This is a genomic window from Paracidovorax konjaci (assembly GCF_900112675.1).
In the GTDB taxonomy this organism is placed as follows: Bacteria; Pseudomonadota; Gammaproteobacteria; order Burkholderiales; family Burkholderiaceae_C; genus Paracidovorax; species Paracidovorax konjaci.
This window is the reverse complement of record NZ_FOMQ01000003.1, coordinates 395,262-451,463: the sequence shown is the minus strand read 5'-3', so window position 1 is coordinate 451,463 and position 56,202 is coordinate 395,262. Positions and strand designations below refer to the sequence as shown.

Here is a 56,202-nt window from a genome sequence, read left to right as displayed (position 1 = left end):
GGGCGAGCCCTCGACGGTCCGCACGTACACCTTGATGCCCTCGGACTCCTTGGCCAGCGACCAGCCGTCCTGCGCGAAGGTCGGCTGGCTGGCCAGCAGCCCCGCCAGCAGGGAGATGGAAAGAAGACGGGATTGAGCGATCATGGCAAAGCCTCAGAGAGTGATAGGGCCTTCACGATAGAAGGCCGGGCCTTGCGATGAACTGGCCATGCGCGCCAGCGGGACGGCCATCGGCGCCAGTCCTGCCCGCCCCGGGGCCAGCGCGGCCATGGCCCCGCCCGACCGGGCGGCCGGTCGTCCCGCGGACCTTGGCATCGCACACGCCGGCCGGCCCATCCATCGCCCGGGCCCCCACCGCGTCGGTGGCGCAGGGCTGCTACGGGCGCCTTGCGGGGGCATCGGCCTGCTGTGAATCCGCGCCGAGCTGAACCAGGGCCGCCATGTAGGGCTCTGCCCGGCGTTGCGCGAAGCCATCGATCAACAGGCCCACGGCTCCGAGCAGGATCAAGGTCGAACCCAGGCCGCGCCCCCATCCTGGGCCGCCCAGGTAGTGGATGAGCAGCCCCAGCGCGGACACCAGGCCGAGCACGTAGTAGGTGGTGCGGAAAGTCGCATCGACTTTTTCCATGCGCGGCAGCTCCTTCTGCACCAGCGCGGCAGGGTTCGCCTGGAAGCTGCGTTCGAGTTCGGCGACCTGTTTGTCGGTGCGCAGGCCCACGCCGGCACCCACGCCGACCAGCACGAGCCCGAACAGGATCGAAGGAATGCCCACGCCCCAGGCATATCCGCCGCGCTCGGCCTTCAGCGCCGTGATCCCGAAGATGACCAGCGCCAGTCCGGTGGTGGCGATGAAGAAGAGCGCTTCGATCTTCTCGCCGCGAAAGTAGGTGTGCATGGTTTCGATGAATGGCATGGTGGCTCCTTGGGTTTCAAAAATCGGTTCGTCCGGGGGATGGCATCGGGCGGCGGGCGGCCTGCGCACGCCACGCAGGTGTCAGGGGGGCGCCGATGGCGTGGCCGATGCCGCGCGGACCCCCATGCCGCGCTGCCGCAGCACGGACAGCAGGGCCGGCAATTGCGCCGTAGCGGCCTCGTAGCCCAGCCGCCGGGCGGTCTCGCGCCCGGGTGCGTCGTTCACGCCGGCGGGTGCGATGGCCGGGGCGATCAGCACGTCGGCCGATGCGGCCTCGGGGCCGGAAAGCAGGCAGCTCTGCACCTGCGACACGCGCAGCCACATCGACACCGACGAGTTCGACGGGTACCGCGGGCCGTGGCAATAGATGTCCACCGCGATCACCACGTCGGCGCCCAGCGCGCGGGCCGCCCGCACCGGCACCAGGCCGGCCACGCCGCCATCGACCAGCGTGAGGCCATCGGCCTGCACCGGCAGGAAGACGCCCGGGATCGCAGCCGACGCGCGCAGTGCCTGGCCGGCGTCGCCCTGCGTGATCACGTAGGGCCGGCCCCGGTCGACGTCCGTGGCGACGGCGACGAAACGCACCGGGAATTGCTCGATGGCCTGCCCGCCGACCAAACCGTCGGCCCAGCGCGCGAGCGCCTCGCCCTTGACGAAGCCCGGGCCGCTGAGCGCGATATCCGCCAGCGACCGCACCCGCAAGCTGTCGGCCTGCTGCCAGATCTGCGCGGGCGAGCGGCCCGACGCATAGGCCGCGCCGACGATGGCTCCGATGGACGTGCCCACGACCAGGTCCGGGCGGATACCGGCCTCTTCCAGCGCCTGCAGCACGCCGATGTGGGCGAAGCCCCGCAATCCGCCGCCACCCAGGACCAGGGCGACCGTGGGCCTCGCTGCAGGAGCCTGGACCCGCGGCGTGGCGGCGGGTGCCTGCAAGGCACCGTCCACCAACCAGCTGCCCTGGAAGCCGCGCTCCGCGGGATCGGGCACGCCGGCGCAGGCCGCCAGGAAGCCGGCCAGCAGCAGGGGCAGGCACCGGAGCAGGGCCGGCGTTCTCACCTCGCGCTCCTTCTGGCGCCGGCGCGGGCCCGCATGCCGGAGGGGAGGGCGGCCACGCCCTCGGCCGCGGTGCGCGCCGGCGCGTGGGCGACGGACCGGGCATGCACGTGCCCGGGCTGCAGGCCGAAGCTCTGCATCGGTGGGTGCCGGCCGGTGCCGGGTGAAAGCGTGGGGTTGCGAGCCATGCGGAGACTGCCCTGGGGTCCATGGAGGCCAGACCTGGGCCTGGTGCGTGCGAGCAGCTTAGCTGGGCAAACACGACCGGCGGCATGCCAAATGCGCCACATGATCGGCAATGCGTGCCAGCCGACGCCCGCTGTCGCGCCGGCGCCGGCGCCGGACCGGCCGGGCGGTATTTCTCGGCAGCGGGCTCAATGCCGCTGCGCCACCTGCCGCACGGCCTCGCCCACCGCATCCAGGTCCACCGGCTTCACGAAGTGGGTGGAGAAGCCCGCCTCGCGGCAGCGGGCCACGTCTTCGGGCTGGCCCCAGCCGCTGATGGCGATCAGCGCCACGGCGGGGTGCGTGGCGGCCATGTGCCGCGCGAGCGTGTAGCCGTCCATCCCGGGCATGCCCAGGTCCAGCAGCGCCACGTCGGGTTTCCACCGCTCCAGCAGGCCGAGCGCCGCCTGTCCGCTGGTCACGCTCTGTGTTTCCATGCCGCTCCATTCGAGCACGGTCACGATGGGGTAGGCGGCGTCTTCGTCGTCGTCCACCACCAGCACCTTGAGGCGCGCGGCCTCCGCGGGGGCCTTGCCCTGCGGGGCTGGCGGGCTGACCGTGCCCTGCGCCACGGGCAGATGCAGCGTGAACGCGCTGCCCTGGCCGGGGCCGGCACTGCGCGCCTCGACGTGGCCGCCGTGCAGTTGGGCCAGGCGCTGCGCCAGCGCCAGGCCCACGCCCAGCCCCGGCTTGGAGCGCGGGTCGCTGCGGTCCACCTGCGCGAACATCCGGAAGACGTCCTCCAGCCGGTCCGTGGGGATGCCGATGCCCGTGTCGCCCACCTCCGCGTGGGCGCCGGCACTGTCGTGCCAGCACCGCACCGTGATGCGGCCGCCCGGCTCGGTGTAGCGGGCCGCGTTGTTCAGCAGGTTGGACAGCACCTGCACCAGGCGCACGTTGTCCCCTTCGATGGGAATGGCCGCGGCGGGCTCTTCGACCGAGAGGCGATGCCCCCGCTCGTCGATGCCGGGCCTGGCGAATTCGATCGCCTGCCCGGCGATGCGACGCAGATCGAGCGGCTCGCGCGTCAGCTCGATGGTGTTGCGGCTGATGCGCGACACGTCCAGCAGCTCGTCCACCAGCCGCACCATGTGCCTGACCTGGCGCCCCAGCACCTCGCCCGCGCGTGCCTTGGAGAGCTGGCCCATCGGGTGGCGCAGCAGCTCCACCGCGCCGCTGATGGCCGCCAGCGGGTTGCGCAGTTCGTGGGCCAGCGTCGCGAGGAATTCGTCCTTCCGGCGATCGGTTTCCTGCAGCCGCCGTTCGCTGTGCTGCAGTGCTCTTTCGGCGCGCTTGCGGGCGGAAATATCGGTGAAGAGGATGCCGACGCGGCAGGGCTGGCCATCGTCGGCGGGGAAGGCAAAGACGTCGAACCAGCGGTGGTCGAGCTTCTCGGAATACTGCTCGAAGCGCAGGGGCTCGCGCAGCGTGGCCACGCGGCCGTAGCGCTCGAACCATTCGCCGTCCAGGTCCGGTATCAGTTCGCGCATCGTCCTGCCGGCCGCATCGACGAGGCCGGTGTGCCGTTTGAAGGCCGGGTTCACTTCCAGGAAGCGGTAGTCGATGGGCCTGCCCGCTGCGTCGAACACCAGCTCGATGATGCAAAAGCCTTCGTCGATGGCGTCGAACAGCTGGCGGTAGCGGATCTCCGCGGCTTTCGCCGTCTCCGCGCGCTTGCGCGCACGCGCCAGCGCGGCCGCCACCCGCGCCAGCAGGTCGCGCGCGGAGAAGGGTTTTGCCACGTAGTCGTCGGCGCCCGCGGCAAGCCCCTCGGCATGCGCCTCCTGGCCCGCACGCGCGGACAGCAGGATGACGGGCAGGAGCTGCAGGTCGGGCAAGGCGCGCACCGCGCGCAGCAGGCTGAAGCCGTCCATGCGCGGCAGCATCACGTCGGCCAGCATCAGGTCGTAATGCGATGAGCGCAACTGCTCCAGCGCCTGCACGCCATCCGGCACGGACACGGTCTCCATGTGGGGGCTGAGCAGCGAGGCGACGTAGGCGAGCATGTCGGCGTTGTCGTCCACCACCAGCACGCGGCAGCGCGGCATGCCGGCCGCCGCGTCGTCCGGGGCGTGCAGGCCGGCCACGGCCGGCGCTGGAAGGTCCGGGAAGCTCCAGCCCATGGCCTCCTGCACATACGACTGCGCCCTCAGCGGCGATGGGCCGGCATCGCTATCGGCGATCTGCTGCGGGTCCAGGTGCGCGCAGCCGGCGCGCAGCCGCACCCGGAACACGCTGCCCTGGCCCGGGGTGCTCTCCGCAGAGACGGTGCCGCCGTGCAGGTGCACGATCTCCTGCACCAGCGCAAGGCCGATGCCGGTGCCTTCCTGCGTGCGCCCGCCCCCGTGGCGGCCCACACGGAACCGCTCGAAGATGTGCGGCAGCTCGGCCGCGCCGATGCCCACGCCGGAGTCCTGCACCGTGAGCGTGACCTCGCTCCCGGTGCCTGCAGTGCCGCCATGGCCGCCGCCGCCGCCATGCTCCAGCGCGATCCGCACCGACCCCTGCAGGGTGAACTTCAGCGCATTGCCGAGCAGGTTGAGCACCACGTCCTCCCACATGCCCCGGTCCACGTACAGCGGGAAGGGCAGCGGCGGGCAGTCCACTTCCAGCGCGACGCCCGCGCGCTCGAACGCGGAGCGGAAATTGCTCGCCAGATCCTGCGTCAGCGCGGCCAGGTCCACGGGGATGAAGCGGGCCTGCGCCCGGCCGGCCTGCAGCCGGGAGAAGTCCAGCAGGTTGTTGACCAGCTTGCGCAGGCGCAGCGTATTGCGGTGGGCCAGTTGCAGGTGGCCGCGCACCTCGTCCTGCGCCTGTGCATGGGCCAGGGCCTCCTCCAGCGGGCCCAGCATCAGGGTGATCGGCGTGCGGAATTCGTGGCTGAGGTTGGAGAAGAACGCTGTCTTGGCGCGGTCCAGCTCCATCAGCGTCTCGGCGCGGTGGCGCTCCATCTCGTAGCTCCGCGCCTCCCCGATGGCGCGTTCGACCTGCTGCTGCACGAGGTGGATGAAGTCCTCGTAAGCCGCATCGAACGGCCTGTGCAGCCCCAGGCCCAGCACGAGGGTGCCATCGGGCCGATCGGCCGTGCCCACCCGCAGCGGCAGCAGCAAGGCATGCGCGCCACCGTGGGGCCACGGTGCGGCATGCGGCGGTTCGATTGCCACGCGCTGCGCAGCGCCACTGTCGTGCAACTGCCGGCATTGCGGGGCCCAGCGCTGCATGAGCGTGTCCCAGTCCTCGCCGGGCAGGGCCGCGGAGCAGGCCAGGGCGCCTCCGGCCCGGTCCGTGCCACCCCATTCGATCCGTGCGAACGGGATGTCGCAGGGGTTGGCGTCCAGGGCCCGCAGGGCGGCGGCGCACGCTTCACCGGCGCTGTGCGCTTCCGTCGCGAGGCCGAGACGGCGCAGCGTTTCCACCCGGCGGGCGGTGACGACCCTCCCGGTCGTTTCGCTGCAGGCGCAGAACAGGCCCTCCACCGAGCCGTCGCCGGACAGGATGGGGCTGAAGGAGAAGGTGGCGTACACCTCCTCCTGAGGCAGCGCACGGTCGAAAAACATGAGCAGGTCTTCCGACCAGGTCGCCTCCGCGCCCTGCTGCACGCCCTCGACCATGGGCCGGATCTGGTCCCAGACCTCCGCCCAGACCTCGCGGCCGGAGCGCGCGAGCGCCGCCGGGTGTTTTCCCGGGCCCAGCAGGGGGATGTAGCCATCGTTGTAGAAAAGCCGCAGATCCGGCCCCCACCAGATGTGCATCGGAAAGCGCGAGGTGAGGCACAGGCTGAGCGCGGCGAGCAGGTTGGGCGACCAGCCGCCGACGGGCCCCAGCGTCGTCGCGGCCCAGTCCATGCCGCGCATGCGCCGGGCCATCTCGCTGTGCCCCGGAAATGCGCGGGCCAGCGCGTACGGGGTGTCTGCGGCCGTTAAAGGCGGGGTGGCCTCGGGTGCGGGGGCATCGTGGTGCATGGTCTGGCGCCATCCGGGATGGGTTGGGGATGTCCGCTGCCCGCCGGCCCCCGCCCGCGGCGGCCGGCCATTGGATACCGGCGGCGCCTGTGGCGGCCGGCATCCCCCCTCGGGACAGTGCTTGCGCCACTGCGGGCAAACGGGATGCCCGCCTGCCGCCATGGAGGCAACGCCCGCGCCGGCAATTCTTGCGGCAGCGTTGCGCTGCCCATGCGCAGACCCCGCCAGTCTCCGATCGCCGCACCGGCCCGGCACGGCCGTGGCGCGGCGCGCAGGGTCAGCGCGTGAGTTGCGCCACGCGGGCGGACGGCAGCGGCCGGTGGGACGGCGTGGCGGGCAGGGCGTCGGCTTCCTCGCCGTGGAGCCGGAACACCGAGAGCGCGTCGCGCAGCACCGACACCTGCGAGGCCATGGCCGCCGTCGCGGCACTGGCCTGCTCCACCATGGCCGCGTTCTGCTGGGTCATCTCGTCCATCTGCGTGACGGCGCGGTTCACTTCCTCGATGCCGGCGGTCTGCTCTGCGTTGGCGGAGGCGATGCCCTCCATGAGGCCCGAGATGCGCTGTACCGATTCGACCACCTCGCCCATGGTGCGGCCGGCCTTCTCGACCAGATCGGAGCCGTTCTGCACCTCGTTCACCGATTCGCTGATGAGCGCCTTGATCTCGCGCGCGGCCGAGGCGCTGCGCTGCGCGAGGTTGCGCACCTCGCCGGCCACCACGGCGAAGCCGCGGCCCTGCTCGCCCGCGCGGGCCGCTTCCACGGCTGCGTTGAGCGCCAGGATGTTGGTCTGGAAGGCGATGCCGTCGATCACGCCGATGATCTCGCTGATCTTGCGCGAGCTGGCATTGATGGAGCGCATGCTCTCCACCACCTGGTGCACGGCCTTGCCGCCCTGTTCGGCCGTCAGCGCGGTGGTGGAGACGTACTGCGCCGCCTGGCGCGCGTTGTCGGCGTTCTGGCGCACCGTGGCCGTGAGTTCCTCCATGCTGGAGGCCGTCTGCTGCAGCGAGGACGCCTGCTGCTCGGTGCGGCGCGAGAGGTCGGCGTTGCCCTGGGAGATTTCCGCTGCCGCGTGGTCGATGGTGCCCGTGGCCTGCTGGATGCGCTGCAGGATGCTGCCCAGGCGGTCGCGCATGAAGCCGATGGCGTGCATCAGGCTGCGGTCGTCGCCGGGGCGCAGCGCGATGGCGGCCTGCAGGTCGCCCTCGGCCATGCGCAGCGCGGCCTGCGCGGCGGCGCCGGGTTCGCCGCCGACCGAGCGCTCGATGTCGCGCACCACGAAGCCGGTGAACACCGAGATCGCGAGGCCCAGCAGCGCCAGCAGGCCCACGGCGCGGTAGAGGGTGTTGCGGAAGGTCTGCTCGATGTCGTCCACGTAATCGCCGGCGACCAGGTCCCAGTTCCAGGGCTTGAACCGCACGGCGTAGCCGAGCTTGGGGCTGGGCGCGTCGCTGCCCGGGCGGGGCCACCAGTATTCGAGGAAGCCCCGGCCCTGCGCAGAGCTGCCGGTGGCGGCGATGTTCACGTAGAGTGGCGTGCCCTTGGCGTCCTTGAACGAGAGCATGTTCTTGCCGTTGAGTTCGGGCTTGATCGGGTGCATGACGATCACCGAATCGGCATTGATGAGCGTGACGTAGCCGTCCTTGCCGTAGCGCTGCGCGGCCACGCGCTCCATCGCGGCGCGGCGAGCCTCCTCCTGGCTCATCTTGCCGGCCTGGGCCTGCTTCTCGTAGTCGCCCAGCACTGACAGGGCCATGTCGGTGATGTCGGCCAGCGCGGACTGTCGGGCTTCGTACTGCAGCGTGCGGGCCTGCCATGCGTTGACGAAGGTGAGCGCGAGCAGACCGAGCAGCGCAAGGATCAGCGGAAGCCAGAGCTTTTGGCGGAGGGTCAGTTTTTTCATGGAGTGTGGACCTCTGAGGACACCGTTGAACAGTCGGATCACCGCGGCCTGCGCCGCGATGCGCCATGGTGACGGCTTAGCAAGTTGCGTGCACGGGTAACAGGATGTATTCCGCGCAGAGAAACTCATCAGGAGGTGGAAAGGTCCGCACTGAGCTCACGGCCGAGTGTTTCGGGCAACGCGAGCGCGGCGATGATGACGAGGCCGTAGCACACGGCCGTGATCCAGCCGATGGTCTGCCCCAGCGGCAGCGTGTTGCCGAGCACGCCGATGAGTGCCGGGCAGATGGCGCCGATCGCGCGGCCGAAGTTGTAGCAGAAGCCCTGGCCGGAGCCGCGCACGTCGCTCGGGAACAGCTCGGAGAGGAAGGCGCCCATGCCCGAGAAGATGCCCGACAGGAAGAAGCCCAGCGGGAAGCCGAGCACCAGCATCCACGCATCGGTGATGGGGATCTGGGTGTAGGCCAGCACCAGCGCCATGCCCATGGCGGCGAACAGGATGAAGCAGCGGCGCCGGCCGATCACGTCCGACAGCCACGCACTCGCCAGATAGCCCACGAACGAGCCGGCGATCAGCACCAGCAGGTAGCCGCTGGTGCCCAGCACCGACAGGTGCCGCTCCGTCTTGAGAAAGGTGGGCAGCCAGGTGGTCACCGAGTAGTAGGCGCCCTGCATGCCGGTGGCCAGCAGGCTCGCGAGCACCGTGGTGCGCAGCAGCGAAGGATGGAAGATGCGCAGGAAGCTGCCCCGTTGGCCGGCGGCGCGGGCGCGGGCCTGGGCGGCCAGGTACACGGGCGGCTCCGCGATGTTGCGGCGGATGTAGATGATGAGCAGCGCGGGCAGGATGCCGATCCAGAACAGCACCTTCCAGGCCAGCTCCGGCGGAAGGATCGAATACACGCCCCAGAAGGCGAGCGCCGACGCCGCCCAGCCCACGGCCCAACTGCTCTGCACCAGGCCCGCGGCCTTGCCGCGGTGGCGCGCGGAGATGGTCTCGGCGATCAGCACGGAGCCCACGGCCCATTCGCCGCCGAAGCCGAAGCCCTGCATGGCGCGCGTGAAGAACAGCTGTCCGAACGATTCGGTGAAACCGCTCAGGAAGGTGAAGAAGGTGAACCACAGCACCGTCCACTGCAGCACGCGCACCCGGCCGTACCGGTCGGCCAGCACGCCCGCGGCCCAGCCGCCGATGGCCGAGGTGAGCAGCGCGCCGGTGGCGATGTAGCCGGCCTCGGCCTTCGTCATGTTCCACGCCAGCAGCAGCGTGGGAATGAGGAAGGTGTAGATCATGTAGTCGAAGCCATCGACGCCGTAGCCGGCGAAGGTGGCGGCCAGCGTGCGCCGCTCGGTCGGGGAGGTGTGTTTGAGCCACATGGCAGGGGCCTTTCGGTGTGGATGCGGGAGGCGGGAGACGGGGGCGCGCAGGCCGGCGAGGCCCTGCGGCGCAGGGGTGCGGGGAGGGTCAGGCCGTGGCCAGATCGCGGTTGAGCAGGTCGGTGACCAGCATGCAGCCCGGTGCGTGGGTGATGCAGAAGGGCAGGCGCGCCGCGGCGATGGCCGCCTGGGGCGTGACGCCGCAGGCCCAGAAGACGGGCACTTCGCCGGGGTGGACGGCCACCGCGTCGCCGTAGTCGGGGCGCGAGAGATCGGCGATGCCGAGCACGGCCGGGTCGCCCATGTGCACCGGCGCACCGTGCACCTGCGGCGTGCGCGCCGTGATGCGCGCGGCGCGCTCGGCATCGGCCGCCGGCAGCGGGCGCATGCTCACCACCATGGGCCCGCGGAACACGCCGGAGGGCACGGTCTGCACGGTGGTGCGGTACATGGCCACGTTGCGGCCCTCGTCCACGTGGCGCAGTGCGATGCCCTCGGCCAGCAGCGCATGCTCGAACGAGAAAGAGCAGCCGATGGCGAAGGCCACGAGGTCGTCCTGCCACCAGGCCGAGAGGTCGGTGGGCGACTGCACGAGCACGCCGTCCCGCCACACGCCGTAGCGCGGCACGTCGGTGCGCAGATCGATGCCCTCGCCCAGCGTGGGCATCGCGCAGGAGCCGGGCTCGCTCACGGCCAGCACCGGGCAGGGGCGCGGGTTCAGTTCGCAGTAGCGCTGGAAATCGGCGGCCAGTGCGCGCGGCAGGATCGCCAGGTTGGCCTGGACGTGCTCGCGCGCCAGGCCGCTGGTGTGGCCGCTCAGGCGGCCGGAGCGCGCGGCGGCGCGCACCTCGCGGCCGCTCGACTGCGCCGTGAGGCCGGCGATGCCGGCGCCGTGCGACGGCGCGGCCGTGGAAGGGGAAGGCATCGAAATCGTCGTCATGGGAACCGCGCCGTTGGCGTGAGGCTGTTGCGATGCGGCGGATTGTGGAAGCCGCACCCCGGACGAATCCAACGCAAAATCTTGCGTTCGTTCCATCGAAAAAATCGATGGACTCATCTGAATTTTCAATATTGCGAAAAGCGTGCCATCGCCATCAGGACTTTCCCGGGGCGGGCCGCACCGCGCCGGTGCACTCAGGCCGCCGTGCGCCGCCGGCGAACCGCCGTGGTGCGCGCCACGTAGGCCTGCGCGGATTCGAGCACCGTTTCGGCGACGGTGGAGCCGGGGTCTTCGCGGTAGCTGGCGTGGATGGGCAGCGGCGTGATGGCGCAGTCGGTGCGCAGGATGCGCAGCGGCATGCGCGTGGACAGCCGCTGCGTGACCGCGCGCGGCAGCAGCGCGATGCCGAACTCGCCCTCCACCAGTTGCAGCATGGCGGAGATCGACGACACGGCATGCACGCGCGGCACGGGCAGCGCCGCATCCTGGTAGAGCTGCAGCAGCGTCTGGTGCGGCTGGGAGCCGCGCTGGAAGGTGATGAGGTCGTGCTGCGCGAGCCGCGCGAGGTCGTAGCGGCGCTCGGTGTGCAGCGTGCGGTGGCCCACGAACACCATCTCCATCGGCGGCATGAGCCGGCTGCGCACGCTGGTGTCGGCCACGGGCAGCGCCGTGAAGACGAGGTCCTGCGCGCCGCGGCGCACCTGGTCCACGAGCACGGGCGAGGTTTCCACGGTGAGTTCCAGCTCGAAGTCGGGGCGGCTCTTGCGCACCTCTTTCAGCCAGCCCGTGAGCCAGCTGTGCACCACCGATTCGATGGCCCCGATGCGCAGCGCCGCGGGCGCGTGGGGGCTGCTGCCCAGCTCTTCCTTCACGCGCCGCTGCAGTGCGAGCAATTGCACCGCCAGCAACTGGAAGCGCTGCCCCGCGGCCGTGAGCCGGAACTGGCGCTCGCGCCGGTCCAGCAGGATCACGCCGAGTTCTTCCTCCAGCGCGGCGATGCGGCTGGAGAGCGCCGACTGCGTGATGTGCAGCTTTTCGGCCGCGCGCGTGATGCTCTTGAGCGAGACGGCCCAGTGGAAGGCCTCGACGAAACGCAGGTTCATGGCGCGGCATTGTCGCCGCGCGCGGGGCGGCGTCCTTGCGTGCGCCTTCAGCCCTGCGCGGCGTGCCGGCAACCCGCGAACATGTCCAGCCCGGGCCGGTAGGCGCCGGTCTGCACGTCCATCAGGCCCAGCACCGAGTGGAAATAGTGGTCGTGCGTGATGCGCTGCGTGCGCATCTCCTGCTGCAGGCAGGCGGTGGCGACGCCGGAGCGCTGCTGCATGGCGGGCGAGAGCCAGGTGATCCACGGCACGTGCTTCTGCACGTCGGGGGCGATGGCGTAGGGCATGCCGTGCAGGTAGATGTTGTTCTCGCCCAGCGATTCGCCGTGGTCGGCCACATACACCATGGCGGTCTGCGCGCTGCCCGAGCGCGCTTCCAGCCACTGGATGGTGCTGTTCAGGAAGTGGTCGGTGGAGACGATGCTGTTGTCGTACGCGTTCACCACCTGTTCGCGCGAGCATTCCTGCAGGGCCGAGGTCAGGCACTCGGGCTGGAAGGGCTTTTGCGAGGCCAGCGAACGCTTGTGGTACGCGGGGCCGTGGCTGCCCATCTGGTGCAGCACCACGACCACGCCGCGCGCGCGCTGCGCTGCCGGCAGTGCGGCGATGCGCGCATCCAGGCCCTGCAGCATCACGTCGTCCAGGCACTCCTTGCCGTCGGCGCACCACTGCGGGTCGGTGGGCCGGGCCGAGGTGCTGGCCGTGGGAACGCGGTCGCACACGCCCTTGCAGCCGGACTGGTTGTCCACCCACAGCACGGCCAGGCCCGCGTGCTGCAGCACGTCCATCAGCGATTCGTAGTCGGCCGCGCGCTTTTCGTAGGCCTGCTTGCCCAGGTGCGAGAACATGCACGGCACCGAGGCGGCGGTGCTGGTGCCGCACGACCAGGCGTCTGCGGCGGTGGCGATGTCGCGGCGCGCGGACAGCTCGGGGGTGGTGTTGCGTGCGTAGCCGTTCACGCCGAAGTTGCCGCTGCGCCCGGTCTCGCCCAGCACCAGCAACAGCAGGGGCGGGCGCGCCTGCGCCGTGTAGCTGGAGCCCAGGTGCGCGTCGCGGCCGAGCGGCTGCAGCGGCCCGCGGTCGTGCCGCAGCGGCTTGGCCGCCAGGCTGCCCGCCGCGTAGACGCTGTTGAGCGGGTTGATGAGGTAGCGCATGCGCGTGTGGTTGCGCATGGTGGACGAGAAATCCTGGAACACCGCGAGGATGCAGAGCACGGCCACCGCCAGCGCGCCCAGCACGAAGGCGCCCTGGTGCAGCGTGCGCCGCCGCCAGCCCAGCGGCCGCACGCGTGCGCGGGCCAGCCAGAAAAGCGGCGGGCCGGCCATGGCCAGCATCGCTAGCGGCAGGCCCCAGTTGAGCAGGTCGGCGGCCTCGTGGGCATCGGTCTGCGCCACGTTGGTGAGCATGCCCGGATCGATCACGATGCCGTAGGCACCGATGAAGTAGGCGCCCGAGGCGGCGGCCAGCACCGCCACCGCCAGCACCGGCTTGAGCGCGCGGCCCCAGCCCAGCAGCCCCAGCACGGCGGCCGTGGCGGACGAAACCGCCACCATGAAGGCGGCCGCGAAGGCCCAGCCGCGCAGCGTATGCGCGCCGGGCAACTGCAGCACCTCGTGCCAGAGCGGCAGGTTGCAGACCGTGCCCATCCAGAGGCTGGCGAGCGCGAGCAGGGCCATGGGGTGCATGCCGGCAGGGGAGGGCGCGGCAGCGCGGTGCCGGGAGGCCCGGAAGGGGACGCGGAGCGGGAGCGAGGCTGCGGAGAACATGCCCGGCAGTGTGGAAATGCTGGCTTAAGGCAGCATTAATGGGCGCCCGCCGCGCTCCGGGTGCGGTGCCGCACCGGCGTGCCGGCGCACGCGGGCCGCCGGGCCCGCAGTTTTCCATCGTGGCATGTGTTCCTCCCTCGCGTTCGCTGCCCAGGGGATGGGCGCGGCTCTGTGGTCGAGCTGGCTCGACATTAGTGCCGGCGGACGGGCGAGGGGAGGGGGAAAACCCCCGGGCGAGCCGGAGGATGACAAAACCCCGGGCGAGCCGGGGCGGCACAGACGCAGGCAGGGGCGCGCGGGCCCCGCCGGGTTCAGACCAGTTGCCGCGCGTGGTGGGCGACGTGGTCGCCGATCACGGTCTGGATGAAGTAGTAGCCGTGGTCGTACTCCGCATGGCGGCGCACGGTGAGCGGCTGCCGGACGAGGCCGCACGCGGCCTCGAACACGTGCGGGTGCAACTGCTCGGCGAGGAAGGCGTCGGCCATGCCCTGGTCGATCAGGATGCCGCCCGGATAGGGCGCCGATTTCTGCTTTTGCATGAGCACCGTGGCGTCGTGCGCCTGCCAGGTCCTGCAGACCACGCCGAAGTAGTTGCGGAAGGCCTTGTCGCCCCAGGCGCACTGCGATGCCGCGCAGATCGGCGCGATGGCCGACAGCGAGCGGAACACGCCCGGGTGGCGCTGGGCCAGCGTGAGCGCGCCATGGCCGCCCATGGAGTGGCCCATGAGTCCGAGGCGCGCGGTGTCGATGGGCAGCAGGCGGCCCAGCAGCGGCACCAGCTCGCGCACGATGTAGCTCTCCATGCGCCAGTGGCGGTTCCAGGGCGCTTCGGTCGCGTCGAGGTAGAAGCCCGCGCCGATGCCGAAATCCCAGTCGGCGGTGGCGCCTTCGATGGATTCGGCCTCGGTGCCGCGCGGGCTGGTGTCGGGCGAGACGAGCGCGATGCCGTGCTCGGCCGCGTAGCGTTGCGCGCCGGCCTTCACCATGAAGGTTTCCTCGGTGCAGGTGAGGCCGGCGAGGTACATGAGCGTGGGCACCGGGCGCGTGGGGTCGGCCAGCGCTGCGGGCGGCAGGTAGACCGAGAACTGCATCGGCAGGCCGATCTCGCTGGAGGCATGGCGGTAGAAGCGCTGGGAGCCGCCGAAGCATGGGTGCTCCTTGAGCAGGTCCAGCCCGGGCACTGCGGCCGCGCGCGGCCTGCGGGCGGCGGCTTCCAGCGCGGCCTTCACGTCATCGGGGGTCGGTATGGGGATATAGGTCATTGCTATTAAATTTGTAGCAAACTTCGTAATGGATCTGGCGGCATGGGGCGGATTCGATCAATAAATGACCACGCCCCGGATGGATTCTCCGCGCTTCATCAGGTCGAAGCCCTTGTTGATGTCCTCGAGTGGCATGGTGTGGGTGATGAGGCTGTCGATGTCGATCTTGCCGTCCATGTACCAGTCGACGATCTTCGGCACGTCGGTGCGGCCGCGCGCGCCGCCGAACGCCGAGCCCTTCCACTGGCGCCCCGTGACGAGCTGGAAGGGGCGGGTGCTGATCTCGGCGCCGGCCTCGGCCACGCCGATGATGATGCTCTGGCCCCAGCCCTTGTGCGTGCATTCCAGCGCCTGGCGCATCACCTGGGTGTTGCCGATGCACTCGAAGGAATAGTCGGCGCCGCCATCGGTGAGCTGCACGATGGCATCCACCACGTTCTCCACCTCCTTCGGATTGATGAAGTGGGTCATGCCGAACTGGCGCGCCATCTCCTGGCGGGCGGGGTTGATGTCCACGCCGATGATCTTGTCGGCGCCCACCATCTTCGCGCCCTGGATCACGTTCAGGCCGATGCCGCCCAGGCCGAACACCACCACGTTGGCGCCGGCTTCGACCTGCGCCGTGAACAGCACCGCGCCGATGCCGGTGGTGACGCCGCAGCCGATGTAGCAGACCTTGTCGAACGGTGCGTCCTCGCGGATCTTGGCCAGCGAGATCTCGGGCGCGACCGTGTAGTTGCTGAACGTGCTGGTGCCCATGTAGTGGAAGATCGGCTGGCCGTCCAGGCTGAAGCGGCTGGTGGCGTCGGGCATCAGGCCCTTGCCCTGCGTGCCGCGGATGAGCTGGCACAGGTTGGTCTTGCGCGAGAGGCAGAACTTGCACTGTCGGCACTCGGGCGTGTAGAGCGGGATCACGTGGTCGCCCTTCTTGAGCGAGGTGACGCCCGGGCCCACGTCTACCACGATGCCCGCGCCCTCGTGGCCCAGGATGGCGGGGAAGATGCCTTCGGGGTCTGCGCCCGAGAGCGTGTAGTAGTCGGTGTGGCAGATGCCGGTGGCCTTGATCTCCACCAGCACTTCGCCGAACTTCGGGCCCTGCAGGTCCACGGTTTCGATGGTGAGGGGCTGGCCGGACTGCCAGGCGACGGCGGCTTTGGTTTTCATGGTGCTTCGGTCGGTGAGGGTGGGGAGGCGCGCGGCGCGGAGGCACCGCAGCGATCGGGGACAATCCCGCGCAACCCGCCGCCGGGCCCGTTGGCGGCGGCGGCGGATGGGAGGAATCCCTGCTTTATAGACAAGGTAGGGCCGCATGACCAGCGCCACGCCCGGAGATGTCCGGTTGCCGGCCCGGTTTGTCCGAATCCCGCGCGCTACCGCCGGACTGCCGGTGCGGTCCGCGGCCTTGCGTTCCCTGCGACCGTCCCGTTCCGCGCCCGCTTCTCCGCTGCCGCCCCGCTCCATACCCACGTCTTCCATTGCGCCGCATGCCATCCCAGCCCCTGTCCGTCCATATCGTCGTCTACCCGGGCTTCAAGTCGCTGGAGGCCGTGGGGCCGCTCTCGGTGTTCGATTACGCGAACGTGCACCTCGCGCGGCGCGGCCGGCCCGCGGGCTATGCGGTCGCCATCGCGGCGCTGGCGCGCGGCCCCGTGCGCTCCGACACGCTGATGACGCTGGAGGCCACCGAGGCGCTGGGCGCCGGGGCGCTGCCCGACACCGCGCTGCTCGTCGGCTCGCGCGACATCGGCGGCGCCCTGGCCGCATCGCCGGCCCTGGTGGACTGGGCCCGCGCCGCCGGGCCACGCGTGCGCCGCATGGTGGCGCTGTGTTCGGGCAGCTTCTTCCTGGCGGCGGCCGGCCTGCTGGACGGGCGGCGTGCGGCCACCCACTGGGGCGTGGCGGACCGGCTGCAGGCGCAGTACCCGGCCATCGAGGTCGATCCGGACGCCATCTACGTGCGCGACGGCCACCTCTGGACCTCCGCGGGCGTGACGGCGGGCATCGACCTCGCGCTGGCCCTGGTGGAGGAGGACTTCGGCCATGCGCTGGCGCTGGAAGTGGCGCGCGACCTGGTCATGTACCTCCAGCGGCCGGGCGGGCAGTCGCAGTTCAGCGTGCAGCTCGAAAGCCAGGCCACGGCGCACCGCGGCGTCAAGGCCGTGCAGGACTGGGCGCTGCAGCACCTGGCCGAGCCGCTCACGCTGGCGGTGCTGGCCGGCCGCGCGGCCATGAGCGAGCGCCACTTCCGCCGCCTTTTCGTGCAGGAAACGGGGCAGGCGCCCTCGGCCTTCGTCGAATCGGCGCGGCTGGAGGCAGCGCGCCGGCTGCTCGAATCGCAGGCGGCGCTGCCGCTCAAGACCGTGGCCGCGCGCGTCGGGCTGGGGTCCGAGCAGGCGCTGCGGCACCTGTTCGTGCGGCACCTGGGCATCGCGCCGCAGGCGTACCGGGAGCGGTTCGGCAAGCCGGCGCGGCGCGCCTGAACCGGGGGCGCGTGGGCGGTCAGTCCGCCTGCGCGGGCGTGGCCCCGGCCAGCAGCCACCGCCTGAACGTCCCGAGCGCCGGCAGCCGGGCCGATGCCTCCGGGTAGACGAGGTAGTAGCCCTTGGCATGGCGGCAGGTGCGCGGCGAGAGCCGTTGCAGCCGGCCCGCCTGCAACATGTCGCCCGCCATGAAGTCCGGCAGCAGCACGGCACCCAGGCCGGCCACCGCGGCATTCAGCGCCATGGACATGATCTCGAACCGCGGGCCGTCGCGCCCGGCCTCGGCATCGAGGCCGTCGGAGCGGAACCACAACTCCCAGGCGTCCGGCAGCGTGTGGTGGTGGAGCAGCGCGGTGCGCGGCGTGGTGGCTGCGATGCACGCGCCGAAGCGCTCCACCCAGGACGGTGCCGCGTAGGGCGCCAGGTCCAGCGCGGCCACGAAGTCGCTCTGCAGGCCGGGCCGCCGGCCGTCGCCGAACTCCAGCGACGCATCGATGGCGCCGCTGCGGAAATCGGCCGGGCCCACCCGCGTACTCAGGTTCAGGGTGATCTCGCCATGGGCCCGCGTGAATTCCGGGAGCCGCGGAATCAGCCAGTACGCCCCCACGGAGGCACCGGCGGAGAGCGCCAGCGTGCCGCCGCGCCCCTGGAACGCCATCACCTGCACGGTGGCGCGCTCCAGCCGCTGCAGCAACGGTTCGACCTCGCCCAGGTAGTAGCGCCCCGCATCGGTGGGCACCAGCGATTCGCGCCGCCGCACGAACAGGCGCACGCCCAGCCGGTCTTCGAGCGCCTGGATCTGCCGGCTCACCGCGCCCTGGGTGAGGTGCAGTTCCTGGGCGGCCGCGGTGAAGGAGCCGAGCCGTGCGCTGGCTTCCAGGCACAGCAGGGACATGGTGGAAGGCGCTCGGTACATGGGGTGGCTCCATGAGACTTGCACATGAAAGGTGCGCAATGTTGGCTTGAAGGAAGGCGCTGCACCGCAAGGATGCATGAGGAAAGCGCATGGTATCCCCAGCAAACGTGGTTTGCCAGGGCGGGGCGGCGTTCTTAGCATTCATCGGCGCGCACCCCCTTCCCACTCCACGACGAAAGGACCCTGTCCGATGGCTTCCCATTCCGTTTTTCCGGGCTCGCGCCGGCACTTTCTCCAGGCCGGCACGGCCACGGCCGCCGCCGCCCTGCTGCCGCGCGCTGCGCTGTCCGCCGGCTACCCCGACCGGCCCATCCGCTGGGTCGTTCCCTCGGCCGCGGGGGGCTCGCCCGACGCGGTGTGCCGCATCCTCGCCAACGAACTGCCGCGCACGCTCGGCCAGCCCTTCGTGGTGGACAACAAGCCTGGCGCCAGCGGCAACATCGGCATGACCGAGGTCTTCCGGGCGGCGCCCGACGGCTACACCATCGGCTACGGCAACGTGGGCACGCTGTCCATCAACCGGGCGCTCTATGCCAAATTGCCGTACGACCCCGACGCGCTGGTGCCGGTGGCGCTCATCGGCTTTGTGCAGAACGCGCTCGTGGTGCGCAAGGATCTTCCCGCCGCTTCGGTGCGCGAACTGATCGCGCTGGCCCGCGCCCAGCCGGGCACGCTCAGCATGGCCTCGGCCGGCAGCGGCACCACGGGGCACCTGAGCGGCGAGCTGTTCAAGGCGCGCACGGGGACGTCGATGACGCACGTTCCGTACAAGGGCAGCCCCCAGGCCATCCAGGACCTCATGGGCGGCACGGTGGATCTGATGTTCGACAACCTCAGCTCCATCGCGCCGCACATCCAGTCCGGGCGGGTGCGCGTGCTGGCCGTGAGCGGTGCGGCCCGCAGCCCGCTGCTGCCGCAGGCGCCCACGGTGGCGGAGGCGGGCGTGCCGGGCTACGAGACGGTGGGTTGGGGCGGCGTGGTCGCGCCGCCCGGCACGCCGAAGGCCATCGTGGCGCAGCTGAACAAGGCCATCAACGACCAATTGCGCCTGCCGGCGGTGCAGGAGAAGTACGCCGCGCTCGGCTTCGAGCTCACGCCCGGGCCGCCCGAGCGCCTGGCGGAGCGTGCACGGCAGGAGGCGCCCATGTGGGCCGACACCGTCCGGCGCTCCGGCGCGCAGGTGGGCTGACATGCTGGACCTGATCATCGAAGGCGGGACCGTGGTGGACGGCAGCGCCGCGCCGCGGCAGCGCGCCGACGTGGGCGTGCGGAACGGGCGCATCGCCGCGGTGGGCGATCTGCGCACCACGGCCGCGCACCGCCGCCACGGTGCTGCCGGGCGCATCGTCTGCCCGGGTTTCATCGACGTGCACACCCACGACGATCGCCTGCTGCTGACGGCCCCGTCCGGGCCGCACCCCAAGCTCACGCAGGGCGTGACCACGGTGGTGACGGGCAACTGCGGCATCAGCCTGGCGCCGCTGTGCCACCCGGGCACGCCGCCCGCGCCGCTGGACCTGCTGGGTGCTGAGGACTGGCGCTATGCGCGGTTCGGCGACTACCTGGATGCGCTGGAGGCGGCGCGGCCCGCCCTCAATGCGCTGTGCCTGGTGGGGCATTCGACACTGCGCGTGCGCCATGTGGCCGACCTGCAGCGGCCCGCCACACGCGAAGAGGCGGCCCGCATGGCGGCCGACCTGGAGGATGCGCTGGACGCCGGGGCAGGGGGCTTGTCCACCGGTCTCTACTACCCACCCGCCCGCGCCGCCACCGCCGATGAAGTGATCGCCGTGGGCGCCCCGCTGGCCGCGGCGGGCGGCATCCTCACCATGCACCTGCGAGACGAGGCCGATGCCATCGACGACGCGCTGCGCGAGGGACTGCACATCGGTGCCGTGCTGGGCGTGGAGACCGTGCTGTCGCACCACAAGCTCATCGGCCAGCGCAACCACGGCCGCTCCACGCAGACGCTCGCGGCCGTGGACTCCGCCGCCGCGGTGCAGCCGGTGTGCATGGACTGCTATCCCTACAACGCATCGTCGACGATGCTGCTGGCCTCGCGCGTCGGCCAGTCCCGCGAGGTGCTCGTGACCTGGTCGCGCGGCGACCCGTCGGCCGCGGGGCGATCGCTGTTCGCGCTCGCCCGGGAGCGGGGCTGCACGCCCGAGGCGCTGGTGGAGCGGCTCGCGCCCGCCGGCGCGGTTTACTTCGCCATGGACGAGGGCGACGTGCGCCGCATCCTGGCCCACCCGCTGACCATGGTGGGATCGGACGGGCTCGCGCACGACGCCGTGCCGCACCCCCGGCTCTGGGGCACCTTCCCGCGCGTGCTGGGCCACTACGCGCGCGAACAGCGGCTGTTCTCGCTGGAGACGGCAGTGCACAAGATGACGGGCATGAGCGCACGCCGCTTCGGGCTGCAGGGCCGCGGCCGCATCGCGGCGGGCTGCGCGGCCGACATCGTCGTCTTCGACGAAGCCGCCGTGGCGGACCGTGCCACCTTCGAGCAACCCACCGCACCGAGCGCGGGCATCGAGGCGGTGTTCGTCAACGGCCGCCTCGCGTGCGAGCAGGGGCGCACGGTGGATGCCCACGCGGGCCAGGTGCTGCGCCGCGCATGAACCGGCCGCCATGAAAAAAACCTCCCTCGGAGCGATGGGCTCCGAGGGAGGTTTTTTTGGGTGGGGACCACGGCGCGGCCCACGGGCCGCGCAACGCATCAACGCTGGGCGATGGGCTTCACCGTGCGGGCTTCGGCACCCACGAACAGCTGGCGGGGACGGCCGATCTTGTACTCGGGGTCGCCGATCATTTCGTTGAGTTGGGCGATCCAGCCCACGGTGCGGGCCAGCGCGAAGATGCCGGTGAACAGGTTCACGGGGATGCCGATGGCGCGCTGCACGATGCCGGAGTAGAAGTCGACGTTCGGGTAGAGCTTGCGCTGCACGAAGTAGTCGTCTTCCAGGGCGATCTTCTCCAGTTCCTTGGCCAGGGCGAACAGCGGGTCTTTTTCCAGGCCCAGTTCGGCCAGCACTTCATTGCAGGTTTCCTGCATGAGCTTGGCGCGCGGGTCGTAGTTCTTGTACACGCGGTGACCGAAGCCCATGAGCTTCACACCGGAGTTCTTGTCCTTGACCTGCTTGATGAACTCGCCGATCTTTTCCACGCCGCCCTGGGCCTGGATGTCGTGCAGCATGTTCAGTGCCGCTTCGTTGGCGCCGCCGTGGGCGGGGCCCCAGAGGCAGGCCACACCGGCCGCGATGGCCGCGAACGGGTTCGTGCCGGACGAGCCGCACAGGCGCACGGTGGAGGTGGAGGCGTTCTGCTCGTGGTCCGCGTGCAGGATGAAGATGCGGTCCAGCGCGCGTTCGAGCACGGGGTTGACCTTGTACTCTTCGCAGGGCGTGCCGAACATCATGCGCAGGAAGTTGCCGGCATAGCTCAGGTCGTTCTGCGGGTACATGTAGGGCTGGCCCACGCCGTACTTGTAGGCCATCGCGACCAGGGTCGGCATCTTGGCGATCAGGCGGATGGCCGAGATCTCGCGGTGCTGCGGGTTGTTGATGTCGGTGCTGTCGTGGTAGAAGGCCGACAGGGCGCCCACCAGGCCCGTGAGCACGGCCATCGGGTGCGCGTCGCGGCGGAAGCCACGCAGGAAGAACTGCATCTGCTCGTTGACCATCGTGTGCTTGGTCACGCTGTCGCTGAACTCCTGCTTCTGCGTGGCGTTGGGCAGCTCGCCCTTCAGCAGCAGGTAACAGGTTTCGAGGTAGTCGCAGTTCGTGGCGAGTTGCTCGATGGGGTAGCCGCGGTACAGCAGCTCGCCCTTGTCGCCGTCGATGTAGGTGATCGACGACTGGCAGGCTGCCGTCGACAGGAAGCCCGGGTCGTACGTGAACATGCCCGTCTGGGCGTAGAGCTTGCGGATATCCACCACGTCCGGACCCACGCTGCCGTGGTACACGGGCAATTCCACGCTCGGGCTGCCATTGCTGAACGAGAGCGTTGCTTTGTTGTCTGCCAGTTTCATTTGAGTTTCCTAGGGTGGTAGTGGTTAGCCCGCAAGCGGTGGAGTTGCCGGCGCTCGGCGGCGCAGCAGTTCGAGCACCTCCCTGACCTCTGCCGTATCGACCTCGCCCGCGGGTTCCTTGCGCCGCAGCAGCAGGTCCAGCAGGTCGTTGTCGGAGAGATCCATCAGGGTGGTGATGCCCTGCGCCTGGCGATGCGTCAGGCGGGAGCCATGGGTGGCGAAGAACTGCTCGATGAAGAGGTCGTTCTCCACCAGGCCCCGGCGGCTGCGCCACCGGAGCTTGGCGACTTCGCGGTCGTCGAGCGCGTCTTCTGCCATCGTCCCGGTCAGACGGCGCGGCGCACCATCAGTTCCTTGATCTTGCCGATGGCCTTCGTGGGATTCAGGCCCTTCGGGCAGACTTCCACGCAGTTCATGATGGTGTGGCAGCGGAACAGACGGTAGGGGTCTTCGAGGTTGTCCAGGCGTGCGCCCGTGGCTTCGTCGCGGCTGTCGGCGATGAAGCGGTAGGCCTGCAGCAGGCCGGCAGGGCCCACGAACTTGTCGGGGTTCCACCAGAAGCTCGGGCAGCTCGTGGAGCAGCTCGCGCACAGGATGCACTCGTACAGGCCGTTGAGCTCGTCGCGCTCTTCGGGGGACTGCAGACGCTCCTTCTCGGGGGTGATGCCTTCCGTGATGAGGTACGGCTTGATCGAGTGGTACTGCTTGAAGAACTGCGTCATGTCCACGATCAGGTCGCGGATCACGGGCAGGCCCGGCAGCGGCTTCAGCACGATCGTGCCCTTGAGCGTGTTCATGTTGGTGAGGCACGCGAGGCCGTTCTTGCCGTTGATGTTCATCGCATCGGAGCCGCAGACGCCTTCGCGGCACGAGCGGCGGAACGAGATGGACGGGTCCTGTTCCTTCAGCTTGACCAGCGCGTCGAGCAGCATGCGCTCATGGCCGTCGAGTTCGATCTCGACGGTCTGCATGTAGGGCTTGGCGTCCTTGTCCGGGTCGTAGCGGTAGATTTGAAAGGTGCGCTTCATGGTGGTGTTGTGTTGGTCTCGTGGGTCGGATCAGAACGTGCGGACCTTGGGCGGCACGCTGTCCACGGTCAGGGGCTTCAGATTCACGGGCTTGTAGGTGAGGCTGTTGCTCTCGCTGTGCCACAGCGTGTGCTTCATCCACTCCTTGTCGTTGCGGCCCAGCGGGAATTCGGGGTGGTCGGCCGGGTGCTCGTAGTCGTACACCGTGTGCGCGCCGCGGCATTCCTTGCGCGCCGCGGCCGAGGTCATCGTCGCCTGGGCGACCTCGATGAGGTTGTCCACTTCGAGCGCTTCCATGCGCGCCGTGTTCCACACCTTGGACTTGTCCTTCAGCGTGATGGCACCCACGCGCTCGCGGATCGCGTTGATCTTCACGACGCCTTCGTCCATGCTTTCCTGCGTGCGGAACACGCCGGCATGCTGCTGCATCGATGCGCGGATGTCGTTGGCGATGTCCTGCGCGTAGATGCCCTGGCTGGAGTCCTGCAGCTGGTTGAGGCGGGCCAGCGTGCGTTCCGTTCCATCGGCGGGCAGGGGCTTGTGCTCGCCGCTGTTCTTGACCATGTCCACGATGTGGCGGCCGGCGGACTTGCCGAACACCAGCAGGTCGAGCAGCGAATTGGTGCCCAGGCGGTTCGCGCCGTGCACCGACACGCACGAGCATTCGCCCACGGCGTAGAGGCCGTTCACCACCTGGTTGTGCACGCCGCCGTTCTGGATCACGACCTGGCCGTTGATGTTGGTGGGGATGCCGCCCATCTGGTAGTGGATGGTGGGCACCACGGGGATCGGCTCCTTCGTGATGTCCACGTTGGCGAAGTTGACGCCGATCTCATACACCGACGGCAGGCGCTTGTGGATCGTGTCCGCGCCCAGGTGGTCGAGCTTGAGCAGCACGTAGTCCTTGTTGGGACCGCAGCCACGGCCTTCCTTGATTTCCTGGTCCATCGAGCGCGAGACAAAGTCGCGCGGCGCCAGGTCCTTCAGGGTGGGCGCGTAGCGCTCCATGAAGCGTTCACCGTTGCTGTTGAGCAGGATCGCGCCTTCGCCGCGGCAGCCTTCGGTCAGCAGCACGCCCGCGCCGGCCACGCCGGTGGGGTGGAACTGCCAGAACTCCATGTCCTGCAGCGGAATGCCGGCACGTGCGGCCATGCCGAGGCCGTCACCGGTGTTGATGAAGGCATTGGTGGAGGCCGCGAAGATGCGGCCGGCGCCGCCGGTGGCCAGCAGCACGGCCTTGGCCTGCAGCGCGTACAGCTCGCCGGTTTCGAGTTCGAGGGCCGTCACGCCGACCACGTCGCCCGAGGCGTCGCGGATCAGGTCCAGGGCCATCCATTCGACGAAGAAGTTCGTCTTGGCCTTCACGTTCTGTTGGTAGAGCGTGTGCAGCATGGCGTGGCCGGTGCGGTCGGCCGCGGCGCAGGCGCGCTGCACGGGCTTTTCGCCGTAGTTGGCCGTGTGCCCGCCGAAGGGACGCTGGTAGATGGTGCCGTCGGGGTTGCGGTCGAACGGCATGCCGAAGTGTTCCAGCTCATACACCACCTTGGGGGCTTCGCGGCACATGAACTCGATGGCGTCCTGGTCGCCCAGCCAGTCGGAGCCCTTGATGGTGTCGTAGAAGTGGTAGTGCCAGTTGTCCTCGCTCATGTTGCCGAGCGATGCCGACACGCCGCCCTGTGCCGCCACGGTGTGCGAGCGCGTGGGGAAGACCTTGGAGAGCGAGGCCACGTTCAGGCCCGCGCGGGAGAGTTCGAGCGCGGCGCGCATGCCGGAGCCGCCGGCGCCGACGATGACGACGTCGAACTTGCGCGTGGTGATGTTCGCTTTGGTGTAGCTCATTGTTGGTTGCTCTTTCAGTCGCGGGGGAATCGGATCACAGGCGCCAGAGGATCTGGACGCCCCAGCCGGCACAGCCGACGAGCCAGAAGATCGTGATCGCTTGCAGCGCCAGGCGCAGGCCGACGGGCTTGACGTAGTCCATCAGCACGTCGCGCATGCCCACCCAGGCGTGCCAGGCCAGGCCGACGACGACGGAGAACGTGAGCACCTTCATCCACTGCGCCGAGAAGATCGCAGCCCAGCGGTCGTAGCCGATGGGGCCCTTGGTGAGCAGCACCTGGGCGAGCAGGACGATAGTGAAGACGGCCATCAGGGCCGCGGTGACGCGCTGGCTGAGCCAGTCGCGCACGCCATAGTGGGCGCCGACGACGGTGCGCTTGGAACCATAGTTCACGGACATGGGGAATCCTTGGAATTGTGTATGTGGGGGGAAGGGGTCGCGGGCGGGTCAGTACAGGCCGAAGAGCTTGGCGCCCAGGACCAGGGTGAGCGCGATGCTGATCGCGAGCGTGGCCTTGGCCGACTTGCGGCCGAATTCCTTGCTCACCGCGTCATGGCTCACATCCATCCAGAGGTGGCGCAGGCCGGCCGTGAAATGGTGCAGGTAGGACCAGATCAGCGCCAGCACCACCAGCTTGACGAACCACCCCGGCACGAAGCCCAGGCCCGCCGTGAAGGCCGACGTGAATTTGCCGAACGAGATCTCGGAGGACACCGAGGTGTCGAACATCCACAGCACGAAGGGCAGCAATGCCAGCATGATCACACCGCTGATGCGGTGCAGGATCGACACCCAGCCCGCGGCCGGCAACCGGTAAGTGGGCAGGTCCGTGAGGGCGTTGATATTGCGGAATTCAGGCCGCTTTTTGGCGATCTCGGTCATGGCGGTGGCTTTCGTGGATGTAACTGCTTTGTAATTTCGCGCAGGCGAAACAGCCCAAAATTCTATTGCAATGCAACAACGCAGGGCTTGTGGGTACTACGATTTCCATCTTCCGCGTGCAGGCGGCCATGGCCGGATCACTGCAGCGCATTGTGGTAGTGGTGCGTATCGGTCCGGTAGAGGCCGCGTCGTAACTCCATCGGAACATCGTTGTAGGTGCAGGCGATGCGCTCCACGCTGAGCAGGGGCGTGCCGGCGTCGATGCCCAGGAGCGCCGCCTGCTCGGCATCGGGAAGCACGGCACGGATCTTCTCGTCGGCGCGGACCATGCGCACGCCGAATTCGAGTTCGAACATCGCGTAGGTGGGGCCGGGATAGCCGGCCAGCCGCTCGGCCGTGAGGCCCCTGAAGGCCTGGCCCGGCAGCCAGATGTCTTCCAGGATGGTGGGCACCTCGGAAAAGGAGAGGATGCGCCGGGCCATCACCACCGCGTCTCCGGTGCGCAGCGCAAGCGCGCGCGCGATGTCGGCGCTGGCGCGCATGCGGCGGCATTCGATGATGCGGCGCTGCGCGGGGCCTTCGGTGTCGGCGTCGCCCTCGTCGGGCTGCAGCTTGAGAAAGCGGTACTGCACGTGGCGCTCGGCGTGCGTGGCGACGAAGGTGCCCTTGCCCTGGCGGCGCATGACCAGGTTTTCGGCGGCCAGCTCGTCGATGGCCTTGCGCACCGTGCCCTGGCTCACGCGGAAGCGGCCGGCCAGGTCCATTTCGCTCGGGATGGCCTCGCCCGGCTTCCACTCGCCGTGTTGCAGGCTCTGCAGGATGAGGCCCTTGATCTGCTGGTAGAGCGGGCTGAAAGCCGGCGTCGGCGCGGCCGCGCCGCCGGCCGGTAGGGCGGGGCTGTCGGAGGTGGTCGCCGGGGAGGTGGACATGCGGATCGTGAGGGTCCGCGGGTGGCTTTCGCGGCGGTCTGGATCATATCTTATATAAGACATAAGACAAATTGACCCTGGCCGGATTTCGGCGGTAAACTCGCCAGTTGTTCTGCAGGACCCAGACTGCCTGGTCTGACTGGCGCTGGTGCCTCCTGCACCGACACCCGTTCCATCCCATCTTCTGGAGTTTTCCCCATGAGCAAGAAGCCCGTCCGCGTCGCCGTCACCGGTGCAGCCGGTCAAATTGGTTACGCACTGCTGTTCCGTATCGCTTCCGGCGAAATGCTCGGCAAGGACCAGCCCGTCATCCTGCAACTGCTCGAAATCCCCGACGAAAAGGCCCAGAAGGCGCTCAAGGGCGTGATGATGGAACTCGAGGATTGCGCCTTCCCGCTGCTCGCCGGCATGGAGGCCCACAGCGACCCGATGACCGCCTTCAAGGACACCGACTACGCCCTGCTGGTGGGTGCCCGTCCGCGCGGCCCCGGCATGGAGCGCGCCGACCTGCTGGCCGCCAACGCCCAGATCTTCACGGCCCAGGGCAAGGCGCTGAACGCCGTCGCCTCGCGCAACGTGAAGGTGCTCGTGGTGGGCAACCCCGCCAACACCAATGCCTACATCGCGATGAAGTCGGCTCCGGACCTGCCGGCCAAGAACTTCACCGCCATGCTGCGTCTGGACCACAACCGTGCCGCCAGCCAGATCGCCGCCAAGACCGGCAAGGCCGTGGGCAGCATCGAGAAGCTCACCGTCTGGGGCAACCACTCGCCCACGATGTACGCCGACTACCGCTTCGCCACCATCGGCGGCGAAAGCGTCAAGGACCTGATCAACGACCAGGTCTGGAATGCCGACACCTTCCTGCCCACGGTGGGCAAGCGCGGCGCCGCCATCATCGAGGCGCGTGGCTCTTCTTCCGCCGCATCGGCTGCGAACGCCGCCATCGACCACATGCGCGACTGGGCCCTGGGCTCCAACGGCAAGTGGGTCACGATGGGCGTTCCGTCCAAGGGCGAGTACGGCATCCCTGAAGGCATCGTGTTCGGCTACCCGGTCACCACCGAGAACGGCGAGTACAAGATCGTCGAAGGCCTGGAGATCGACGCGTTCAGCCAGGAACGCATCAACAAGACGCTGGCCGAGCTGCAAGGCGAACAGGACGGCGTGAAGCACCTGCTGTAAGGCAGTCTGCCCGCCAGTTGCCGCGCCGCGTGATGCCCATGCACGACTGGAACCCCGCGCTCTACCGCCGTTTCGAGGACGAGCGCACGCGCCCGGCCCAGGAACTGCTCGCGCGGGTGCCGCTGGCGGCGGCATCCCGCGTGGTCGATCTGGGCTGCGGCCCCGGCAATTCCACCGAACTGCTGGCCGCGCGCTTTCCGCAGGCGCGCGTCACCGGCATCGACACCTCCGCCGCCATGCTGCAGAGCGCCCGCGAGCGCCTGCCGGCGGCGCAATTCACCCAGGCCGACATCGCCGCCTGGGCACCGCAGGAGGGCGAGGCGCCCGACCTGCTCTACGCCAATGCATCGCTCCAGTGGGTGGGCGGGCACGGCGACCTCATTCCCCGGCTCTTCGCATCGCTCGCCCCCGGCGGCGTGCTGGCGGTCCAGATGCCGGACAACCGCGAAGAGCCATCGCACCGGCTGATGCGCGAGACCGCCGCACAGGCGCCCTGGCGCGACGCCATCGGCGATGCCGCCGCCCTGCGCACGCGCATCCTCGGCATTGCCGACTACTACGACCTGCTGGCGCCCTTGGCCCGGAGCGTGGACGTGTGGCACACCGTCTACCAGCACCCCATGGCATCGGCTGCGGCCATCGTGGAGTGGGTGAGCGGCACGGGCCTGAAGCCCTTCGTCGATCCCCTGCCGCAGGACCTGCGCGCAAGCTTTCTGGCCGCCTACGAGCGCGGCATCGATGTCGCCTATCCGGCGCGCGCCGACGGGCGCCGCCTGCTCGCGTTTCCGCGCATGTTCATCGTGGCGCAGCGCTCCGCATGATGTCCTCCGTGCCGTCCGCGACGCTCCATCCCGCCGAGGTGCTGCTGGGCGCCCAGGCGGCGGCCGCGCGGCTGCCGGTCTGCGACCACTACAGCGGCGTCGAGGTGCGCATGCGCAAGAGCCTGCAGCTGCAGGCCGAGATGGCCGCGGAGTTCGGCCGCTGCGTTTTCGATGTCACCCTCGATTGCGAGGATGGCGCGCCCGCCGGGCAGGAGCGCGCGCATGCCGCCCTGGTGGCGGCGCTGGCGCGCGATGCGCACCCCGGCGCCCGCGTGGCGGCCCGTGTGCACACCGTGGACCATCCCGCGTTCGCGGCCGATGTCGCCACCATCGCCGGCGAGGCGGGCCACCGCCTCTGCCATCTCATGGTGCCCAAGGTCGAGTCGGTGGACGACGTGCTGCAGGCCGAACGCGCGCTGGATGCCGCGGGGGCCCGTGCGCTGCCGCTGCACGTGCTCATCGAGTCGCCCGCAGCCGTGCACCGCGCCTTCGAGATCGCCGCGCACCCGCGTGTCGAGTCGATCAGCTTCGGCCTCATGGATTTCGTGTCCGCACATGGTGGGGCCATTCCCGCGCAGGCCATGGGCGTGCAGGGCCAGTTCGAACACCCGCTCGTGGTGCGTGCCAAGCTGGAGATCGCCGCCGCGTGCCATGCGCATGGCAAGGTGCCGTCGCACTGCGTGGTGACCGAGTTCAGCGATGCCGCGGCCCTGCGCGCCGCCGCCGGCCGCGCGGCCCGTGATTTCGGCTACACGCGCATGTGGAGCATCCACCCGGCGCAGATCCGTCCGATCCTGGAGGCCTTCGCGCCGGCCGAGGACGAGATCGTGCAGGCCGCTTCCATCGTTTCCGCCGCCGAGCGCGCTGCATGGGCTCCCATCAGCGTGGACGGCGTTCTGCACGACCGGGCCAGCTACCGCTACTTCTGGCAGGTGCTGGAGCGTGCACACCAGACCGGCCGCGCGCTGCCCATGGCGGCGCGGGCCTGGTTCGATTCCACTGCGGCGGGGGCCTCTTGAGTTCCGCTGCCGCTGCCCACCAGCTCCGTTTTCCCCACGCTCCCTTCTCCCTTGCTGGAGTCCCCATGAAACAACTCATCGCTTCCGCACTGATGCTGCTGACTCCTGCCCTGGTGCTGGCGCAGGATGCCTCCTCCACCCCGGCCAAGCCGGCCGCCAAGGCCCCGGCCAAGACAGCCGCTGCCGCCAAGACGGAGGGCGCCAAGCCTGCAGCCAAGGCCCCCGCCAAGAGCACGAAGGCCGCGGCCTCGAAGTCGGAAGAATCCAAGTCCACCAAGGTGGCCAAGGCCAAGCCGCAGAGCAGCCGTGCGCAGCTCAAGAGCGCGACCAACCAGGTGGCGTCCGGCCTGATCGCCGCCGAGGCCGCGCTCAGCCCCGCCGAGCTGGCGATCGCCGAGCGCGTTCACACGGGCCACATCCCCTGCGAGCTGGGGGCTTCGGTCAACATCGAGGCCGATCCGAAGTCGCCCGGGTACTTCCAGGTGGCCGGCAAGGGCTTCCACTACCGCATGACGCCGGTGTCCACGAGCACCGGCGCGGTGCGCCTGGAAGATGCGCAGGCCGGCGCCGTCTGGATCCAGATCGCCAACAAGTCCATGCTCATGAACCAAAAGCTGGGCCAGCGCCTGGCCGACGAATGCATGAGCCCGCAGCAGGTCGCAGTCACCGAATCCATCCGCAAGAACCCCCAGCCGAGCCTGCTGGATTCGCCTGCGGCTGCAGCGGCCACTGCGCCGGCCGCGGCCGAAGCGCCCGCCAAGTAAGGCGAGGCGGCAGACGGCGGGCCGAAAGGCGCCGCCCTGGAAACCACCACGGACGGACGCCTGCCAGGCGCCCGCCGGATGACATCGTCCCCAAAAATCCAAACGAACCCACCGGAGAACACCATGTTGAAAGCCTACCGTGACCATGTGGCCGAGCGCGCCGCCCTGGGCATTCCTCCCCTGCCGCTCGACGCGAAGCAGGTGGCCGAGCTGATCGAGCTGATCAAGAGCCCGCCCGCCGGCGAGGACGCGTTCCTGCTGGACCTGCTGACGCACCGCGTGCCCCCGGGCGTGGACGATGCCGCCAAGGTCAAGGCCAGCTTCCTGGCCGCCGTGGCGCACGGCGACCTGCAGGTCGACCTGGTCTCCAAGGCCAAGGCCACCGAGCTGCTGGGCACCATGGTGGGCGGCTACAACGTGCATCCGCTGATCGAGCTGCTGGACGACGCCGAAGTGGCGCCCGTGGCCGCCGAAGGCCTGAAGAAGACGCTGCTGATGTTCGACTTCTTCAACGACGTGGCCGAGAAGGCCAAGGCCGGCAATGCCAAGGCCAAGGAAGTCATGCAGTCGTGGGCCGATGCCGAGTGGTTCACCAGCCGCCCCGAAGTCGCCAAGAAGATCACCGTCACCGTGTTCAAGGTGCCCGGCGAAACCAACACCGACGACCTCTCGCCCGCGCCCGACGCCTGGAGCCGCCCCGACATTCCGCTGCACTACCTCGCCATGCTGAAGAACACGCGCCCCGACGCGGCCTTCAAGCCCGAGGAAGACGGCAAGCGCGGCCCGATGCAATTCATTGAGGACCTGAAGAAGAAGGGCCACCTCGTGGCTTACGTGGGCGACGTGGTGGGCACGGGCTCCTCGCGCAAGTCGGCCACCAACAGCGTGATCTGGGCCACGGGCGCCGACATCCCGTTCGTGCCGAACAAGCGCTTCGGCGGTGTCACGCTGGGCGGCAAGATCGCTCCGATCTTCTTCAACACGCAGGAAGACTCCGGCTCCCTGCCGATCGAAGTGGACGTGTCCAAGCTGGAAATGGGCGACGTGATCGACGTGCTGCCCTACGACGGCAAGCTGGTGCGCAACGGCGAGACCGTGGGTGAATTCCAGCTCAAGAGCGACGTGCTGTTCGACGAAGTGCGAGCCGGCGGCCGCATCAACCTGATCATCGGCCGCTCGCTGACGACCAAGGCACGTGAATTCCTGGGCCTGCCCGCATCCACCGCGTTCCGCCTGCCGCAGGCTCCGGCGGAGACGAAGGCCGGCTTCACGCTGGCGCAGAAGATGGTCGGCCGCGCCGTGGGCCTGCCGGAAGGCCAGGGCGTGCGCCCCGGCACGTACTGCGAACCCAAGATGACCACCGTGGGCTCCCAGGACACCACCGGCCCGATGACCCGCGACGAGCTGAAGGACCTGGCCTGCCTGGGCTTCTCGGCCGACATGGTGATGCAGTCGTTCTGCCACACGGCCGCCTACCCGAAGCCCGTGGACGTGAAGACGCACCGCGAACTGCCCGCCTTCATCAGCAACCGCGGCGGCGTGGCGCTGCGCCCCGGCGACGGCGTGATCCACAGCTGGCTGAACCGCCTGCTGCTGCCCGACACCGTGGGCACGGGCGGCGATTCGCACACGCGCTTCCCGATCGGCATCTCGTTCCCTGCCGGTTCGGGCCTCGTGGCCTTCGGCGCCGCCACCGGCGTGATGCCGCTGGACATGCCTGAATCGGTGCTGGTGCGCTTCAAGGGCGAACTGCAGCCCGGCGTGACGCTGCGCGACCTCGTGCACGCCATTCCGCTGTACGCCATCAAGGCGGGCCTGCTGACGGTGGCCAAGGCCGGCAAGAAGAACATCTTCTCGGGCCGCATCCTCGAAATCGAAGGCCTGCCCGAGCTGAAGGTCGAACAGGCGTTCGAACTCTCCGACGCTTCGGCCGAACGCTCGGCCGCCGGTTGCACCATCAAGCTCAACCCCGAGCCGATCAAGGAATACCTCACCAGCAACGTCGTGCTGATGAAGAACATGATCGCCGACGGCTACGCCGACGCGCGCACCCTCAAGCGCCGCATCGAGAAGGTGGAAGCTTGGCTCGCCGATCCGCAGCTGCTCGAGGCCGACAAGGACGCCGAGTACGCCGCCGTGATCGAGATCGACCTGGCCGACATCACCGAGCCCATCGTGTGCTGCCCGAACGATCCGGACGACGCCAAGTTCCTCTCCGAAGTGGCGGGCACCAAGATCGACGAGGCCTTCATCGGTTCGTGCATGACCAACATCGGTCACTTCCGCGCAGCCGCCAAGCTGCTGGGCGGCCAGCGCGACATTCCCGTCAAGCTGTGGGTCGCGCCGCCGACCAAGATGGATGAGAGCGAACTGATCAAGGAAGGCCACTACGCCGCCTTCGGAACGGCCGGCGCGCGCACCGAGATGCCGGGCTGCTCGCTGTGCATGGGCAACCAGGCGCAGGTGCGTGAGGGCGCGACGGTGATCTCCACCTCCACCCGCAACTTCCCGAACCGCCTGGGCAAGAACACCAACGTGTTCCTGGGCTCGGCCGAGCTGGCCGCCATCGCCTCCCGCCTGGGCCACCTGCCCACCAAGGAAGAGTACCTGCAGGAGATGGGCGTCATCGATGCCGACAAGGCGAGCGTGTACCGCTACATGAACTTCGACCAGATCGAGGAATACGCGGACGCCGCCAAGGCCGTCACCGCCTGACGCCATGGGCCCCGCCGGGCCCGTGCCGCGAGGCGCCTGGCATGGAAAAAGGCCCCGGGGAGCGATCCCCGGGGCCTTTTCTTATGCGGGGCTGAAAGCCGCGCCCCGGGCGCGCGACACGCGGAACATTTCCCGGCGGGCCCGGGTCGCACGGCGCATAACCACTCCCACACGGCCTCCCGATGTTCAAGTCCTTTTTTCTCTCCCGCCGGTGGTGGGCCTGGTCGATCGCAGGCTCCGCGCTGATCCTGCTGGCCACCTGGTACCGCGTCGAACTCGATGTGCAGATCAACGACTGGTTCGGCAGCTTCTACGACCTGATCCAGACCTCGCTGGGCAAGCCCGGCAGCATCGGCCCCGAGCAGTTCTGGGGGCAGCTCTCCACCTTCACGCGCATCGCCATGGCCTACGTCACGACGGCGGTGCTGGTGGATTTCTTCTGCAAGCACTACATCTTCCGCTGGCGGCAGGCCATGAACGAGCACTACATGGCCGCCTGGCCGCGGCTGCGCCACATCGAAGGCGCCGCGCAGCGCGTGCAGGAGGACACCATGCGCTTCGCCCGCACGATGGAGGACCTGGGCCTGAGCGGCATGCGCAGCCTGATGACGCTGGCGGCGTTCCTGCCGGTGCTCTGGGTGCTGTCGGACAAGCTCACGGGCCTGCCGCTCATCGGGGCCGTGCCGCATGCGCTGGTCTGGGTGGCCCTGGCCTGGTCGCTGGGCGGCACGCTGCTGCTGGCCGTGGTGGGCGTGCGGCTGCCCGGCCTGGAGTTCCACAACCAGCGCGTCGAAGCCGCCTACCGCAAGGAGCTGGTCCTGGGCGAGGACGACCCGGCCCGCGCCTCCCCGCCCACGGCCGCCGCGCTGTTCGCGGAGGTGCGCCGCAACTATTTCCGCCTCTTCTTCAACTACCTGTACTTCGACGTGGTGAAGTGGTCGTACCTGCAGGTGAGCGTGCTGGTGCCGCTGGTGGCGCTCGGCCCCACCCTGATCGCAGGCGTCATCACGCTCGGGGTGATGCAGCAGATCTCGCGCGCCTTCGACAAGGTGATGGATTCGTTCCAGTTCCTCGTGCAGAACTGGAGCACGGTGGTGGAGCAGCTCTCGATCTACAAGCGCCTGCGGGCTTTCGAGCGGCAGATGGCCGATCTGCCACCGGGCCCCGCCGCGGCAGCCGGGTGAAGCCCCTGCGCCGCAGCGCTGAAGCGCGCACGGCACCCGCTTTCCGCCACCGATGAATTTGCTATATTTTTTATAGCTAACTATTCAATGGAATCGGCGGCATGGAGGTGTTTTCATTCATGAGCCGGGCCAGCATGGCGCCGTCGGCCGGCCCGTCCATCGGGATGCGCACGCGCAGCGGGCTGCCCGGCGCGGCGTGGAGCGGCGCGCCGCTGTCGGCCGCGTGCATGCGCTCCAGCCGCACGGTGCGGTTGCCCGAGGGGTGGATGATCTCCAGCCGGTCGCCCACGGCGAAGCGGTTCTTGGTTTCCACCTCGGCCCAGCCGTCGCCCGTGGCGACCACCTGGCCGACGAACTGGCTGCGCACCGGCTGCGAGCTGCCCGTCGTGTAGTTCTGCAGGTCCTGCGCCGGGCGGCGCTGCAGGAATCCGGCCGTGTAGCCGCGGTGCGCCAGCCCGTCGAGTTCCGTGAGCAGCGCCGGATCGAACGGCCGGCCGGCCACTGCGTCGTCGATGGCGCGGCGGTACACCTGCGCGGTCCGGGCCACGTAGTAGCGGCTCTTGGTGCGCCCTTCGATCTTGAGCGAATCCACGCCGATGGCGACCAGGCGCTGCACGTGCTCCACGGCGCGCAGGTCGCGGCTGTTGAGGATGTAGGTGCCGTGTTCGTCCTCCATCACGGGCAGCAGTTCGCCGGGGCGCTCCTTTTCCTCCAGCAGGTACACGCGGTCGGCCAGCGGGTGGCGCGCCGCGCCGCCGCAGGCCGCGAAGGCGCCGTCGGCGTCGCTTTGCTCCGCCTGCAGGTCGAAGTCGCCCTGGAGCCGCTCGGGCAGCACCTCGCCGCTGTCGGTGGCGTCGGTGGCGGCGCCGGCCGCATAGCTCCAGCGGCAGGCGTTGGTGCAGGTGCCCTGGTTGGCATCGCGCCGGTTGAAGTAGCCCGAGAGCAGGCAGCGCCCCGAATAGGCGATGCACAGCGCGCCATGGACGAACACTTCCAGCTCGATGTCCGGGCACTGCTGGCGGATGCCTGCGATCTCGTCCAGCCCCAGTTCGCGCGAGAGGATGATGCGCGCCAGCCCCATGCGCTGCCAGAACTTCACGGCCATCGCGTTCACCGTGTTCGCCTGCACCGAGAGGTGGATGGGCATGCCGGGCCAGCGTTCGCGCACCATCATGATGAGCCCGGGGTCGGCCATGATGAGCGCGTCGGGGCAGAGCGCGATCACCGGCTCGATGTCGCGCAGGTAGGTGCGCACCTTGTCGTCGTGCGGCAGCAGGTTGCTGGTGACGAAGAACCTGCGCCCGCGCGCATGCGCCTCGCGGATGCCCTGGCCGATCTGCTCCAGCCGGAACTCGTTGTTGCGCGCGCGCAGCGAGTAGCGCGGCTGGCCCGCGTAGACGGCATCGGCGCCGAAGTCGTAGGCCGTGCGCATCTTGTCGAGCGATCCGGCGGGCAGCAGCAGTTCGGGGGCGGTAGGGGTGGGCATGGCAGGGGTCCTGGGTGCCGGCGCGGGCGCCGCGGCCCGGAGAAGGCCCGCGGCGGGCAGCGCGCGGCAAAGCGCGCGATTCTGCGGCGCGCAGGCGCACGGTGCCTTGATCCAGGACAAGCAAGCAAGCGGGCCCGCGCGGGGCGGGGCGGGGCCGCCGCGGTTCAGCGCGCGGCGAGGTGGTCCAGCAGCGCGCGGGCGTGGGCGGGCAGGGCGCCGGCCTCGGGGCGGACGCAGAGCACCAGTTCGCGCGCGGCCCACGGGTCGGTAAGGGGCACGCGCTGCACGCGGGTGCTGCGGGCGAGCCGCAGGGCCGAGGCGCGCGGCACGATGGCCACGAGCCCCGCGCCCAGGCCCACCAGCCGGCACACGGCATCGACGTGCTGCAGGCGCGCGCGGTAGCGCAGCCGCCGGCCCGCGCGCCGTGCCTGGCGCGCGAGGTGGACCTGCAGTGCGCTGTCCTCGGGCAGGCCCACGAAATCCTCGCCCGCAGCGTCCGCCAGGGCGATGGCGCCGCGCGCGGCCAGCCGGTGGCCCGGGGGCACGACCAGCACCAGGGGGTCGGCCACGAAAGGGTGGGTCTGCAGGCCCTGCAGGTCGGCGGCGCGGGAGGCGATGCCGATGTCGCACAGGCCGCCCCGCACGCCGTCGGCCACGTCGTCGCTCCCGCGCTCCAGGGCGTCCACGGCCGTGCGCGGGTGCGCCGCCAGGAAGGCCGAGAGCGGCCCGGGCAGGTGCTCGCTCATCGCGGAGGTATTGCAGAGCATGCGCACGTGGCCGGACAGGCCGCTGCCGTGCGCACCGAGTTCACCGCGCAGTTGCTCCATCTGCTGCAGCACGGCGCGAGCGTGGTGCGCCAGCGTCTGGCCTGCGGCCGTGGCGCGCACGCCGCGCTGCCCGCGCACCAGCAGCGGCGCGCCGAGCGCCTGCTCCATGGCGACGATGCGCTCGCTGGCCGATGCCAGGGAGAGGTGCGAGCGCTGCGCGCCCGCCGTGATCGTGCCGGCCTCGTGCACGTGGAGAAAGAGCTGCAGGTCGGTGAGATCGAAGCGCATGCCGCACGCTACCACGCAGGAGCCGCTCTGCCTTCGGCGGCGCCGAAGCCCGGCCACGGAACATCCGCATGGCGCGCGGCCCGCAGCGCTTCCAGAATCGCGGCACCGCGCCGCTGGTGGCGCAGTGGACAGGGAGCACGGCCATGGCGGGAGCGACGGGGTGGGGATCGGTGGGGTGGGGATCGGTGGGGGCTTTCCCGCCGCTGGGCATGGCCTGCGCGGCGGCGGCGGTGTTCCTGCTGGCGGGCATGGTGAAGGGCGTGGTCGGGCTGGGCCTGCCCACCGTTTCCATGGCGCTGCTTGCGCTCTGGATGCCACCCGCGCAGGCCGCGGCGCTGCTGGTCGTGCCGTCGCTCGCCACCAACCTCTGGCAGACCGGGCCGTGGCGCGGCGTGCCGGCGCTGCTGCGGCGGATGGCCGGGCTGCAGGTGGGCATCTGCGCTGGCACCTGGGCAGGGGCGTGGTGGCTGGGCCCGCCCGAGGGCCAGGGCGCCCGCATGGCGCTCGGAGCGGCACTCATCGCCTACGCGGGCTGGTCGCTGGCGGGGGCGCACCTGCCCGCCGTGCCCGCGCGGCACCAGCGCTGGCTGGGGTTCCCCGTGGGGGCGGCGACGGGTGCCATCACGGCCGCGACGGGTGTGTTCGTCGTACCGGCCGTGCCCTATCTGCAGGCACTGGGGCTGCAGCGCGATGCGCTCGTGCAGGCGATGGGGCTGTGCTTCACGGTGTCCACGATCGCGTTGGGCGCGGGCCTCGCATCGCAGGCCAGTCTGCCTCCGGCGACGCTGGCGGTCTCGATGCTGCTGCTGGCGCCGGCCATCGCCGGCATGGCACTAGGCGCGCGGCTGCGCCGGCACCTGTCCCCGCAGGCATTCCGGCGCTGCCTCATGGCGGGCCTGCTGGCGCTGGGGCTGGGCCTGCTGCTCGGTTGAGGCCCGGCGGCCGCGCACGGCCTTGCGGTGCAGGCGTGCCTAGAAGTCGGCGACCTTGCCCCACGATGAACTGCTGAACCGCTCCGGCCGGTACGGAGCCGGGTCGAAGATCGGCTTTGCGCCCGTGACCAGATCGGCAATCAGGTGCCCGGCGCCGGGGCCGATGCCGAAGCCGTGTCCGGAGAACCCGGCCGCCAGGATGAAGCCGCCGATGCCGGGCACTTCGCCGATGCCGGGAACGCCGTCCGGCGTGCTGTCCACGAAGCCGGCCCAGGCGTTGGCGATGCCCGTGCCGCGGAGGGCGGGCAGCAGTTCGATGGCACGCTGGTGGGTCTGCTGCACGGCCGCGGCATCGGGCCGCGGGTCGAGAATGCGCATGCGCTCCATGGGAGTGGGCGCGTCGAGCCGCCACCGCGCCAGGGTTTCGTGGCCCGCGCGCACCCCTTCGAGCCCGCCGGGGCGGATGTTGCGCCAGCGCTTCGCGAACATCGGCAGGAACTGGGGCGCGAAGCGCAGGAGCTGCGCCGTGGGATCGACCCGCCCGCGGCCGCTGATGGCCAATGCGTAGCTCCCGTCGCTGCGGCGGGTGGCCGAGACACGGGTCGTGTGCAGTGCGTCGGGCAGGTCCGCGCCGTCCACGGGCACCACGCGGACGATCGACTGGCGGACGGTGGCCTGTGGAAACCGGATGCCGAGTTGCCGGCAGAAGGAGGACGCCCAGGCCCCGCCCGAGAAGACCACCGAGCGGGTGCGGATGGTGCCCGCCTCGGTCACGACACCGCAGACCTGGCCGCCCTGCACTTCGATACCGCGGGCCGCGCAGCGCTGGTGCACGCTGCCGCCCAGTTTCTGCACGGCCGCGGCCACGGCCGGCGCGGCCTTGGAGGGATCGGCCGTGCCATCGCTCGGCGAGAAGACGCCGCCCCGCCAGGCCCGACCGGTTCCGCGGCCGCGCTCGGTGGCTTGCTGGCCGCTCAGCATGTGGGTGGTGACGCCCATGGTCTTCGCGAAATCCCTCCAGTTCGCCCAGCCGGACAGCTCGCCTTCGTCATCGCTCAGGTACAGCAGCCCGCACCGCTTGAAGCCCGTGTCCTCGCCGCTGTCGGCAGCGAACTGCGCCCAGAGATCGAGGCTGCGGGTCGCCATGGGCAGCTCGCGCGCATCGCGGTTCTGCTGGCGGCACCAGCCCCAGTTGCGGCTGGATTGCTCGGCCCCGATCAGGCCCTTCTCGACCAATGCCACCGAGAGGCCCCGGCGCGCCAGGTAGTAGGCCGTGAAGACCCCGATGATCCCGCCGCCGATCACCACCGCATCGGCGTGGGTGGGCAGGGCCTGTGAAGTTTCGATCGTGCGCAGCGGCTGGGACATCGATGGCTTTCGTTGGACGTTTCGGGCCGTGGCCTTGCGCCACGCTAAAAGGGTGGGCGGTGCCGCCACCGCTATCGGGCAGAGGCGCCGAGGCCGAGAATGGCCTTGGTCTCCAGGTACTCTTCCAGCCCTTCCTGGCCGTATTCGCGCCCGTTGCCCGAGCGCTTGTACCCGCCGAAGGGAGCGTCGGGATTCCATGCGGGGTAGTTGACGTGCACCTGCCCGGAGCGGATCCGACCCGCGACGGCGCGGGCCGCGTGCGGATCGGCGCCCTGGACATGGGCACCCAGGCCGTATTCGGTGCCGTTCGCGATCTCCACGGCCTCGTCCACGGTGTCGTAGGGGATCACGGCCAGCACCGGGCCGAAGATTTCCTCCTGCGCGATCCGCATCTGCGGCTGCACGCCCGAAAAGACGGTCGGGCGCACGTAGAAGCCGCGCGGTAGGCCCTCGGGCCGGCCCGGGCCGCCGCAGACGAGGCGCGCGCCTTCGCCGATGCCTGCCTCGATCATCTCCTGCACGCGGTTGAACTGCGCACGGTTGGCCACGGGGCCGTGCGTGGTCTGCGGCGAGGCCGGCGCCCCCACGGCGAGGCGGGAGACGGCCTCGCTGGCGAGCCGCTCGACCTCGGCGAGCCGTTCGCGCGGCACGATCATGCGCGTGGGGGCGCTGCAGGACTGGCCCACGTTGCGGAAGGCGGCGGCGATGCCGCCGGCCACGGCCTGCGCGAGGTCGGCGTCGGGAAGGAGGACGTTGGGCGACTTGCCGCCCAGTTCCTGCGCCACGCGCTTGACGGTCGGCGCGGCGGCCTGGGCCACCAGGACGCCCGCACGGGTGGAGCCGGTGATCGAGACCATGTCCACCTCGGGGTGCGATGCCAGGGCCGCACCGACCTCCGGCCCCGTGCCGCTCACGAGATTGAAAACGCCCGCGGGCAGGCCGGCGTCCTGCAGCAGCTCGGCGAACAGCAGCGCGCTCAGCGGCGAGAGTTCACTGGGCTTCAGCACCACGGTGCATCCCGCGGCCAGCGCCGGCCCCACCTTGGCGGTGATCTGGTACAGGGGCCAGTTCCACGGCGTGATGAGGCCGCACACGCCGATGGGCTCGCGCAGGATGTCGATGTCTCCGCGGCGCGTGGCGAACGGGTAGGTGGCCGCGAGATCGCGCGCCACGCGGATGTGCTCGGCCGCGGACGGCACCTGCGCGCCGCGCGCCGCCGCGATGGCGGACCCCATTTCCAGCGAGATCGCCTGGGCGAACAGCTCTGCCCGTTCGAGGATCAGGCTGTGGATGCTGTCGAGCATCGCTGAGCGGTTTCCGGGCGGGGTGGCCGACCAGCCCGCGAAGGCCTGCCGGGCGGCGGTTATTGCGGCAGCGGCATCCTCGGCGTCGCCCAGCACGATCTCCGCGACGGCTTCCTCGGTGGAGGGATCGATGACCGGGAAACGGTCCTGGCCGTGGGGGCGGATCCATTGCCCGCCGACGAAGATGCGGTCCAGAAGGCCTGCGCCGGCGAGGCGTTCGATGATGGAAGAGGGCATGGGGCGGTTCCTGGCTGCGGCAGGGAAGGCCCGGATGGGCCTCCCGGAGGCGCAGTATCGACCCGTTCATTGCCGAGTGGATTCATCGAAGCAAAAGACGGCATTAAGACGAACTTCATGCCCGTACGGCGGCAGAAAAGCGCAATTCAGACGCGCTGCTTGCCCAATTTGCGCGTCAGGGTGCGCCGGTGCATGCCGAGGCGGCGTGCGGCCTCGGAAATATTGAAGTCGGTTTCCGCCAGCACCTCGTGGATGCGCTCCCATTCGAGCGTCTTGATCGAGCTGGAGCGGTTGGTGAGTTCCACCTCGGTGTTGCCTTCGGCAAGGCCGAAGGCGGCTTCGATGTCGTCGGTATTGGAGGGCTTGGCCAGGTAATGGCAGGCACCGAGCTTCACGGCCTCCACGGCCGTGGCGATGCTGGCGAAGCCGGTCAGCACCACGATGCGCATCTCGGGATTGCCGGCATGCAGCTTCTGCACGCAGGCGAGGCCGGAGGCTTCGCCCTTGAGCTTGAGATCGACCACCGCATAGCCGGGCGCGGGCCCGGCCAGCAGGTCTTCCACGCCGGCCAGGCTGTCGGCCTGCAGCACGCGGTAGCCGCGCCGTTCGAAGGAGCGTGCGAGCGTGCGCGCGAGGGCTTCGTCGTCTTCCACGATCAGCAGCAGGCGTTCATCGTCCATGGTGTGGTTGTCCGGTTTCGGTCAGGGCGATGGCGGCGAGGGGCAGGCGGATGCTCACCTCGGCGCCGCCGCCTTGCGGGTTGCGTGCCGTGACGCTGCCGCCGAGCGTGCGCGCCACGTTCATGGCCAGGAAGAGTCCGAGCCCGCCGCCCGCACGGCCCTTGCTCGACTGGTAGGGTTTACCCAACTGGGCGAGGATGGCCGGATCGAAGCCGGGGCCGGCATCGGTGACGGTGATGCGCAGCGTATCGGCGTCGCGCTCGACGGCGAGTCCCACCCAGTCGGGCGAGGCGTCCCGGGCATTGTCCAACACATTGAAGACCATCTGCTGCAAGGTGGTGTCGGCCACCATGGGCGTGTCGGTGCCGAAGCGGTTGTCGTAGTCGAAGGCGGCGATGGAGCGCGTGGCGCGCCAGTCCCGGGCCAGGTCGTCCACGAAGGTGCGCACGGTGGTCTGCGCCGAAGCCTCGCCGCGTGTCTCGCCGGCCGACAGCAGAATGCCGCTCACGATGGTCTTGCAGCGCTGTACCTGGATCTGCATCTCGGCGATCTCGTCCTGCAGCACCGTGTCGGCGGCCAGGCGCCGGTCGTGCCGCCAGTCGCCCAGGATCACGGCCATGGTGGAGAGCGGCGTGCCCAGTTCGTGCGCTGCGCCGGAGGCCAGTAGGCCCATGCGCACGATGTGCTCCTCTTCCAGGGCGCGCTGGCGTGCGGCGGCCAGCCGCGCATCGCGCTGGCGCAGGTTGTGCTCGATGCGCGTGATGAAGATCACCAGCAGGATCGCGTTGAGCAGGAAGCACACCAGCAGGCCCAGCAGGTAGGGGCTCGACAGGCCGCGCTGCAGGTCGGCGGTGAGCGGCAACGGCAGGTTGTAGCGCGAGAGCGCGGCGAAGCAGCAGGTGGCGATGACCACCATGGACCAGATGAAGCCGCCGCGCAGCAGCACGGCGCCCACCGCGATCTGCAACAGGTAGAGAAAGACGAACGGATTGCCCGTGCCGCCGCTCAGGTAGAGCTGCACGGTGAGCACCGCCACGTCGATGAGCAGCGCCAGGAACAGCTCCACCTGCCGCACGCTGTGCCCGGTGCGCCAGCGCAGCAGGCTCACGACGTTGAAGAGCGCGAGGCAGCCCACCACCATGAGCATCTCGTGCATGGGCAGCGACAGCCCCAGGCTGTAGTAGGCGACCTCGATGGTGAAGACCTGGCCGACCACGGCCACCCAGCGCAGCTGGATCAGCTGGTGGAGGTTCTTGAGGCCAGCAGCCGCGTTGGCGTAACGGGCATTGCGCGCGGAGGGTGACGGAGCGGCGGGCAGGGATTCAGCGCGGAGGCTGTGGCGTGGAGCGGGAGAGGGCACGGTCGGCGGCGCGCAGGCGAAACTCGTAGCGTGCCACATACCAGCCCGCGGCGGCAACCATCAACGCGAGACCGTACCAGGTCAACGCATACACGAGATGGCTGTTGGGGAAGCGGATCACCGTCATGCCGGCGCGGGGCCACGCCTGCGCGCCGGTGGGCACGGCTGCCATCGCTGCCGCCGATGTCCGAGGATCGGGCAGCCCGGCATCGATGAAGAATGGGGCGGCCTGCGCGAGTTGCCGGTCCGCGGCGATGGCCGCGACATCGCGCGAATACCAGCGCTGCTGCGCAGGGTCGTTGGTCCGCAGGAAGCCACCGCGCGGCTCGCTGAGGCGCAGCAGGCCCTGCACGGTGACGGACGTGGCCGTGCTGGCGGCCTGGGCCGCAGCGGTATCTGCGTCGGCCGCTGCACCGGGCAGCCAGCGGGCCCGCTGCTCCTGCGGCACGAAGCCGCGGTTGACCAGCACCTGCGTGCCGTCCGGCTGCTGCAGCGGCGTCATCACCCAGAAGCCGGCACCCAGTTCGGTGGTGGCCTGGGCGAGCACGGTCTTGTCTCCGAGCCAGCGGCCGGTGGCCGTGACGGGCAGGTATTCATAGCCCGCGGCATCGACCCGCGGCCATTCGGCAGGCCCGGGAATCGGCACGGGAGCACTGTGCACGCGCTGGTCCACGCGCTCGATCAGCGCGAGCTTCCAGGCCCGGCGCTGCACCTGCCAGGTGCCCAATGCCAGAAAGCCCAAGAACAAGGCGATGCCCACCAGGATGAGCATCGCCTTCAGGAGGGGGGAGCGCCGGCGGGGGCCGGCGTCCGGTCTGCGGTCCGCCACGGCGCGTCAGGGCGCGTTGTTCACCGGCGGTGGCAGCGGGGCTGTGGATGCGGGCATGGTGTGCTCGGGCATCATGTTGGTGTTCATGTGGAACATGACCCACAGCGTGCCGGCGATGGCGATCGCCACGAAGACCACGGTGAAGATCGTGGACAGCATGGTCCAGCCACCTTCGACCTTGCCGTTCATGTGCAGGAAATACACCATGTGCACCAGGATCTGGACCACGGCGAAGCCGCCGAGCACCAGGATGGCGGTGTTGCGGTCGGAGATCACCTTGGCCATCACGAGCCAGAACGGAATGGCGGTCAGGATGATCGACAGCACGAAACCGATCATGTAGCCGGAGAACGTGCTGTGCGGGCCCTCATCGTGGTGATGATGGTCGTGGCCTGCGTGTGCGTGTGAATTCTGTGCGCTCATGTTTACAGCACTCCCATCAGGTACACAAAGGTGAAGACGCCGATCCAGACCACGTCCAAAAAGTGCCAGAACATCGACAGGCACATCAGGCGGCGGTTGTTCTCGGGGATCAGGCCGTGCTTGCCGATCTGGATCATCAGCACCACCAGCCAGATCAGGCCGAAGGTGACGTGCAGGCCGTGGGTGCCCACCAGCGTGAAGAAAGCGGACAGGAAGGCGCTGCGCTGCGGGCCGGCGCCTTCGTGCAGCAGGTGCGAGAACTCATAGAGTTCCAGGCCGAGGAAGCACAGGCCGAAGAGACCCGTGACCGCCAGCCACACCAGCGTGCCGCGCACATTGCCCTTTTGCTTCTGCAGCATGGCAAAGCCGAAGGTGATCGACGACAGCAGCAGGAAGGCGGTGTTGATCGCCACCAGCGTCAGGTCGAACAGCTGCGCGCCCGTGGGGCCGGCCGCATAGCTGCGGCCCAGCACACCGTAGGTGGCGAAGAGGGCCGCGAAGATGAGGCAGTCGCTCATCAGGTAGAGCCAGAAGCCCAGCGCGGTGCCGTTCTCTGGATGGGGCTCCTCGGCGAGGTGGAAATCGCGGGCGGCCAGGGCGCCCGCGGCGCCTGCTTGGTAACGGATCTCAGACATGGCGTGCGATATAGAGTGTGCGGGCTTCTTCGGTCTTGATGACTTCATCGGCCGGAATGTAGAAGTCGCGCTTGTAGTTGAACGTGTGGATGATCGCGGCCAGCACGATGCCGGCGAACGACACTCCCGCGAGCAGCCACATGTGCCAGATCAGCGCGAAGCCCAGGACCAGGGAGAAGGCGGAGATCACTGCGCCCGCGCCGGTGTTGGACGGCATGTGGATGGGCTTGAAGCCCGTCAGCGGACGCTGGTAGCCGTGCTTCTTCATGTCCCACCAGGCGTCGATCTCGTGCACGACGGGCGTGAACGCGAAGTTGTACTGGGGCGGGGGCGAAGAGGTGGCCCATTCCAGGGTGCGCGCATCCCATGGGTCGCCCGTGAAGTCGCGCAGCTGGTCGCGCTTGAGATAGCTCACGGCGATCTGGATCAGGAAGCAGGCGATGCCCAGGGCGATGATGCCCGCGCCGATGGCGGCGATCACGAACCAGATCTGCAGGGACGGGTCTTCGAAGTGGTTCACGCGGCGCGTCACGCCCAGCAGGCCCAGCACGTACAGCGGTGCGAAGGCGACCCAGAAGCCGATGACCCACAGCCAGAAGGAACGCAGGCCCCAGGTGCGGTCGAGCTTGTAGCCGAACGCCTTGGGATACCAGTAGTTGATGCCGGCGAACAGGCCGAACAGCACGCCGCCGATGATCACGTTGTGGAAGTGGGCGATCAGGAACAGGCTGTTGTGCAGCACGAAGTCGGCCGGGGGCACGGCCAGCAGCACGCCGGTCATGCCGCCGATGGCGAACGTGACCATGAACGCCACCGTCCACATCATGGGCAGCTCGAAGCGGATGCGGCCCTTGTACATGGTGAACAGCCAGTTGAAGATCTTCGCGCCCGTCGGGATCGAGATGATCATCGTCGTGATGCCGAAGAAGGTGTTCACGCTCGCGCCGGAGCCCATCGTGAAGAAGTGGTGCAGCCACACGAGGTACGACAGGATGGTGATCACCACCGTGGCGTACACCATGGAGGTGTAGCCGAACAGGCGCTTGCGGCAGAACGTGGCCACGACTTCGGAGAAGATGCCGAAGGCGGGCAGCACCAGGATGTAGACCTCGGGGTGGCCCCAGATCCAGATCAGGTTCACGTACAGCATGGGGTTGCCGCCCAGGTCGTTCGTGAAGAAGTTGGTGCCGGCATAGCGGTCGAGCGACATCAGGACCAGCGCAGCCGTCAGCACGGGGAACGACGCCACGATCAGCGCGTTGGTGCACAGCGAGGTCCAGGTGAAGATCGGCATCTTCATCAGGTTCATGCCGGGTGCGCGCATCTTGATGATGGTGACGATCAGGTTGATGCCCGACAGCGTCGTCCCGACCCCCGCGATCTGCAGTGCCCAGATGTAGTAATCCAGCCCCACCCCCGGGTTCTGCGCCCCCAGGTTGGAGAGCGCCAGCCAGCCGGACGTGGAGAACTCGCCCAGGAACAGCGACACCATCACGAGGATGGCCCCGGCGGTGGTCATCCAGAAGCTGAAGTTGTTCAGGAACGGGAACGACACGTCGCGCGCACCGATCTGCAGCGGCACGAGGTAGTTCATGAGGCCCGTGACCAGCGGCATCGCCACGAAGAAGATCATGATCACGCCGTGGGCCGTGAAGATCTGGTCGTAGTGGTGCGGCGGGAGGTAGCCGACGTTGTCGCCGAAGGCGACGGCCTGCTGCAGGCGCATCATGACGGCGTCGGCGAAGCCGCGCAGCAGCATGACCAGGCCCAGGATCATGTACATGATCCCGATCTTCTTGTGGTCGATGCTGCAGATCCAGTCGCGCCACAGCGGGCCGAACAGGCGGAAACGCGCGATGGCGGCCATCACGGCGATGCCGCCCAGTGCCACGGCGATGAAGGTCCACAGCACGATGGGCTCGTGCGCCATCGGTACGGAATCCCAGGTGAGCCGTCCCAGGGCCCAGTGAGACGCAGAAGTTGGTTCGGACATATCGAGTCTCTTCGGAAAGGGGCCGCCGCCGCTATGCGCGCGTGCGGCCCGACAGGGTCATTGCGGGGTGGTGGCGCGGGGTGCGTCGCGCGTTTCCAGGGAGGCGATCACGCGGGCCGAGTTCTCGGCCGTGCAGACGTCCTGGGGCAGATTCAGGCCGTTCGCCCGGGCATAGGCTTCGCCGCCGTTGGCGTCGATGGCCATCATGTGGTGCATGCACATCTTGCCGTCTTCCACGCAGCGGTTCAGCACCTTGTCGTAGAGGCCGTCCTCCACGGACGCGAAGCGCTCCACGGGGTGGCGCTCGCTGGGCTTGGCGAGTGCGAGGTAGGTCTTGCTGTCCAGAGCCTTGCCGGAGCCCTTCACGTCGGCGAGCCACTTGTCGAAGTCGGCGTCGCTCAGGCCGTGGAACTTGAAGGTCATGCCCGAGAAGCCCGGACCGCTGTAGTGCGACGAGAAGCCGTGGAACACGCCGGCCTTGTTGATGATGGCGTTCAGCTCGGTCTGCATGCCGGGCATGGTGTAGATCATGCCGGCGAGGTCGGGCACGTAGAACGCGTTCATCGTGGAGGTGGACGTGAGCTTGAAGACGATGGGGCGGTCCACCGGGGCGGCCACCTCGTTCACCGTCGCGATGCCTTGTTCCGGGTAGAAGAAGGCCCACTTCCAGTCCATCGCCACCACCTGGATTTCCAGCGGCTTCACGCTGGCGGGCAGCGGGCGGCTGGCGTCGATGCGGTCCAGCGGGCGGTAGGGGTCCAGCTTGTGGGTGCTGATCCAGGTCAGGGCGCCCAGCGCGATGATGATCATCAGCGGCACGGTCCAGATCACCAGCTCCAGCGTGGTGGAGTGGTGCCAGTCGGGGTCGTATTCGGCCTCGGTGTTCGACTGGCGGTATTTCCAGGCGAAGAAGAACGTGAGCAGGATCACCGGAACGATGATGATCAGCATCAGCAGCGTGGCGGTGACGACCAACTGGCCTTGCTGCGCAGCGACGTCTCCTGCCGGATTGAGGACGACGGCCTTGCTGCAGCCAGTCAGACTGGCTGCCAAGGCAGCCGCACCGAGCCACGCGGGCCCGCGGAGTTTCTTGATTTTCAGCATGCTTGGGGGCGTAACAGAAGCGCGTTTAGGGATAAACGCGGATTACAGAACCGGCCAAATGTAATACCTGCGAGCGCCATGTCGATTGGACATTTTGTCCAAGGTCAAAGCGAGGGCATGCCGCACGTGCTGGCGCGGGCTGCAGGCCGATGAGCGCAAAACCCGTGGCCGTGTAAGGGTTTATCCGACCCTCTCTAGGGGGAAAGTCGCCTTGCCGGTGCCATGCACGGGGTGTAGAACTGGGTCGTGTTCAGCATGCATCGAGGAGTGTTCATATGGCAGGTTCCGCCACCTATCCCTCCGGGAGTTTCCATCACGAGGAATCGCTGTCCCATGCGGACACCCATGAAGAGGCCACCCCGAGCGAAATCGCCGTGGGCGTGATCATCGGCCGGTCATCCGAGTATTTCGACTTCTTCGTCTTCGGGATCGCCTGCGTGCTGGTGTTCCCGTCTTTCCTGTTCCCTTTCCTGTCCCGGCTGGATGGCACCCTGATGGCCTTCGCCATCTTCGCGGTGGCGTTCGTCGCCCGCCCGATCGGCACCGCCATTTCGATGGCCGTGCAGCGCCGGTGGGGCCGGGGTACCAAGCTGACGCTGTCGCTCTTCCTGCTGGGGGGCTCCACGGCGGGTATGGCGTTCCTGCCGAGCTACGACAGCGCCGGCAACTTGGCCATCGCTGCCCTGATCGTGCTGCGGCTGGGGCAGGGGCTGGCCCTGGGGGGGTCGTGGGATGGCCTTCCATCCCTGCTGGCGATGTCGGCCCCGCGCGAGCGCCGGGGCTGGTACGCGATGATCGGCCAGCTGGGCGCCCCGGTCGGGTTCGCGCTGGCCGCGAGCCTGTTCGCCTACCTCTACAGCAACCTCACGGTGCGCGAGTTCCTCGACTGGGGCTGGCGCTACCCGTTCTTCGTGGCGTTCGCCATCAACGTCGTGGCCCTGTTCGCCCGGCTCCGTCTCATCGTGGGGCAGTCGTACACCGAGCTGCTGCAGCAGCGTGAACTGGAGCCGGTGGGCGCCGTGCGCCTGATGCGCAACGAAGGCCGCAACGTGGTGCTGGGCGCGTTCGCCGCGCTGGCCAGCTTCGCGCTCTTCCATGTGGTGACGGTGTTCCCGCTGTCGTGGATCTCGATGTATTCCGAGCAGTCCATCATCCACGTGCTGGGTGTACAGATCGCGGGCGCCTTCTGTGCGGCGGTCGCCATCGTGGTATCCGGCCGCCTGGCCGACCGGGTGGGCCGGCGCAACACGCTCGGCACCATGGCATGCCTGATCGGCGTGTTCAGCCTCGTGACGCCCTGGTTGCTCAGCAGCGGCACGGTGGGCAACAACATCTTCATCCTGGTGGGCTTCGTTCTGCTGGGCTTGTCGTACGGCCAGGCCTCGGGCACGGTCACGGCCAATTTCTCGCCGCGCTATCGCTACACCGGGGCCGCGCTGTCGACCGATCTGGCATGGCTGGTGGGTGCCGCCTTCGCGCCGCTGGTGGCTCTGGGGCTGTCGGCCCGCTTCGGGCTGGTGGCCGTGTGCATCTACCTGCTCTCGGGTGTGGTCTGCACCTTGGGCGCCCTGCGCATCAACCGCATGATCGAGCGCCAGCGCGCCGATGAATGAATGGATCGCGCCACATGCGGTGGCGCTCACCTTGGTTGAATAATGCAAAAGGCCACGTGAAAACGTGGCCTTTTGCATTGCATTGGAGGGCAGGTCGGCAAGGCCACGGTGCCCGCCGTACGCACCGCGGTCTCTGGCCGCAAATCAGGCACGGGCGCGGGTGCATTGTCGGCGCTCCCGAACCCTGATCCTGGCGGAGTTATCGGCACCACCGCCGACAGCGCCGCAACGGGCGGGCCGTGGCACACGCCAGCAGCCCGGCCTATCGCACGCCATCAATCCCTGGGCCGGAAGCCGATCACCAGCGACGATGGCACGCGCCCGTCCACGTCGCGGGGCAGGGTTTCGGTTTTCTCCAGCGCCTTCAGTACCGCGTCGTCCCAGGCCTTGTTGCCGCTGGACTTGGTGATGCGCGTGCCGACGATGGTGCCGTCGGGCGCGGCCCGTACTTCCACTTCGGTGCGCGCATTGTCCGAGATGGCATCCGGATACACGATGTTCGGTCGCACCTTGGCCGCGACCTTGCCGCCATAGCTGCCCGACGGGCCGGAGCTGCGCTGGGCATTGCCCGTGGCCGTTTCCCCGCCCGTGGCCCCGGCAAGGCCCTGCATGCGGCGGATGTTCTCCTGCCGCAAGGCCTCTGCGCGCTTGGCGTCCGCTGCTTCGGCCTTGCGCTTCTCCTCGGCCTTGCGCTTGTCTTCCGCCTGCTTCTTCTGGGCTTGTTCCTGCCGGTCCTTTTCCGCCTGCTGCTTTTCCAGTTTTTCCTGCTGCTCGCGGCGGTCTTTCTCGCGTTGCTGTTCCTTCTCGCGCTGTTCCCTGTCCTTTTGCTGGCGCTCCTTGCGCTCCTGCTCGGCCTGTTCCTTGCGCTCGCGCTCACGCTTGTCGCGTTCGGCCTGGAGCTGGCGCTCCTTCTTTTCCTGTTCGGCGCGCTTTTTCTCGCGTTCGATGGCGATGTCCGCCTCGCGCGGCTGGGGATCGGCCTTCGGAGGCGGCGGAGGTGGCGGTGGAGGTGCGGGAGCCGGGGGCGGCGGAGCGGGCGTGGGCACCGGCTCGGGCGGAGGAGGCGGCGCCACGGCGCGGGGCGCCGCCTGCTGGGGCAGTTCGGACCAGATCTCGGCTTCCACGGCGGGCTGGTCTGCGCTGGTCTTCCAGTTCACACCCCAGGTCAAGGCGCCGATGAGGGCTGCGTGGACCAGCACGGCGAGTGCGACGGCGCGCAGGCGTCCTGGTGGACGCTCGGGGGCGAACTGGTCTCGGTCGTTGGTGGCGTGCATCGCGGTCGGCGGGGGCGGCTCCAGGGGCGGTGTGCGGGTACGGCGTCGAGCGCGGTCAGCCGCCGGATTTGACGGTGAGCCCCACGCGTTGCACACCCGCGCGCTGCAGTGTGTCCATGGCCTTGACCACGTTGTCGTAGGTCACGCCCTTGTCGGCCGTGACCAGCACCGGCGTGCCTTCGGGCTGGGTGGCCTGCCAGGCCTTGGCGGCGGTGCCCAGTTCCTTGAGCGTGATCGGGCGTTCGAGGTCGCCGGTCTTGAGCTGCAGGCTGCCGTCCTTCTGCACGATGACCTGCCCGAACGCCTTGGGCGGCTTGGCGCCCTTGCCGACGGTGGGCACGTCGATGCTGCTCGGGGTGAGCATGGGGGCGGTCACCATGAAGATGATGAGCAGCACCAGCATCACGTCGATGAAGGGGACCATGTTGATCTCGTTCATTGAGCGGCGGCGGCTGCCGCCGCGCGAGGCCATGGTGGGCATGGAAGGCTCCTTGCTGCGTGCGTATCAGTGGCCCGAGGCCGACGATGCCGGCGCGGGGTGCGCGCCGAGGTTGCGCTGCAGGATGTTGGAGAACTCTTCGATGAAGGTTTCCTGGTGGATGGCCACGCGGTCGATGTCGCGCGCGAAGCGGTTGTAGGCCACCACGGCAGGAATGGCGGCAAAGAGGCCGATGGCCGTGGCCACCAGCGCTTCGGCGATGCCGGGCGCCACCGTGGCAAGGGTGACCTGCTCCATGCCTGCGAAGCCGGTGAAGGCATGCATGATCCCCCACACGGTGCCGAACAGGCCGACATAAGGGCTCACGGAAGCGACCGAACCCAGGAACGAGAGGCTCGACTCCACGACGTCCATCTCGCGCTGGAAGCTCGCGCGCATGGCGCGGCGTGCGCCGTCGAGCAGTGTGCCGGGATCGGTGATGCGGCGCTCGCGCAGCTTGTGGAACTCGCGCATGCCGCTCGCGAAGATGCGTTCCATGGGCCCAGCATTCTTGGCGTTCTGCGCGGCACTGGAGTACAGGTCGTTGAGGCTGGTGCCCGACCAGAACTCGCGCTCGAATTCGTCGTTGAGCGAACGCACGTGCTTGAGCGCGAACAGCTTGCGGAAGATGGCGGCCCAGCTGGCGATGGACACGCCGATCAGCAGCGCCATGACGAGTTGCACCACCCAGCTGGCATTGAGCACCAAATGCAGGATGGACATGTCTTGCGAATTCATGATGGTGAGAGTTGTTCCAGAAGGTGGCCGGGAATGCGGGCGGGTCGCAGCGTGGAGGCATCGACCCATCCGATGCGGATGGTGCCCTCGCACAGAAGCTCGGGGGTGGATTCTGGCACGTGCTCCGTTTTCAGGAGCGCCTGCTGGCGTATTGTCATGGATGCCCGTCCGCTTTCCTCCAGCACGGCCGTAACAATCAGTTCATCGTCGAGGCGCGCGGGCCGCACATAGCGTACGCGGGCGTCCGTTACGACAAACATGCCGCCGGTGAGTTCCCGCAGGCGCTGTTGCCCCAGGCCCAGGGAGCGCAGCCATTCGGTGCGCGCACGTTCGAAGAAGCGCAGGTAGTTGGCATAAAACACGATGCCGCCGGCATCCGTGTCCTCCCAGTAGATGCGCACGGGCCATTCGAAGGTCATGGGGCAGATGGGCTGGAGTGCGGGGCCGTGGGCGGATCAGCCCAGCAGGCGGGAGAGGCGTGCCACGGCTTCCTGGAGCTGCGGCATCGAGTTCGCGGTGGAAAAGCGCACGAAGTTCTCGGGCGCATGGCTGCCGAAGTCACGCCCCGGCGTGATCGCGAGGTGGGCGCGGTGCATGACCTCGTAGGCGAAGTCCCAACTGCCGCCGACGCCCAGGCGCTGCGCGGCGGCGGTGCAATCGGCCCAGGCATAGAAGGCGCCGTCGGGCCGCACGGGCACCTGCAGCCCGAGCGACTCCAGCGCCGGGATGAAATAGTCGCGCCGTGCCTTGAACTCGGCGCGGCGGCGTTCGTATTCGGCGATGCTTTCGGCCTCGAAGCAGGCCAGCGCCGCATGCTGCGCCACGGTGCTGGGGCAGATGAAGAGGTTCTGCGCCAGCCGCTCGACGACCGGCACCATGGCATCGGGCACGACCATCCAGCCCAGCCGCCAGCCGGTCATGTTGAAGTACTTGCTGAAGCTGTTGATGCTGATGACGTTCTCGTCGATGGCCAAGGCCGTCTGGCCGAAGGCGTCTTCGTGCGACAGGCCCAGGTAGATCTCGTCGATGAGCGTGGCGCCGCCGCGCGACTGCACGGCGGCGTGGATGCGGCGCAGCTCGTCCGGCGCGATGGACGTGCCGGTGGGGTTGGAGGGCGACGCCAGCAGCACGCCCCGGGTGCGGGGCCCCCAGTGGGCGGCGACCTTGTCGGCGCTGAGCTGGTAGCGCTCCTCGGCGGTGGCGGGCACCAGCACCGCCCGGCCTTCCGCGGCGCTCACGAAATGGCGGTTGCAGGGGTAGCTCGGGTCCGGCATGAGGATCTCGTCGCCGGCTTCGATCAGCGCCAGGCAGGCGAGCTGCAAGGCGCCCGAGGCACCGGCCGTGACCACGATGCGGCGTGCGGGCACCTCGGCACCGAAGCGCTGCGCATACCAGCCGCTGATGCGTTCGCGCAGCGCGTCCAGGCCCAGGGCGTTGGTGTACTGCGTGGCGCCGTCGCGCACCGCGCGTGCCGCGGCCTCGCGCACCAGCGGCGGGGCGGTGAAGTCGGGCTCGCCGATGTTGAGGAAGATCATCGGCTCCGGGCCGTGCGCCACGTCGCGCGCCAGGGCCTGCGCCGCCTTGGCGATTTCCATCACGTAAAAGGGTTCGATGCGTTCGGCGCGCGAGGAGAACTTCATGGAGGAGGGCTTCGCAGAGAGGCGGGGCGCGGCCGGCGGCGCCCGCGGGGAGCGGCCGGTGCGGCGCGAAAAGGGTTCAGGCCGGCTTGCCGGCGCTGCCTGCCGGGCGGTCGGCCGCCACTTCGGTGGCGCGCAGCGTGGGGGCCAGCCCGTTGAGCACGGCATTCACATACTTGTGCCCGTCGGTGCCGCCGAATTCCTTGGCCAGTTCGATGCACTCGTTGATGACCACACGCCATGGCACGTCCAGGCAGTGCTGGAACTCGTACACGCCGATCCACATGACCGCGTGCTCGATCGGAGAGATCTCGTCCATCTTGCGGTCGAGCTGCGGCGCGATGAGCGCGTCCAGCGATGCCGCGTTCTCGATGCAGCCGTGCAGCAGTGCGTCGTAGTGGGCCGCGTCGGCCTTGTGGAAGCCCGAGAGATCGCGCGTAAAGACGTCGATCGCCGTGGCGTCGTTGCGGCCCACCAGGTGCTGGTAGAGCGCCTGCAGCGCGAATTCGCGCGAGCGGCTGCGCGTGGACTTGGACGCGGCCTTGCGTGCGCCGGTGGAGGTGGTGCCGGTGCGCGGCTGGCGCGGCGGGCGCTTGCTGCCGCTGCCGCCGTTCGCGTTGCCGCCGGGTGGCGTTGCGGAGAAATCGTCGCTCACGAGAGTTCCTCCAGCAGGTTGGCCATTTCCACCGCCACGCGGGCCGCGTCGCGGCCCTTTTCGGTCTGGCGCGCGACGGCCTGCTCGAGGTTCTCGGTGGTGAGGATCGCGTTGGCGATCGGGGTCTGGGTGTCGAGCGACACGCGCGTCACGCCGGCGCCGGATTCGTTGGCCACCAGTTCGAAGTGGTAGGTCTCGCCGCGGATGATGCAGCCCAGCGCGATCAGCGCGTCGTATTCGTCCTGCTCGGCCAGGGCCTGCAGCGCCAGAGGCACTTCGAGGGCGCCGGGCACGCGCACGTGGCGGATGTGCTTTTCCTGGACGCCCAGGGCCAGCAGTTCCTCGCGGCAGGCGGCGGCCAGCGCGTCGGTGATGCTTTCGTTGAAGCGGGCCTGGACGATGCCGATGTGCAGTTTCTTGCCGTCGAGCGTGTCCGCGGTTCCTTTGTCTGCGCCAAACATGTTGCTATGCCTTTTGTTCTTTCTTGCCCCTCAAATCTCCGGGAGGCGCCGGTCCATGGGTCGGCCCGGGCCGTTATTCCTTGGGGATGTATCCGGTGATCTCGAGGCCGTAGCCGGTCATGCTCGGCAGGCGGCGCGGCTGCCCCATCAGTTGCATGCGGGTGACGCCGCACTCGCGCAGGATCTGCGCGCCCACGCCGTAGGTGCGCAGGTCCATGCGGCCGCGCTCGGGCGCGTGCGCCGCACGGGCCGTGCCGTCGAACTGGGTCAGCAACTGCTCGGCGCTTTCGCCGCAATTGAGCAGTACGGCCACGCCGCAGCCCTGCTGCGCGATGTAGCGCAGGCTGGCATCCAGGCCCCAGGAGTGCATGTCGCGGCCCACTTCCAGCGCGTCCAGCACCGAGAGCGGCTCGTGCACGCGCACCGGCACGCTGTCGCCCTCGGTCCAGGTGCCGCGCACCAGCGCGAGGTGCACGGACTGGCTGGGGCCGTCGCGGAAGGCATGGGCGATGAATTCACCGGCGGCCGTCTGCAGGGGGCGCGTGCCCACCTTGTGCACGAGCGATTCGTGGCGGCTGCGGTAGTGGATCAGGTCGGCGATGGTGCCGATCTTCAGGCCGTGCTCGGCCGCGAAGAGCTGCAGGTCCGGCAGGCGGGCCATGGTGCCGTCGTCCTTCATGACCTCGCAGATGACCGAGGAGGGGCTGCAGCCGGCCATGGCGGCGAGATCGCAGCCGGCTTCGGTGTGGCCCGCACGCATGAGCACGCCGCCATCCACGGCCTGCAGGGGGAAGATGTGTCCGGGCTGCACCAGGTCGGCGGCCCGGGCGCCCGGGGCCACTGCGGCCTGCACGGTGCGTGCGCGGTCGGCGGCGGAGATGCCGGTGGTCACGCCCTCGGCCGCCTCGATGGAGGCCGTGAAGGCCGTGCCCATCTTGGTACCGTTGCGGGGCACCATGGGGGGCAGGCGCAGCAGTTCGCAGCGTTCGCGCGTGAGGGTCAGGCAGATGAGGCCCCGCCCGAAGCGGGCCATGAAATTGATGGCCTCGGGGGTGACGTGGTCGGCGGCCAGGACCAGGTCGCCTTCGTTCTCGCGGTCTTCCTCGTCCACGAGGATGACGATGCGCCCGGCGCGCATCTCGGCCACGATGTCTTCGACCGGCGAGATGGGCGCAGGGGAGAGGGGGGTGTTCATGGAGGCAGGCTTTCGGGTGGTCCGCGGGCGGGTGCCGCGTGCCCGCGCCGGGCGGCGCCCTGGCTGCGGGAGGCGGACCAGGGCGGCCGCGCCGCGCGGTGTGGGAGCGCAGGACGCTCCGAAGGCGGCGATTTTAGTGCAGTCGGCTGTCGCCCGGAGCGGAAGCCCTTGCGGGGCGGGGCGTGCGGGCCAGCGCGGCCTGGATCAGCACCGTGCCCAGCAGCGCCAGGCAGGCCAGCTTGGAGACGCTGGCGGCCGACAGCACCGTGGGCCAGAGGGGCTCGGCGGTCCGCAGCGTGGCGAGGTTTTCGGCCACGTCCGACACCAGCAGCAGGGCCATGAACGCGTTCGCGTAGCGCGCGAGCCAGCCCAGGCGCCTGCCGCGGGGCACGGCCGCGGCGACCAGCCGGCGCAGCGCCCAGGCCAGCGGATAGGCGATCCAC

The 56,202-nt window shown here is 69.3% G+C and carries 50 protein-coding genes (2 of these 50 running past the window's edge); 11 read left to right on the top strand and 39 right to left on the bottom strand.

Annotated elements, in window-relative coordinates; genetic code table 11:
* From BM144_RS06490 to BM144_RS06440, 11 genes are all read right to left on the bottom strand, one after another.
* Positions 1–144, bottom strand: partial view of an START domain-containing protein gene (locus BM144_RS06490; protein WP_092950468.1) — the 5' portion only. It extends 471 nt beyond the left edge of the window; only the first 144 of its 615 coding nucleotides appear in the window; the start codon lies at positions 142–144; its stop codon lies off the left edge, out of view.
* A 232-nt stretch (positions 145–376) separates the two neighbouring features.
* Positions 377–913, bottom strand: coding sequence for a hypothetical protein (locus BM144_RS06485; RefSeq protein WP_092950467.1), 537 nt, complete (start codon positions 911–913; stop codon positions 377–379).
* Between the two features lie 81 nt (positions 914–994).
* Positions 995–1,975 (bottom strand): patatin-like phospholipase family protein, encoded by a 981-nt coding sequence (locus tag BM144_RS06480; RefSeq protein WP_245783557.1) that lies wholly within the window; start codon positions 1,973–1,975, stop codon positions 995–997.
* A gap of 371 nt (positions 1,976–2,346) precedes the next feature.
* Positions 2,347–6,159: an ATP-binding protein gene (locus tag BM144_RS06475; protein ID WP_175525963.1), complete on the bottom strand. Its 3,813-nt coding sequence runs from the start codon at positions 6,157–6,159 to the stop codon at positions 2,347–2,349.
* A 277-nt stretch (positions 6,160–6,436) separates the two neighbouring features.
* Positions 6,437–8,065, bottom strand: a complete 1,629-nt coding sequence (locus BM144_RS06470; protein WP_092950465.1) for a methyl-accepting chemotaxis protein — start codon at positions 8,063–8,065, stop codon at positions 6,437–6,439.
* A 128-nt stretch (positions 8,066–8,193) separates the two neighbouring features.
* Complete coding sequence (locus tag BM144_RS06465) at positions 8,194–9,438, bottom strand: MFS transporter (RefSeq protein WP_092950464.1); 1,245 nt, start codon at positions 9,436–9,438, stop codon at positions 8,194–8,196.
* 88 nt (positions 9,439–9,526) lie between these two features.
* Entirely contained in the window at positions 9,527–10,363 is an 837-nt protein-coding gene (locus BM144_RS06460; protein WP_217644326.1) for a putative hydro-lyase, read from the bottom strand.
* Positions 10,364–10,572: 209 nt separating this feature from the next.
* On the bottom strand, positions 10,573–11,481 hold the full coding sequence (locus BM144_RS06455; protein ID WP_092950462.1) for a LysR family transcriptional regulator: 909 nt from the start codon (positions 11,479–11,481) through the stop codon (positions 10,573–10,575).
* 47 nt (positions 11,482–11,528) lie between these two features.
* The gene (locus BM144_RS06450) at positions 11,529–13,247 is read right to left on the bottom strand and encodes a phosphoethanolamine transferase (protein ID WP_092950461.1); all 1,719 of its coding nucleotides are present in this window, start codon (positions 13,245–13,247) and stop codon (positions 11,529–11,531) included.
* 311 nt (positions 13,248–13,558) lie between these two features.
* Positions 13,559–14,509, bottom strand: coding sequence for an S-formylglutathione hydrolase (gene fghA, locus BM144_RS06445; RefSeq protein WP_092950460.1), 951 nt, complete (start codon positions 14,507–14,509; stop codon positions 13,559–13,561).
* A 57-nt stretch (positions 14,510–14,566) separates the two neighbouring features.
* Positions 14,567–15,673, bottom strand: a complete 1,107-nt coding sequence (locus BM144_RS06440; RefSeq protein WP_092950459.1) for an S-(hydroxymethyl)glutathione dehydrogenase/class III alcohol dehydrogenase — start codon at positions 15,671–15,673, stop codon at positions 14,567–14,569.
* A 320-nt stretch (positions 15,674–15,993) separates the two neighbouring features.
* Here BM144_RS06440 and BM144_RS06435 point away from each other — a divergent pair, with 320 nt between their 5' ends.
* Positions 15,994–16,989 carry a GlxA family transcriptional regulator gene (locus BM144_RS06435; RefSeq protein WP_092950458.1) on the top strand — a complete coding sequence of 332 codons (996 nt, stop codon included), beginning with the start codon at positions 15,994–15,996 and terminating at the stop codon, positions 16,987–16,989.
* Between the two features lie 19 nt (positions 16,990–17,008).
* Here the strand turns inward: BM144_RS06435 and BM144_RS06430 are convergent, their stop codons facing one another.
* On the bottom strand, positions 17,009–17,884 hold the full coding sequence (locus tag BM144_RS06430) for a LysR substrate-binding domain-containing protein (protein WP_092950505.1): 876 nt from the start codon (positions 17,882–17,884) through the stop codon (positions 17,009–17,011).
* Positions 17,885–18,095: 211 nt separating this feature from the next.
* On the opposite strand from BM144_RS06430, the gene BM144_RS06425 reads away from it, so the two are divergent.
* Both BM144_RS06425 and BM144_RS06420 read left to right on the top strand, forming a co-directional pair.
* A complete protein-coding gene (locus tag BM144_RS06425) occupies positions 18,096–19,094 on the top strand; it encodes a Bug family tripartite tricarboxylate transporter substrate binding protein (RefSeq protein ID WP_092950457.1) in 999 nt (332 codons plus the stop codon).
* A gap of 1 nt (position 19,095) precedes the next feature.
* Positions 19,096–20,526, top strand: a complete 1,431-nt coding sequence (locus BM144_RS06420; RefSeq protein WP_092950456.1) for an N-acyl-D-amino-acid deacylase family protein — start codon at positions 19,096–19,098, stop codon at positions 20,524–20,526.
* A 98-nt stretch (positions 20,527–20,624) separates the two neighbouring features.
* On the opposite strand, the gene BM144_RS06415 is transcribed toward BM144_RS06420, so the two are convergent.
* The 7 genes from BM144_RS06415 to BM144_RS06385 form a co-directional block, all read right to left on the bottom strand.
* Positions 20,625–21,935: a citrate synthase gene (locus BM144_RS06415; RefSeq protein WP_092950455.1), complete on the bottom strand. Its 1,311-nt coding sequence runs from the start codon at positions 21,933–21,935 to the stop codon at positions 20,625–20,627.
* Between the two features lie 24 nt (positions 21,936–21,959).
* Complete coding sequence (locus tag BM144_RS06410) at positions 21,960–22,253, bottom strand: FAD assembly factor SdhE (RefSeq protein WP_092950454.1); 294 nt, start codon at positions 22,251–22,253, stop codon at positions 21,960–21,962.
* Between the two features lie 8 nt (positions 22,254–22,261).
* The gene (locus BM144_RS06405; protein ID WP_092950453.1) at positions 22,262–22,963 is read right to left on the bottom strand and encodes a succinate dehydrogenase iron-sulfur subunit; all 702 of its coding nucleotides are present in this window, start codon (positions 22,961–22,963) and stop codon (positions 22,262–22,264) included.
* Between the two features lie 30 nt (positions 22,964–22,993).
* Complete coding sequence (sdhA, locus tag BM144_RS06400; protein WP_092950452.1) at positions 22,994–24,802, bottom strand: succinate dehydrogenase flavoprotein subunit; 1,809 nt, start codon at positions 24,800–24,802, stop codon at positions 22,994–22,996.
* A 34-nt stretch (positions 24,803–24,836) separates the two neighbouring features.
* A complete protein-coding gene (sdhD, locus tag BM144_RS06395) occupies positions 24,837–25,202 on the bottom strand; it encodes a succinate dehydrogenase, hydrophobic membrane anchor protein (protein WP_092950451.1) in 366 nt (121 codons plus the stop codon).
* A 48-nt stretch (positions 25,203–25,250) separates the two neighbouring features.
* Complete coding sequence (gene sdhC, locus BM144_RS06390; RefSeq protein ID WP_092950450.1) at positions 25,251–25,685, bottom strand: succinate dehydrogenase, cytochrome b556 subunit; 435 nt, start codon at positions 25,683–25,685, stop codon at positions 25,251–25,253.
* Positions 25,686–25,822: 137 nt separating this feature from the next.
* Positions 25,823–26,614, bottom strand: a complete 792-nt coding sequence (locus tag BM144_RS06385; protein ID WP_092950449.1) for a GntR family transcriptional regulator — start codon at positions 26,612–26,614, stop codon at positions 25,823–25,825.
* 198 nt (positions 26,615–26,812) lie between these two features.
* Between BM144_RS06385 and BM144_RS06380 the strand changes: the two genes are divergently transcribed.
* The 6 genes from BM144_RS06380 to BM144_RS06355 all read left to right on the top strand — a co-directional run bounded on the left by BM144_RS06380 (position 26,813) and on the right by BM144_RS06355 (position 34,302).
* Positions 26,813–27,799, top strand: coding sequence for a malate dehydrogenase (locus BM144_RS06380; protein WP_092950448.1), 987 nt, complete (start codon positions 26,813–26,815; stop codon positions 27,797–27,799).
* Between the two features lie 38 nt (positions 27,800–27,837).
* Positions 27,838–28,620, top strand: a complete 783-nt coding sequence (tam, locus tag BM144_RS06375; RefSeq protein WP_092950504.1) for a trans-aconitate 2-methyltransferase — start codon at positions 27,838–27,840, stop codon at positions 28,618–28,620.
* Positions 28,617–29,639 carry an HpcH/HpaI aldolase/citrate lyase family protein gene (locus BM144_RS06370; RefSeq protein ID WP_092950447.1) on the top strand — a complete coding sequence of 341 codons (1,023 nt, stop codon included), beginning with the start codon at positions 28,617–28,619 and terminating at the stop codon, positions 29,637–29,639. Before tam ends, BM144_RS06370 begins: the two co-directional genes overlap by 4 nt.
* A 65-nt stretch (positions 29,640–29,704) precedes the next feature.
* A complete protein-coding gene (locus BM144_RS06365) occupies positions 29,705–30,403 on the top strand; it encodes a hypothetical protein (protein WP_092950446.1) in 699 nt (232 codons plus the stop codon).
* Positions 30,404–30,526: 123 nt separating this feature from the next.
* Positions 30,527–33,118, top strand: a complete 2,592-nt coding sequence (gene acnB / locus BM144_RS06360) for a bifunctional aconitate hydratase 2/2-methylisocitrate dehydratase (RefSeq protein WP_092950445.1) — start codon at positions 30,527–30,529, stop codon at positions 33,116–33,118.
* 182 nt (positions 33,119–33,300) lie between these two features.
* Positions 33,301–34,302 (top strand): putative transporter, encoded by a 1,002-nt coding sequence (locus tag BM144_RS06355; RefSeq protein WP_092950444.1) that lies wholly within the window; start codon positions 33,301–33,303, stop codon positions 34,300–34,302.
* Between the two features lie 76 nt (positions 34,303–34,378).
* Here the strand turns inward: BM144_RS06355 and trhP are convergent, their stop codons facing one another.
* Positions 34,379–35,788: a prephenate-dependent tRNA uridine(34) hydroxylase TrhP gene (gene trhP, locus BM144_RS06350; protein WP_092950443.1), complete on the bottom strand. Its 1,410-nt coding sequence runs from the start codon at positions 35,786–35,788 to the stop codon at positions 34,379–34,381.
* A gap of 164 nt (positions 35,789–35,952) precedes the next feature.
* On the bottom strand, positions 35,953–36,843 hold the full coding sequence (locus BM144_RS06345; RefSeq protein WP_092950442.1) for a LysR family transcriptional regulator: 891 nt from the start codon (positions 36,841–36,843) through the stop codon (positions 35,953–35,955).
* A gap of 209 nt (positions 36,844–37,052) precedes the next feature.
* On the opposite strand from BM144_RS06345, the gene BM144_RS06340 reads away from it, so the two are divergent.
* Complete coding sequence (locus BM144_RS06340; protein ID WP_092950503.1) at positions 37,053–37,775, top strand: sulfite exporter TauE/SafE family protein; 723 nt, start codon at positions 37,053–37,055, stop codon at positions 37,773–37,775.
* 39 nt (positions 37,776–37,814) lie between these two features.
* Here BM144_RS06340 and BM144_RS06335 read toward each other — a convergent pair whose 3' ends face one another.
* From BM144_RS06335 to cyoA, 9 genes are all read right to left on the bottom strand, one after another.
* On the bottom strand, positions 37,815–39,143 hold the full coding sequence (locus BM144_RS06335) for an NAD(P)/FAD-dependent oxidoreductase (RefSeq protein ID WP_092950441.1): 1,329 nt from the start codon (positions 39,141–39,143) through the stop codon (positions 37,815–37,817).
* A gap of 71 nt (positions 39,144–39,214) precedes the next feature.
* Complete coding sequence (locus BM144_RS06330; protein WP_092950440.1) at positions 39,215–40,684, bottom strand: aldehyde dehydrogenase family protein; 1,470 nt, start codon at positions 40,682–40,684, stop codon at positions 39,215–39,217.
* Between the two features lie 146 nt (positions 40,685–40,830).
* The gene (locus BM144_RS06325; protein WP_092950439.1) at positions 40,831–41,364 is read right to left on the bottom strand and encodes a response regulator transcription factor; all 534 of its coding nucleotides are present in this window, start codon (positions 41,362–41,364) and stop codon (positions 40,831–40,833) included.
* On the bottom strand, positions 41,354–42,763 hold the full coding sequence (locus BM144_RS06320) for an ATP-binding protein (RefSeq protein WP_092950438.1): 1,410 nt from the start codon (positions 42,761–42,763) through the stop codon (positions 41,354–41,356). The genes BM144_RS06325 and BM144_RS06320 overlap by 11 nt, the downstream gene beginning before the upstream one ends.
* Positions 42,687–43,496, bottom strand: coding sequence for an SURF1 family protein (locus BM144_RS06315; protein ID WP_092950437.1), 810 nt, complete (start codon positions 43,494–43,496; stop codon positions 42,687–42,689). The genes BM144_RS06320 and BM144_RS06315 overlap by 77 nt, the downstream gene beginning before the upstream one ends.
* A gap of 63 nt (positions 43,497–43,559) precedes the next feature.
* Complete coding sequence (gene cyoD, locus BM144_RS06310) at positions 43,560–43,976, bottom strand: cytochrome o ubiquinol oxidase subunit IV (protein ID WP_092950436.1); 417 nt, start codon at positions 43,974–43,976, stop codon at positions 43,560–43,562.
* 2 nt (positions 43,977–43,978) lie between these two features.
* The gene (gene cyoC, locus BM144_RS06305; protein WP_092950435.1) at positions 43,979–44,611 is read right to left on the bottom strand and encodes a cytochrome o ubiquinol oxidase subunit III; all 633 of its coding nucleotides are present in this window, start codon (positions 44,609–44,611) and stop codon (positions 43,979–43,981) included.
* Positions 44,604–46,604 carry a cytochrome o ubiquinol oxidase subunit I gene (cyoB, locus tag BM144_RS06300; protein WP_092950434.1) on the bottom strand — a complete coding sequence of 667 codons (2,001 nt, stop codon included), beginning with the start codon at positions 46,602–46,604 and terminating at the stop codon, positions 44,604–44,606. Before cyoB ends, cyoC begins: the two co-directional genes overlap by 8 nt.
* Positions 46,605–46,661: 57 nt before the next feature.
* Positions 46,662–47,708 (bottom strand): ubiquinol oxidase subunit II, encoded by a 1,047-nt coding sequence (gene cyoA, locus BM144_RS06295; protein ID WP_092950433.1) that lies wholly within the window; start codon positions 47,706–47,708, stop codon positions 46,662–46,664.
* Positions 47,709–47,983: 275 nt separating this feature from the next.
* Between cyoA and BM144_RS06290 the strand changes: the two genes are divergently transcribed.
* Positions 47,984–49,321, top strand: coding sequence for an MFS transporter (locus BM144_RS06290; protein ID WP_092950432.1), 1,338 nt, complete (start codon positions 47,984–47,986; stop codon positions 49,319–49,321).
* A 275-nt stretch (positions 49,322–49,596) separates the two neighbouring features.
* Here BM144_RS06290 and tolA read toward each other — a convergent pair whose 3' ends face one another.
* From tolA to BM144_RS06245, 9 genes are all read right to left on the bottom strand, one after another.
* Positions 49,597–50,595, bottom strand: a complete 999-nt coding sequence (tolA, locus tag BM144_RS06285; RefSeq protein WP_092950431.1) for a cell envelope integrity protein TolA — start codon at positions 50,593–50,595, stop codon at positions 49,597–49,599.
* Positions 50,596–50,650: 55 nt separating this feature from the next.
* Positions 50,651–51,076: an ExbD/TolR family protein gene (locus BM144_RS06280; RefSeq protein ID WP_092950430.1), complete on the bottom strand. Its 426-nt coding sequence runs from the start codon at positions 51,074–51,076 to the stop codon at positions 50,651–50,653.
* A gap of 24 nt (positions 51,077–51,100) precedes the next feature.
* A complete protein-coding gene (gene tolQ / locus BM144_RS06275; RefSeq protein WP_092950429.1) occupies positions 51,101–51,811 on the bottom strand; it encodes a protein TolQ in 711 nt (236 codons plus the stop codon).
* A complete protein-coding gene (ybgC, locus tag BM144_RS06270; protein WP_092950428.1) occupies positions 51,808–52,230 on the bottom strand; it encodes a tol-pal system-associated acyl-CoA thioesterase in 423 nt (140 codons plus the stop codon). The genes tolQ and ybgC overlap by 4 nt, the downstream gene beginning before the upstream one ends.
* A gap of 36 nt (positions 52,231–52,266) precedes the next feature.
* A complete protein-coding gene (locus tag BM144_RS06265) occupies positions 52,267–53,451 on the bottom strand; it encodes a pyridoxal phosphate-dependent aminotransferase (protein ID WP_092950427.1) in 1,185 nt (394 codons plus the stop codon).
* A gap of 76 nt (positions 53,452–53,527) precedes the next feature.
* Positions 53,528–54,103: a transcription antitermination factor NusB gene (gene nusB, locus BM144_RS06260; protein WP_092950426.1), complete on the bottom strand. Its 576-nt coding sequence runs from the start codon at positions 54,101–54,103 to the stop codon at positions 53,528–53,530.
* Positions 54,100–54,564, bottom strand: coding sequence for a 6,7-dimethyl-8-ribityllumazine synthase (gene ribH / locus BM144_RS06255; RefSeq protein ID WP_092950425.1), 465 nt, complete (start codon positions 54,562–54,564; stop codon positions 54,100–54,102). Before ribH ends, nusB begins: the two co-directional genes overlap by 4 nt.
* 73 nt (positions 54,565–54,637) lie before the next feature.
* Positions 54,638–55,759 carry a bifunctional 3,4-dihydroxy-2-butanone-4-phosphate synthase/GTP cyclohydrolase II gene (gene ribBA / locus BM144_RS06250; protein WP_092950424.1) on the bottom strand — a complete coding sequence of 374 codons (1,122 nt, stop codon included), beginning with the start codon at positions 55,757–55,759 and terminating at the stop codon, positions 54,638–54,640.
* Between the two features lie 133 nt (positions 55,760–55,892).
* On the bottom strand, positions 55,893–56,202 hold the end of the coding sequence (locus BM144_RS06245; protein WP_092950423.1) for a T6SS phospholipase effector Tle1-like catalytic domain-containing protein. It continues 1,430 nt past the right edge of the window; 310 of the gene's 1,740 nt are visible here — the last part of the coding sequence; its start codon lies beyond the right edge, outside the window — the gene reads right to left on this strand; the stop codon is at positions 55,893–55,895.

What these genes read in the sequence shown, in the direction of transcription:
- BM144_RS06485 (WP_092950467.1), bottom strand. Translation starts at nt 913, where the DNA reads ATGCCATTCATCGAAACCATGCACACCTACTTTCGCGGCGAGAAGATC.
- BM144_RS06475 (WP_175525963.1), bottom strand. Translation starts at nt 6,159, where the DNA reads ATGCACCACGATGCCCCCGCACCCGAGGCCACCCCGCCTTTAACGGCC.
- BM144_RS06470 (WP_092950465.1), bottom strand. Translation starts at nt 8,065, where the DNA reads ATGAAAAAACTGACCCTCCGCCAAAAGCTCTGGCTTCCGCTGATCCTT.
- BM144_RS06465 (WP_092950464.1), bottom strand. Translation starts at nt 9,438, where the DNA reads ATGTGGCTCAAACACACCTCCCCGACCGAGCGGCGCACGCTGGCCGCC.
- BM144_RS06460 (WP_217644326.1), bottom strand. Translation starts at nt 10,363, where the DNA reads ATGCCTTCCCCTTCCACGGCCGCGCCGTCGCACGGCGCCGGCATCGCC.
- BM144_RS06455 (WP_092950462.1), bottom strand. Translation starts at nt 11,481, where the DNA reads ATGAACCTGCGTTTCGTCGAGGCCTTCCACTGGGCCGTCTCGCTCAAG.
- BM144_RS06450 (WP_092950461.1), bottom strand. Translation starts at nt 13,247, where the DNA reads ATGTTCTCCGCAGCCTCGCTCCCGCTCCGCGTCCCCTTCCGGGCCTCC.
- fghA (WP_092950460.1), bottom strand. Translation starts at nt 14,509, where the DNA reads ATGACCTATATCCCCATACCGACCCCCGATGACGTGAAGGCCGCGCTG.
- BM144_RS06440 (WP_092950459.1), bottom strand. Translation starts at nt 15,673, where the DNA reads ATGAAAACCAAAGCCGCCGTCGCCTGGCAGTCCGGCCAGCCCCTCACC.
- BM144_RS06435 (WP_092950458.1), top strand. Translation starts at nt 15,994, where the DNA reads ATGCCATCCCAGCCCCTGTCCGTCCATATCGTCGTCTACCCGGGCTTC.
- BM144_RS06430 (WP_092950505.1), bottom strand. Translation starts at nt 17,884, where the DNA reads ATGTCCCTGCTGTGCCTGGAAGCCAGCGCACGGCTCGGCTCCTTCACC.
- BM144_RS06425 (WP_092950457.1), top strand. Translation starts at nt 18,096, where the DNA reads ATGGCTTCCCATTCCGTTTTTCCGGGCTCGCGCCGGCACTTTCTCCAG.
- BM144_RS06420 (WP_092950456.1), top strand. Translation starts at nt 19,096, where the DNA reads ATGCTGGACCTGATCATCGAAGGCGGGACCGTGGTGGACGGCAGCGCC.
- BM144_RS06415 (WP_092950455.1), bottom strand. Translation starts at nt 21,935, where the DNA reads ATGAAACTGGCAGACAACAAAGCAACGCTCTCGTTCAGCAATGGCAGC.
- BM144_RS06410 (WP_092950454.1), bottom strand. Translation starts at nt 22,253, where the DNA reads ATGGCAGAAGACGCGCTCGACGACCGCGAAGTCGCCAAGCTCCGGTGG.
- BM144_RS06405 (WP_092950453.1), bottom strand. Translation starts at nt 22,963, where the DNA reads ATGAAGCGCACCTTTCAAATCTACCGCTACGACCCGGACAAGGACGCC.
- sdhA (WP_092950452.1), bottom strand. Translation starts at nt 24,802, where the DNA reads ATGAGCTACACCAAAGCGAACATCACCACGCGCAAGTTCGACGTCGTC.
- sdhD (WP_092950451.1), bottom strand. Translation starts at nt 25,202, where the DNA reads ATGTCCGTGAACTATGGTTCCAAGCGCACCGTCGTCGGCGCCCACTAT.
- sdhC (WP_092950450.1), bottom strand. Translation starts at nt 25,685, where the DNA reads ATGACCGAGATCGCCAAAAAGCGGCCTGAATTCCGCAATATCAACGCC.
- BM144_RS06385 (WP_092950449.1), bottom strand. Translation starts at nt 26,614, where the DNA reads ATGTCCACCTCCCCGGCGACCACCTCCGACAGCCCCGCCCTACCGGCC.
- BM144_RS06380 (WP_092950448.1), top strand. Translation starts at nt 26,813, where the DNA reads ATGAGCAAGAAGCCCGTCCGCGTCGCCGTCACCGGTGCAGCCGGTCAA.
- tam (WP_092950504.1), top strand. Translation starts at nt 27,838, where the DNA reads ATGCACGACTGGAACCCCGCGCTCTACCGCCGTTTCGAGGACGAGCGC.
- BM144_RS06370 (WP_092950447.1), top strand. Translation starts at nt 28,617, where the DNA reads ATGATGTCCTCCGTGCCGTCCGCGACGCTCCATCCCGCCGAGGTGCTG.
- BM144_RS06365 (WP_092950446.1), top strand. Translation starts at nt 29,705, where the DNA reads ATGAAACAACTCATCGCTTCCGCACTGATGCTGCTGACTCCTGCCCTG.
- acnB (WP_092950445.1), top strand. Translation starts at nt 30,527, where the DNA reads ATGTTGAAAGCCTACCGTGACCATGTGGCCGAGCGCGCCGCCCTGGGC.
- BM144_RS06355 (WP_092950444.1), top strand. Translation starts at nt 33,301, where the DNA reads ATGTTCAAGTCCTTTTTTCTCTCCCGCCGGTGGTGGGCCTGGTCGATC.
- trhP (WP_092950443.1), bottom strand. Translation starts at nt 35,788, where the DNA reads ATGCCCACCCCTACCGCCCCCGAACTGCTGCTGCCCGCCGGATCGCTC.
- BM144_RS06345 (WP_092950442.1), bottom strand. Translation starts at nt 36,843, where the DNA reads ATGCGCTTCGATCTCACCGACCTGCAGCTCTTTCTCCACGTGCACGAG.
- BM144_RS06340 (WP_092950503.1), top strand. Translation starts at nt 37,053, where the DNA reads ATGGCCTGCGCGGCGGCGGCGGTGTTCCTGCTGGCGGGCATGGTGAAG.
- BM144_RS06335 (WP_092950441.1), bottom strand. Translation starts at nt 39,143, where the DNA reads ATGTCCCAGCCGCTGCGCACGATCGAAACTTCACAGGCCCTGCCCACC.
- BM144_RS06330 (WP_092950440.1), bottom strand. Translation starts at nt 40,684, where the DNA reads ATGCCCTCTTCCATCATCGAACGCCTCGCCGGCGCAGGCCTTCTGGAC.
- BM144_RS06325 (WP_092950439.1), bottom strand. Translation starts at nt 41,364, where the DNA reads ATGGACGATGAACGCCTGCTGCTGATCGTGGAAGACGACGAAGCCCTC.
- BM144_RS06320 (WP_092950438.1), bottom strand. Translation starts at nt 42,763, where the DNA reads ATGTGGCACGCTACGAGTTTCGCCTGCGCGCCGCCGACCGTGCCCTCT.
- BM144_RS06315 (WP_092950437.1), bottom strand. Translation starts at nt 43,496, where the DNA reads ATGCTCATCCTGGTGGGCATCGCCTTGTTCTTGGGCTTTCTGGCATTG.
- cyoD (WP_092950436.1), bottom strand. Translation starts at nt 43,976, where the DNA reads ATGAGCGCACAGAATTCACACGCACACGCAGGCCACGACCATCATCAC.
- cyoC (WP_092950435.1), bottom strand. Translation starts at nt 44,611, where the DNA reads ATGTCTGAGATCCGTTACCAAGCAGGCGCCGCGGGCGCCCTGGCCGCC.
- cyoB (WP_092950434.1), bottom strand. Translation starts at nt 46,604, where the DNA reads ATGTCCGAACCAACTTCTGCGTCTCACTGGGCCCTGGGACGGCTCACC.
- cyoA (WP_092950433.1), bottom strand. Translation starts at nt 47,708, where the DNA reads ATGCTGAAAATCAAGAAACTCCGCGGGCCCGCGTGGCTCGGTGCGGCT.
- BM144_RS06290 (WP_092950432.1), top strand. Translation starts at nt 47,984, where the DNA reads ATGGCAGGTTCCGCCACCTATCCCTCCGGGAGTTTCCATCACGAGGAA.
- tolA (WP_092950431.1), bottom strand. Translation starts at nt 50,595, where the DNA reads ATGCACGCCACCAACGACCGAGACCAGTTCGCCCCCGAGCGTCCACCA.
- BM144_RS06280 (WP_092950430.1), bottom strand. Translation starts at nt 51,076, where the DNA reads ATGCCCACCATGGCCTCGCGCGGCGGCAGCCGCCGCCGCTCAATGAAC.
- tolQ (WP_092950429.1), bottom strand. Translation starts at nt 51,811, where the DNA reads ATGAATTCGCAAGACATGTCCATCCTGCATTTGGTGCTCAATGCCAGC.
- ybgC (WP_092950428.1), bottom strand. Translation starts at nt 52,230, where the DNA reads ATGACCTTCGAATGGCCCGTGCGCATCTACTGGGAGGACACGGATGCC.
- BM144_RS06265 (WP_092950427.1), bottom strand. Translation starts at nt 53,451, where the DNA reads ATGAAGTTCTCCTCGCGCGCCGAACGCATCGAACCCTTTTACGTGATG.
- ribH (WP_092950425.1), bottom strand. Translation starts at nt 54,564, where the DNA reads ATGTTTGGCGCAGACAAAGGAACCGCGGACACGCTCGACGGCAAGAAA.
- ribBA (WP_092950424.1), bottom strand. Translation starts at nt 55,759, where the DNA reads ATGAACACCCCCCTCTCCCCTGCGCCCATCTCGCCGGTCGAAGACATC.